Raw genomic sequence first — 57,671 nt, forward strand, 5'->3', positions numbered from 1 at the left:
TTTCTTGTTCACTATATATAGATAGTTAGACGTTTGATAGAAAATTTTTATTTCATATCAATCATATTCATGGTCTAAATTAAAAACTGTTAGAATCATTTTTCTAGATTTTCTATGTTTTTGCTATGAATACACCTTTATAGAAGAATAAAAGTTAAAAAATTCTAAATAATTTACTTAACTAAATGAGTATATATTATAATACCAAGAATAGTTAGTTATAATGATTTTAACTATTTAATTGGTTTTTGTTAAAAATTTTTAACATGCGTAGTATATACTATTCTAATTAAAAATCTAGAAAATAATAGAAGTTTTTTCTACATTATTGATAAGAGTGTTTTCGTATAGTTATCATATTATAAAGTTTTACATAATATTTTTTTAGGAAAATGTAAAATTACTTTTTAAAGAATTGCCCAATTTATATTACCATTTAAAAAGGTAGGTATGCCATGATTACTAGATTTATTAAGTTCTCTATTATTTTGAAAGTGAGAATTATATCATCTAAGTTTTAACTCATTGCGTATGGTTAGTGAGATATATTAAGGTTGTTAATAAGGAGGTAGTATTTATTATCTTTAAATATTAATTTATAAAAATTACCTTATTAAACCCTCATATGTTATATTAAATGATGTGCCATTATATAATAAGTTACCTGGAACTGCTATAGGCTCTCCAATGTCATTTGTCATGGTAATAGATTCATATGGAAATGCTCCTATTGGTCCAATAGTTCCGTCTATTGTAACATAGTTTGTTAGTGCTATATTAGTATATCCTTCTCCATAATACGCTATTCCAAAATCAGCTAATGTACTTAAATGTCCGAATACTTCTGGTCTTTCTTCTATCCATTCTCCAGATAATAATGAAGACGAGTAATTTAGTGTTATACTAAAGTACTCATGTTCTGTAACATCATCTAATGTTATTTTCCATTCTTGGGTTGTAGAATTTATAACTTTTAGCAGTATTATAGAACTATAAATTGTGTCTCCAGGTTTAACTGTAAAATTTTGTATTGGTGTTGCAGCAGCTGGAAGAATTTCGTACCATGCACAGTAGTAAGTCTGTCCAAATTCAGAATAAGATAATGTTCCTGTCTGAATTAATGACTTGTCACCGCTAAAGAATCCGCCTATTCCTATCCACTGGGCAGAATAAGTAGGAAACATTGTAGGTTTAACGCTTTGGACTATCCATGAACCGTCTATATCTGTTACCTCCGGTTCTGGGTTACTAAAATTTGACGATACAACATATCCTGCCCAATTTAATGACTCTTCTCCAAAATAAAAGGTATACTTTGACATTACTGGAACATGTGTGGCTGTATATGATATAGGTAAAGTAGAAAAAATAACAATGTGGCTAAGATTAGTATTACACCTCTTATATGCATTTCAATCACTTTTTTAGTTAGTACATATAATATAAGTTTTTCTGTAATATAATTATATAGATTTTAATATATAATTAATTAATCTTTAAACTTGGTAAATCACTATGATTAAATGAAAGATAGTATATAGTCGATTTTCATTATTTACTCAACTAATAATATTCAATTATATCTAATTTAGTAACAATTTTTCTGTTTATATTTCTAGTAGAATAGGAAGTTCATTTAAGTGACATTTAATTTTTATAATATTTTAAACATTTTAAGCATTATATAAGAATATTAAACTATCTCTACATGGAAATTAGAAATTTACATATAAATATCATTTCTTCGCTAGTCATTTATGGAAAGATCTAAGGCACAGGCTGAAGATTTAGGAATAAAATCGGATAAAATGATGAGAAAAACATTATCTAGATTAGAACTTCTTTTTCTTTCATTACAAGGTATAATAGGTTCTGGATGGTTATTTGCTTCTTTATACACTGCAGCATATGTAGGTGGAGCAGGAATAATATCATGGATAATAGGAGGAATTCTCTTAATATTTATAGCTTTGACTTATTCAGAAATATCTTCCTCAATACCAAAGTCTGGTGGAGTAGTAAGATATCCTCATTATACGCATGGTGGTATAGTTGGTTATATTATTGCATGGTCGTATTTCGCTGCAGGAGCTACTGTACCAGCAATAGAATCTACTGCTATTGTAACCTATTTAACTAGTCTTTTTCCATCATTAACTATTAATGGTTATTTAACTACTACTGGACTTGGTCTAGCCTATGGGCTTTTATTTTCCTTCTTTATTATAAATTATCTCGGAGTTGGGTTAGTTGGAAAAGTTGCACATGGCGTAGGATGGTGGAAGTTAATAATACCTAGTTTAACAGTAATTATGCTATTAGTATTTTATTTTCATCCTTCAAATTTTTATGCTAATGGATTCTTTCCTCCTTCTAAATACTTAGCATCTGGATTCTCAGGCTGGTCTTCTGTTCTTTATGCCATTCCAACTACTGGAATACTTTTTTCTTATACAGGTTTTAGGCAAGCTATAGAATATGGAGGAGAAGCTAAGAATCCGTCGAAAGATATCCCTTTTGCAGTAGTAGGCGCGTTACTTATATCTATAGTTCTTTATACATTACTTCAAGTTGCGTTTACAGGGGCTATAAATTGGTCATCTATTGGTGTGAAAATCGGAAATTGGACAGGATTGCAATATTCTTCCTTATCTTCAGGTCCATTTTATGAGATATTTAAAAGTTCAAGCGTTGCTGGCTCAATTCTTTTACTTTTTGATGCCTTTGCAATACTATTATTGATAGATTCAGCAGTAAGTCCAGCAGGCACTACAGTAACTGGCATGGGTACTGGAACTAGGGTACTTTATGGTCTAGCTTCAAATGGATATTTGCCAGAAATCTTCCTTAAAATAGGGAAAACTAGGGTTCCTGTAATTTCTTTAATAACAGTTACAGTATTAGGCGGGATATTTCTTCTTCCCTTCCCTGCATGGATAGCATTAGTTGGAATAGTATCTTCAGCAGCAGTGTTTACATATATTATGGGTGGAATAAGCTTAGAGGTTTTAAGAAAGAAAGCTCCAGAACTACATAGACCTTATAGATTACCTTTAGCTAGAGTTCTTTCTCCTATTTCAACTCTCGTAGCTCTACTCATAGTATACTGGGCTGGCTTCGTTACTTTGTTTGAAGTAGTCACCATAATATTTGCAGGATTTCCAATATTGTTCGGATATTATGCTAGAAGAAACTGGAATATATCAGTTAGATTAGCTACTCTGCTTGGTGTAGCGAACGCACTTATAATTGGCATTCTAGATCTTTATTTCTTTATGATAACTAACGGATTAAGCATGAGTAATACTTTTGCTTTTATGATTTATTTAATAATAATGAGTATTTTGGTATTTTCAGATATGGCTATAATATATTTAAAGAGTGTTACTTCACGACAAGAAATAAAGTCAGGAGCGTGGATGCCAGCGCTGATATTTAGTGTTCTTGCTCTATCTTATTTCGGTAGTTTTGGGCTTGACGTATTAATACCTTTTCCTCAGGATCTAATGGTACTAATAGTTATAGGTCTATTTTTCCATTATATTGCAGTAAAAAGCGGAATTAAAACAAAAGCTATTGAGGAAATAATAGACAATATGAAGGGTTTAATATAATTTTTATATTTTTTACTTTTAAAAAGAACTAAAAATTATAGAATAATGACTCTATAATAAACCTTAAATTATTTTTATCATCATATAATATATGAAGTACTTAATAGTAAAGAATTATCCTATTGAAGGACCTGGAGTACTTAAGGAGATACTTAGAGGTGAAATAAAAGAGATTATGGCAGAAGATCTTCATGATGAAGATTTTGATGCATTAATTATTATGGGCGGTCCAATGGGAGTATACGAGAAGGATAAGTTTCCTTTCTTACAGAAAGAAATTGAAATTATAAGGTCCTCTTTTGAAAAAGGAAAAAGGATTTTAGGTATTTGTTTAGGTTCTCAGTTATTGTCTGCATCATTAGGTGGCGAGGTGATTAAGGGACAATTCGGTTCAGAAATAGGTATAAAAAAAGTAAAATTTATTGGAGATCTCTCTTATCTTGGGGACGCTAATGTATTTCAATGGCATGGCGATACTTTTTCTTTGCCAGAAAATGCCGAACTTTTAGCATATAGTGAGAAATATTTTCAAGCATTTAGACTAGGGAAAGCATTAGGTCTGCAGTTTCATTTAGAGGTTAATTCAAGTATAGTTAAAGATTGGTTAAAGGAATACGGAGGAGACGAAAATTTGATTACCGATGTTTCAAAAAATGAGATTAAGCTAAGAGAATTATTGGAAAAAATTATTAATTATTGGTTAAAACTTTAAGTAGTTGCAGCAGTTTTATTTGCTTTAAATGTGTAATTCTTTGTCCATAAAGAAACTATTAATGTTACAATCATTATGAATATTCCTAAAATTGCGATATAGTCAAAAGCTGTAGCTGACGGTAGATAACCTAAAACTAATGGTTGATTATTATACATCATTATAACTGGATCTTGATAGCTATCCATTAAGACAGTTGCTGCTACTGGTCCTGCAGATCCTCCTAATGTTCTTAACATTGTGTTCATACCCATACCAGTAGTTCTATATTCGTCTGGTAAGGATAGAGCAACCATATTTACAAGAGGTAAAATTACAGCTACTAAACCTATTGAACTTACAAATCCTGCTTCCAATAAGTCTACTGGAGTAGCCCTATTTACTAATAGCATGAAATACGATAATGCTGATATTATACTTCCGGATATTAATACTGGTTTTGGTCCAATTTTTGGCATTAGCCTACCAAATAACGGTCCAAATATAACCATTCCGAAAGCTACTGGCGACATTAATAATCCTGATTCTATAATAGATAATCCTAAACCATATGGACGTGGTAATTGAGAATAATACACCATGAATATAAATACCATGAACATTCCTATTCCTGAAACTAAACCAACTATGTTCGCTACTGCGAAGTTTCTTATCTTGAAAAGATCTAGACGGAGTAGAGGTTCTTTAACTCTTTGTTCATAGGCTATAAACACTCCATATAGTACTAACCCGGAAATCAAAAGTGCCAAATTGTTAATGGCTAACCAGCCTAATGTAGGCCCCTCAGTTATATATACTAATACCATGACTGTGGCTAATCCTATCAAGGTCGCTCCACCGTAATCTACTTTTTCTTTTACTCTGTGTCCAGTATGAGGTAAATATGCTACTGAAGCTGCAAATACTATTATTGATAATATTGCGGCGGTATGGAAAGCATAAGGCCATCCTAAGTCTTCTACTACATACGAACCTACTAAAAGTCCTAGAGCTGGTCCAATTCCTAGAATTGCACTTAAGATAGCTTGTGCAAATGCTACTTTTTCTCTTGGGAAAAGATCAGTTATTATAGCTATTGCTATAGGAAAAATTGAAAATCCTACACCTTGTATGGCTCTAGCTCCTAGCAAAAACCATATATTCGGAGAAAAACCTGCTAAAGAAACTGCTACTATATAGAAACCTATAGCAATTACATACATTTTTTTCTTACCGTAAGTGTCTGCTAATTTACCCATTAGTGGTGACGTTGCTGCGGCTACTATCATATAAGCAGAAGTTACCCATCCAGCTAATGTAGCTGAAATTGAAAAATCGCTTTCTATTGTAGGTAATGCTGGTATAACCATAGTTTCTACGTAATTTACGATTAAGAGCATTGACGAAAGTAAAAGTAAAGTTCTTGTTTTAATGTCCATGGTGTAATGTTTCATTCTAGCTTTAATAAAAAGTTTTCGATATATCTTTTTAATTTTACGGCATATAAGTAATTTCCTTGAAGATGTACGCAGAAGGTCTTGGATTCATATTAATATCATATAAGCCAAATTTCATATTATATCCAAAATTCCACTCATAATTATCTAATAAAGACCAATGAAAATATCCTTCTACTTTTACTCTAGACGATTTTATTGCGTTCAAATGATCTAAAATAAATCTAGGTCTAAGATAATCTCTTTCATCAGCAACTCCATTCTCTGTTACATAAATTGGTTTTTCTATTCTTTTTACTGATTCTAAAACTTGCGTAATTCCTTCTGGATAAACTTCCCATCCATAGTCTGAAGTAGGATTTCCATCTAGAGAGGAAGAGTCCTTTTCGCAGAAGAAACCGTATCCGTGCAATGGTATGCCTTTCTTATCTAATTTTATTCTAGAATAATAATTAACTCCTATCCAGTCGATCTTTATTTTATCTAAAAAATCCCAAACCAATCTTTTTTCAGCTTCCTTTTTTACATTATCTTCTCCTTGAATGGCTGGTATCATATAAACTATACCTACTTTAGCTCCCTTTCTAGACAATTCCTCGTAAACCTTATTATGAGCTTCAATAACGTTATTCCTTACTTTTTCTGCAACGTAATTACTAGTTATCCCTGGCGGAAAATATCCTGTTAAATATCCGAAATCTATCATGTTATTTGGTTCATTAAAAGTACATATATAATCAATATATTCTGAAAAGTTATCATATATTAAAAGAGAAAATTTCAAGAACTCGTCTATAATAGATTTATCAAACCAGCCTAAAGGACCTTGTGTCATAAGGGATTCTCTAGCTTTTATAGGATCATGTAACCATAACGGTAGGACAAAATGATTCAAACATGCAAATATTTTAAATCCCTTATCTTTAAGATCCTTCAGAATCTTCCTATACAAGTTTAAGTATTCAGTAGAGATTTTATCTTTTTTAGGTACTAATTTTTCCCAACTAAAGCTTAGTCTCCAAGCATTTGCATTTACCTTTAATGCTAAATCATGTATTTGTGAATATTTAGAAATATAATAATTTCTTGTAGGTAACTCACCAGATACTTTATTTAGGAAAAGGTTAGTAGGATCTGTTATCCATGCGTACCAATCACTATTATTATTCATTTCTTCGTATTGAAACGAGGCAATAGAGAATCCGTAGAGCATAAAGTCAAGTTATTATTTTAGAAAATAAAGATTGACTATCTTCTTTTCATTATTAAGTAATGCTTATTTGTTGTAGAAAATACTCCACTTATGCTTGTAATTAATCAACCCTTACCTACAAAAGGAATAATAGTGGAAGAACCAGAGGTTGTAGATATTATATCCTCGTTTTTGACTGATGTAAAATCAATAAATGTTAGAGGATTTCTAATTAAGATAGGGAAATACAATAACGAGAATTTTGTTATTTCAAGTCATGGAGTAGGAGGCCCTTCGACGGCATTTATTTTAGAGGAATTGATAAATAATGGAGTTAAAGTTATTTTAAGATACGGTACTGCGGGAACGCTAAATGGTAAAAACTTAGGTGATTATTTCATACCTTTAGGCGTATCTCATCATTATAGTAGTTCATTATATCAAAGATCTAGAGGAGACATTGTACTTTCTCTATTTCCAGATCTTGAGCTAGCCTATGGATTATACAAAACAATGAAAGAAAATGGAAGAAATATCTTTTATGGATCTATTTTTCAGAGTGACGATTTTTATTCGGAATCTCATGTTTCCTCTGATGATGCGGTAGATATGGAGAGTGGAACTTTATTTTTAATATCTAGATTGAAAGAAATAAAAAGCGCCTCTATCTTGATTATAGCTAATAATCGAGGTAAATGGATAAATTATGAAGAAATATATAAAAAAGACGCTCCAATTATCCTTAAATTCCTATCTGGTATTTAATTTGTTTTTTATTATATTTATTGTGTTTATAGTAGCATATATATACAATAAAACTATCGCTACAGACATGACTGAGACGCTCCATAGGAATACTGGTAATTTAGTCTCTTCGTAAAGTAAGAAATCTGAAAAATCAGATATGCCTACAGGGAATACATAAGCCCATACTGTTAAAGGCATTTTTTCCTTTACGTGTCTTAATGCAAGCAGTAATGCAACTGTTAAATTCCATATTTCAAATCCCCATAATATTATAGCAATAGTTAATGCGAAATTAGATGGAAAATAAAATAGGTTAAGGTAGTTATATGACGGAAATATTAGAATATTTATTGCTATTATACTTGATGCTCCTACAGGTATCATTATTGCTGGAGTAGACTGTGCAGACTTAAAGTTTACATGGGATAAGAAAGCAGTAGTTCCTATAAAAATAAATTGAAAGAAAGTTATTCCAACAGCAACAAGCATCATAAAATATGCTATCTCAGTTTCTTCTTTACCTATGTATGGGAACGAAGGTGGTAATATAGGCGCACTTAATATAATATTTGCAGAGAGAGCTATGGATGGAACTAAAATTGAATAGTTTAGTTCTTCAGGTTTAATTTGCTGTGAAAATAATTTATATCCTAATAAAATATTTACTACAAGTACAATCGCGTATCCTATAAAATACATATATAAAAGTAAGTGTATTACTTCACTTGATGCGTTAACGTATACTGTAAAGAAAAAACCAATTACGAAAATCAATACTCCTAGAAAGGAAGTAAAACTAAGTCTATTTAATTTATTAAAATCTTCCTTTATTAATCTTGGATTAGAAATATATCTATAGCTCCATAGTGAAAAAATTAAAATAAATAAGATTATTCCTATGAAATATATTATTTTTCCTATACCCAGGAAGACGTTGTAATTAAAAACTATGGAGTCTATCCATGAGACTAAGGAAAGTACCATTGTTCCTAGAACTATTGGAAACCATTCTGAAGCAGGTTTTGGAGCCATAATATAGGTAACATAATTGTCTATTTAAATAATTGTCTATCTTGGCAAAAAATTAGTATTATAAAATATTATAACTATAATTTTATAATTATTTTAAAATCAAGCATTTAACAGTTATACTTTATAGGAATTTCTCATTATTTTGTACTATAGTAGTTTTATTATATTATTTAATATAAAAATTCATAGCAAATAGCTTATGTTTAAGTAATTTTTATAATAAATGCTATAAAACAGATATTTAAGAGAATCATTTTGAAGTATGACTAAAAAGAAAATAAGATTAAAAATTCTTAACCTATTTAATAAGAAGTTTAAATATTAGAATTTCGCTCAACACTTGTGAAAAGGAATTTATATAGGATTTTGGAAAATGCAAAATGGTCTTCTGTTCATAATTGGTCATTTATAGCATTTTCTCTAGGTATGACATTAGAAGCGTATATTTTTGGTATGGCTTCAATAGCTACAAACTGGGTTCCTATGCCTAAATTTCTTGAGAGTATATTATTAGCCTGGGCACCTTTATGGTTAATAATAGGTATTATATTTACTGGGCCTATGTCCGATAAATTAGGTAGAAAGAGAATGTTTTATCTGAACAAGGGGGCGTTCAGTAATAAATATTTCGGTTGAACTTCAAGCATAATGTCAACTAAGATTGCCACGTGTACCTTTCAATCCACGTGGCGATTTGGGGAGGATCACTTAGGCTCATAAGGCTTATTATTATACCAAACACTCCAAACTATTCTAGCCAATTTCCTGGCTAAAGCAGTGTACAACTTCTTTCCCTTCAACTTTTCCTTATGGTTCTCGTAAAATTCTAGTAATGTAGGATTACGAGAGTAATTCATCTCAGCGAGGAAGTAGAACAAGCTGCGCAAGTACTTATTACCCTTCTTCGATATTCCCTTACTTACAGTAGCTTTACCGCTCCTCTCAACTATTGGGTCTAAACCGCAGTAGGCTACGAAGGACTCAGGGTTAGGAAAGCGTTTAATGTCTCCAACAATGCCTATTATTATTCCCGAAGAAAGTTTTCCTATTCCCGGTATAGTTAATAGAACGTGATTTTCAGACTGTAATTGTATCATTTTCTCTACTTCTTTTATTTTCTCGCTTGTTTCCAGTAGTGCTTTAGATAATACTTCGATTTCTTCAAGTACGATCTTTGTGTACTCTAAGTTGTATAATTGTATTTTGAAGTTTCCTTTAGAGAATTCTTCAAGCATTTCCTTGCTTATTTTTTCCTCGTCACTGACTAGGAATAGTGCTCTTTTTACCCTGTTCTTGTACTTTACTTCAAGGTCTTTTAGGAAGATATATAGTGTTACTAGTTCTTTCAATGGGTTGTAGTTGTACTCCTTTGCCTTGTTTGCCATGTTTATTAGTTTTTCTGCGTCGTAAAAATCTGTTTTCCTCTCAAGTCCTTCTCCTTCCATAGTATATTTGGGCTTACTTGTAGTATCTTGATCCCTTTTTCCTTGAAGTATTGACATGGTTTTATTGAGTATGCTCCTGTCGGTTCGACCACTATTGTGTTTAGTTTCACTTTTAGTATTTCTTCATAACCCTTCTTGTTGTTCTCGTAGACCCTCCCCTCACTCGTTACTAGATGATCTTTTGATATGTCTATTCCTAGGATCCCTACCTCTTTATCACACCTATATCCGTGCATATTATCACAATGTTCAGTCCGATGGTAGGGGTTTGTCACGCCCCCGTTCGAAGACTTTGCTTCAGTCAAAGGGTCGACCATGTTTCCCAGTTGGAGAGTATTACTCTCCCCAACTAATTAATCTATATAGGGTTCAAAGGGGGCGGAAGACTCCATCCGTAAGGGTGGAGATGGATAGGCTCCACATGCTTCGCCTCTAACATGGCTAGGCGATAGCTTGAAGAGCCGAGGAAACCACTCGATAGAGGTTAACTTTAGGATCTTCACTTTGTATGTGTAATACTCTTTTTCTGATTCTTGAATTTTTCTATAATACGCGTTGTATTGTTAATTTTGTTAGGAGATAGTGCGAACTAACTATGAGAACGTCCCCTTAAATTTTTGCACGCTCCTACTCGGGATGTTGTCCCACATGTTAGATCGCGGGGACGTATAGCCAGCCTATCCAACGGGGTTTTATCCCCATGCCCACTTTTGGCTTGTGTTATTTTCTTGTTCTCTTTATAAAAGTTTTACTCTTGTAAGGCTTGTCTTCTTGTTTAGGAGTGTTGTTCGTGAAAATCGCCGTAGGAGCTCCCTTTGTAGTTACATTTAAATACGTATTTTTCAAATATTCTATTAATGGCAGTCACTGACGGAGTAAGCGTCACTGAGACGCCTTGGTTAAAGCGAGGGTCTATGTGGTACGCCTCTGCTCCATTCAACAGTCCCATATTGGGATACTGTGGGTTCACATTAGTGCTCGGGGTCGGAACGACCCTTAGTGCCTGTGGAGCTGAGACCTCTACCTTTGGCAAGCCTCGGCTTTGAAGCAGGAAGCCCCGTCCGTTAGGGCGTGGCAGGCTCCACATGCTTTGCCTCTAACATGGCTAGGCGATAGCTTGAAGAGCCGTAGGAGTTCACTTGACAATGTTACTGTATGCAATAGGCGCTGTTGGTATAACTTTTGCTTATGAATATTATCTAATATTGTTCTTTCTAGCTATGTTACTTTTCGCTGCAGGAGGTGAAATGAACACTATAATGGTTATGAACCATGAGATAATGCCAAATAGGCACAGAAGTAAGACTATGTTTTTTGAGATAAATTTCATAAATTTTGGGGGTTTATTGTTAGCAGCAGTAGCGCTTAGTAGCGCTTATGCAAGTATTACATTTCAAAGACTAATGATAGGTATTACAGCTATTTTCATACTTATAATATTGGCATATGCCAGACTTAAGATTCCTGAGTCAATTAGATGGCTAGAAGAAAAGGGTGACTTAGATGGAGCAGAAAAAGAGGTTAAGAAGTATTTTACGTCTATAGAAGATCATTCTACTGTAGATAAGAAAACTATTAAGTTACCTTCTATTCCATTAAGGCTTGCTGTATCAATAGTTATGGCCGCAGCAAATACTATTGGATTTGGGCTAATGACCTATGTTGCAGGTCCGTATTTCTTTCCAGAACTTACTGCAACGATAATTCTTGTAGCAAGTATAGCAGAGTTTTTAGCTGGATTAGGAATATCTCCATTTGCAGATATAATATCTAGAAAACTCACTTTACTAGTATCGTTTATAGGCACAGTATCTTCTACAGCAATAATTTACTTTACAATACCGTACTGGACATCTAATTTGATTTTATTCTGGATTTTATTAGTTATTCTTAATATATTCACTAGTATAGGTTATTTAACTGAAGATACCTTAAAAGGAGAATTATGGCCTACTCCAAAAAGAGGAACATATACTGCTATAGTTAGATTTGTATCTATAGGATCTTATATTCCTGTTATATTCCTGGCAGCAGATTTATCAATATACCAATATATGTTATTTAATTTAATTATATGGACATTAGGGCTTATAGCATCGATAATATGGTTCACTAAAGGTATAGAGACTGGAAAGGGTAGGAGTTTAAGCGAAATTTCATAACATATGATCTTAAATATTTATTTTAAAACGATAAAATTTATTTAATAATTAGTTTTCTTTAAAAACAGACAATAATCTTTCGATAAGTCTATACAGTATATAGAAATTATTGATATTATATAGTTATGAGATTTTACGAAATATTTTTATTAAATAATTATTTATGATTTTTTCGTATAAAGTTTATTATTAGTTTTGACCTATATTCTATTATGTTTAAATACGTTTTTGGCCCTGTACCTTCTAGAAGATTTGGGAAATCTTTAGGAGTTAATGTTGTTCCCTTAAAATATTGTAATTGGAATTGTGTTTATTGCCAGCTAGGAAGAACAAACCATTTTATAAACTCTACAGTAGATTTCTTCAATTATGAAGAAATAGAAGAGGAAATTAAAATAGCAACTAAAATGTACGACTATGACTATTTAACATTTATAGGAGATGGAGAACCTACATTGTACAAAGATCTAGGAATATTAATAAAGTGGAGTAAGGAAAATCAGCCGAAAAAAGTTGCAGTTTTTACTAATGGCGCTAGGTTAAAAATGGAAGAAATTAGAAGTTACATGAGTTATGCAGACGTAGTAAAAGTTAGCAATGATGCTGGAGACGAGAAAACTTTTAGAATTGTAGATAGACCATATAGAGACATTCATTTTGATGATTTTATGGAAGGATTAAAGCAATTTAGGAAAGAATTTAACGGAGAAATATGGTCAGAAGTTATGCTAGTAAAAGGTGTTAATGATAAAGAAGAGGAATTAGAAAATATAGGCAGATCTCTAAAGGCTTATTCTCCGGACAAAGTCCACATAATGGTCCCTACAAGACCTCCTGCAGAACCTTGGGCAACTGCTCCAGATTCTCAAAAAATTTTAGAAGCAGGTAAAATATTATCTAAGTATGTAAATAATGTCTATATTATAGATTATATTGAAAGAGGAGAATTTTATGTAGATAAAGATAACCCTGTTAATGGAATTTTAAATATTCTTAAAATACAGCCCATGACAGAAGAAGAGATTAAAGACATATCATTTAAGTATAACGTTAATATTGATAATATAAAAGAAAAAGCAAGGGAGGTAGTTTTTAACGGAATCAAATACTACGTATATTGATTTAACTAGAGGATATCCAGATCCTAAGATTTTCCCTTCTACAGAAATAAAGGAAATATTGAAGGAAATAGATTATTCAGTACTTAATGTTGAAGGAAAAGTAGAAGGAATAGATGATGCGATTTATTATCTCCTAAAAATAAGAGGAGTAAATTTTGATTTTAACTTAGCAACTTCTGCAATGGAAGTAATAGATAATGCTATAAATATGTGTAAAACTGTAGGTTCTGAAGAACCTACACATGACGGTATAATTAAATATCCTCAAGTTTTTCCGTACGAAGGTTTAGTTGCTGAAGGGAAGTGGAATTTATCTAATCCATGTTTTTATTTTGCTATAGTAAATAATCCTACAGGAATTGTAGCTAAAGGAAAAGAGTTGGAGAGATTTCTTGAGGAAGCTAAGAACAAAAGCGTTAAAATAATAGAGGATGACATATATGGATATTTCTCAGATTCTAAAGCATTTTATTCAGATAATGTCATTTATGTTAGTAGTCTAAGTAGAATTTTGGGTTCTGGCATAAGATTAGCTTTTACTAATATTAAGGTAAAGTCAAAGCCTTCTTCCATATCTCAATATATAGTAAAAAGACTTTATGAAATGGGAACATTACAAAGGGTTATTCAAGAAGAAAAGTATGCTTATATTAAAAGACTACAAAAAGCTTCAGAATTTTTTGCAAATTATCTTTTTAGAAAACCTGAAGGAGGAGTTTCTCTATTAGTAAATTTAGCTAAGGAAAAGTTTAAGGCTAAGGTTACTGATGGATCCAGGTACTTTAGGAAAAAAGTAAAAATGACAAGAATAACTATAAGTAGATACGAAATTGAGGACATAATAAGATCCATTAAAGCATAAAATTTTATTAGAAATACTAATATGAACATTTTAAAAAATATGATAAGGAGTTATTAAAATATCTTCAATATAATATAGAAAGTTAGAACAAAATTATCCATAATCAAACATACCTATTAATTAATATATCTTATATTTTAGCTCAACTTTATCTTTTAGACTTAAATAAATTGGACAACTATTTTTTACGATCTCTAAAAGATCTTCCATATAATCTTCTTTACAATCTTTACCACAAATTTCAATAATAATTTTTTCAAAAACATAATTCCCAGTAAATATTGCTAAATTATCTAGTTGATATCTTGCAATTACCTTAAATTCTAATTCTTTCCCTTTTCTTTCATTAATTTCATTAGTTATAAGATATATACAATGCGGAATAGAAACTAAGAACGCCATTAAAGGACTTTTAACATATATGTCATTTGCTTTACTTACATTTTTTCCTATTTCTACTTGCGGGTTATTAGGATTTCCATATAATGTAATTGTTAATTCCATAAAAAATGATAATTAATATAAATATTTAAGATTAACTAGTTAGAGTTTAAATGTTCTAAATTAGAGAAATTTCTGACAATATTTCTAAAAATTTTCTAAATTTGTTAAAATCGGTTTATTATCTATTACTTGCTTAGAGTATCTTATGCTAAAAATAACAACATCTGAAAAGACTTATACTCTTAACGACTGTAATGTATTTTATGGATATGACAATTTGAGTGATCTGATAAATTCATTATCAATATTAGATCCTACAGGATACCTTAAGGAAAGAAGAAAGATTGCATGGACTGCATATTTCCATATATCTAGAGAATATTCTGACGAAATTAGAAAAATGTACTTTACTATATTCGAAATAGCCTCAATAGTTAGAGAAATGAATTTTAGATATATTAACATGGCATATGCTTTACCTTCTATCATAAGTAATGTAAATACCTCAATACAACTTTCATGGAGAGATAATAAGATTTCTTTAAAAACTCCTATACATATAGAATTGGAATCTAACTTAGTAGAAGAAATTAAAAAGGATATTAACGTAAAAATAAATGATAAGGAAATAACTGTTACCGAAAATGATAGGGAAATAAAAAATTCCTTTGATCTATACCAGATAACTGGCGTAAGAGATTTTTACATAATTTCCAGGTTCAGATATAATAGTGGAAAGATAGTGATAGATATTGATTTGGAATTTTATCCGTCAAATAAAGGGATAAACAGAGAAATAAGCATAGAAGAGTTAAACAGAGTTCTAAGAGTTACGGCTAAAGAAGTTAACGAAAAATCAATAGGCAGTCATTCAGAATTTGAGGAATTCATGATCAGTATAGTAGAAAGTCTAATAGAGCCATTAATTATTGGGGTTAGAGAAAATGTTAGTGAACTTTTAGGCTTAAAGGAAATGGTGTACATACCTCCTTCAAAGCCTTTTATGTTAAATGCGGAAGAATCTGCATTAAATGCTCAGGAAGTAGCTCAAATATTTCTAGATAAGTGCGAAATGGCTATAAATAGAATAAGAAGTGGTAAATTGAATTTTAGCGAAAATGAGTATACGTCCTATCTTCCTGGACTTAAAATAGAAGGAGGATTAATAGAATATAATGGAAAATCAATAGCTATTTCCCCTTATAATATTAAGGCATTGGCTACCATAATTTTAGAGTTGAGTTCCATAAAAGAGAACGCTATAGTTTTTCTCGAGGCGCCGGAGGAGTACATAATAGATGAAGATAGGAGAATGATACTAAATATTCTGGATACCGTCTTAAAGAATGGTAATAAAATTATAGTGCATACATGGAGTAGGTCCATGAAGGAAATGCTTGAATCTCTATGTAAAGAAAATAGATACCTATAGCAAATATGAGATATTTATGAAATTTTTAATTAAAGGAAATAAAAAGTTTAAATGAATATATCGGTATTTATCGAATACTTGAAGTTAAACCCGTGCTTTTGTTTACTTTCATTATTTGAGACTATGAGATTTACTACGTATTAATTTATATATTAATTCTTAAAATATTATATTCAATGTATGTTGTACTAGGAGAGAATGATGAAGTTATTGGGGAGTTTGATGATATTAATTCTTTATATGAATTTGTAAAAGAGAAGACTAAAGAAGGTAAAAAAATACGTATTAGATCTTTTCCTTCAGAATATTTCTTAATAGTCAATAATAGGATTATTTCCAAATTTTCTACTCCTAATGAAGCCTTTAAAGAAGCAAAAAAATATCTTAATAAAGGAGAAGATATTAAGATTACGAATATAAAGAAATTTATAGTATTTAATGATAGTGGGAAAGTTATTGGGGAGTTTGATGATATTAATTCTTTATATGAATTTGTAAAAGAGAAGACTAAAGAAGGTAAAAAAATAACTATAAAATCACCACAGGAAGTCTATTTTTTAATATGATGTTAAAGGCTACGTTAAATGATAGTGAAGAATGGTTTTATGTAGATACCGGTTTTAGCGGTGACGTTATAGTTAACTACGAGATATTTGATGCAATTTCTTCTCCAATAATGGATGTAGGAGATATTTGTATAAGTACTGAAGAGTGCTACAAAGGATTCGGAAAAATATCAAGTATTAATGTTAACGGTAGAGAAGCTAGTGTTATTGTAATATGGATTCCTAACTTTAACGAAAATTTAATAGGTGAAAGAGCATTAATAAGATTGGGATTAGTCATTAATTATAAAGATTTAGAAATAACTGATCCTTAATATTTCAATATCGTTCTATATCACTGTAAAGAAATTAATAGTATGTTATGGCAAAAATCGCTTAATGTGAATTATTTAGTATTATTGTTGTAATTATTAGGCTGTTTTATATTAAGGATTTTTATTCTTGAAAATATCTACTTGTGTTATGTGTAGAATGTTTGCGTATTATGGTTCGTCTTCGTCAAAAATAGAGGAATTATTTAATTGCCTAAAAAAATCTGCAGAAAAAGATGTTTATTTTGGAAATGCCACTCATCCAGACGGATGGGGATTTGTTATATTAACTAAGGATCAAATATTTCATTATAGAAGCGCAAATCCAATTTTTACTGAAAATTTACCTATAAAGCTTGACGACGAGGAAACAATGGCAATATTTCATGCTAGACAAGCTACTGACAAAAACCTAGTAGGTTCCCAGTTCTCTCATCCCTATAGTGAAGCTAACGAAAATGGACTATTCTTTTTTGCTCACAACGGTAGTGTTGATAAGGAAAAATTATCTCAGGATCTTTTAATAAATTCGGATATGGTAGTAGATTCTGAATTAGCGTTGAAATTTTTATTAAGATATAGTAATATATATAATGGTATAAATGATTTAAAAAATTATACTAGATCTTCACTTAATTCTTTTATAATAAGGATATCTAGAGAAAAGGAAGCAGAACTGTTTTACTTGAACTACGTTAGGAATCGTAGTGAAAAAGCTTCCTCAAACTATTATGATTTATACATTGACACAAAGGACGGAATATCAGTATTTTCGTCTACTTTATCATATTATTGTAACGATTTAGGTCAAAATAAAGTTAAATATGGAGAACTAACTCCTATTGGAAAAATGAAATTAATATAGACTTTTATCGAGAGTATATAAGCTCTTAAAGTTTAAAAAGTTCTAAGAAAGCTATTTTTATGGAAAAATACTGGTATCCAGTAGATTTTTCAGGTTTTAAAATAAAGGAGATAAACCTATTTGGAAATGAGATTCTTGTATTAAATAATGGAAAATACTTTGCGTTTCAAAATAGATGTCCGCATAGAAATGCTAAATTATCGCTAGGAAAAATTATGTCTGATAGAATAAAGTGTTCATATCACGGTTGGGAATTTGATATGAATGGGAAGTGTGTATATGTTCCTTCTTCAGATTCTGAAGGTCATGTTAATCTTAAAAAATATAATATTAAAGAAAAAAATGGAATAGTATGGATTTCATTGGATATTCCAGATCATGATGTTCCCGAATTTCCAGAATTTAATGACATGACATTTAGGAAAATAAAATGTGGGCCGTACGTTTTTAATTCAAATCCCTTTAGAGTAATGGAAAATATTTTAGATGTGTCTCATTTTGCGTTTGTCCATGAAGGTTATCTTGGAGACTCTAAATATCCTCAGATACCAAAATATGAAGTAGAAGTAAATAATAATGAAATCATAGCTAAAGACATTAAAGTTTGGCAACCTAATCCAGATGGTACAGGAGAGACTAAGCTTGTTTCTTACACTTACAAAGTATTAGATCCATTAATATTATATTTTAGAAAAAATTCTGATGAGAAAATTTTTTCTATGTACTTTGCTATATTTCCAGAAAGTAAGCAAAAAAGCATAGTTTATGCATGGATAGCTATGAATTATGCATTTGAATATTCTGAAGAAAAAATTAGATCATTCGAAGATGAAGTAATGTCTCAAGATAAAATGGTTGTAGAAAGTCAACCTTATGAATATTATTTAGACGTAAGTAAAGAATCCCATGTAGAAGCAGATAAAGCTACAATATTATATAGATACTGGATAAATAAAAAAATAGGTAAGAGGTCTGATATAGGACTTATATAGACATTATATTTTGAAGATCTCTATTAAATGTAATTTAAAATATTAATTCAATACCATATAGTCAAAAGATATTTTTGGAATTAATCTTGAATATAAACTATATAGGAAATACTAGTGTTTGTTAAGAGTAAGATATCTAGGGAGGACTTTCGCTTATTCTTAATCATAATATTTTTATTTGATAATATTAGTTCCTTCTGTGAATAGTCATTTAATAGATTAAAATCACTTTTTAATACATTAGACTTATTTTAAAAGTGACGATTTTAGGGTCTACTAATAAAAGCTATAAGTGATATTATCAAACTGAAAATATTTTTGTAGAACAATTTTGAGTTTATTGGAAGAAAGAATAGAAATAATTTACTCTTATGAAGTTAAATAAATTAAAACTTGTGAATTTCTACAGCGTTTGTTTAAAACAAATTACCTTGGCTAACTAAATTATTTCTATATTTACTCCTAAATTCCTAATATCATGAAAATCTTTATCTTTTGTTAATAATACTTAGTTATTAGCCTTAACAATTGAGGCTATCAAGATGTCTGAATCACTCTTAATTTTACCACTACTCTTTAAAGTTTTATAGATATCTGACGCAACTTTCACTGCGTCTATTGTTAGTGGATAAATTATAATTTGATTCAAAAAATCTTCTAATGTAGTACTGTTGTATTTACCCCTCATAATTTCATAAACGTTTATTACAGTGGTTGAAATACTATTGAAATTGTTTTTTATAAAATTAAGTATATTCTTATCTCCTTTCATTATTGTAATTATTATATTGGAATCAAGTACTACCATATTCTCTCACTTTAAAATTCTTCCTAAATTCTTCTACTTCCTTCTCCAATTCTTTAGCCTCTTCTTCATTTAGTATTCCGAATATCATATCTAAAGCCTCTACTCTCCCCTTTCTGTTCTTATTATAATATTCAATTAATTCATTTATAACTTGACTAAATGACTTATTACCTTTAAGTTTAGATAATTTCTCATAAACTCCGTCAGAAATAGTTATAACTTTGGGCATATATATACATATATGCATATATTGTATAAAAACATTCCCAGTGTTTTATGCTTTCTTAGACCTTAAAGTACAAGGTTATATAAATCGGATAATAATCTACAATCAACTACATTAAATCGTTTCCTTGGCTTTTAGAGTCTAAGGAAGTATAATACTCTGTATAGCTGAAAGATTTTTTGGAATTAATCTTGAATATAAACTATATAAATTTCTCTTAATAAGATAACCATAGTTAAGTTGAATTAGACTTTTATTAGAATTTGTATATATTATACTTATGATAAGGAAAGTTTCTGGAATAATTCAAGGTAAATACACAGTTGACGGAGCAGGCGTGAAGCTTTATAGAGTATTTGGAGGAGTTCCTACAGCTTATATTACAGATCCGTTTCTTTTGTTAGATTTTTTTGGATCAAGCAATCCTTCAGATTATATTTCAGGATTTCCATGGCATCCTCATAGAGGAATAGAAACAGTTACTTACTTATTGGAAGGTAAGGTAGAACATGAAGACAGCGAGGGAAATAAAGGCGTAATATATCCTGGAGATGTGCAATGGATGACTGCAGGAAGTGGAATATTTCACCAAGAAATGCCTAAGCCATTAAGTTTAGAAGATAAGGGAATTTTACAGTCCAAAATTTTGGATAATAGTAATAAGGGATTACAGTTATGGATAAATTTGCCTTCGAACAAGAAAATGTCAACACCAGTTTATAGGGGAGTTAAATCTAGTCATGTGCCTAAGGTTAAGATAGATAGTGGTGAGGTTAAGATAATAGCTGGAGAGTTTCAAGGAGTAAATGGACCAGTTAAAGCAGGCCTATACGTAGATCCTACTTATTTTGATGTCATCTTAAGACCTGAAGGAGAATTTATTCAGAAAGTAAAGGAAAACTATACTGTATTAGTCTATGTTATTCAAGGTGGAGCAGATTTTGACGACAGAACTAAAGTAGATGAAGGTAATTTGGTCATATATGGAGAAGGTGACGAAGTTCGCATAAGAAGCCAGGAAGGTTCTAGATTCATATTTCTTTCTGGAAAGCCCATTAAAGAAAATATAGCATGGTATGGCCCAATAGTTATGAATACAGATGACCAAATAAGAGAAGCTTTACTTGATCTTAGAAGAGGAACGTTTGTAAGAGATAAAAATCCAGTATTTGAATAATCATATTTTTATTCTATCTTTAATCATTTTTCTTATATCGTATATGTAAATATTATTTTCTGGACATGATTCTATGCAATCTCCCGCACCTATACATTTGAAAGATTTTAACTCACCTTTCTTAATAAATGAACCTCTCATGTCCGTTATACCCACTGGGCACGCTTTAGCGCAGTCTACTGTTTTGCAATTTAAGCATGCATTACTATCTTTAACCTTTAATTTGAAAGGTCCTAAATAGGAAAATACTTGATTTGCTATTCCCCATTGACATATCCCAGAAGTTACACATGAATAATTACCTATAAATGGTATAATTAGGAATTGAATATACCATAATAGGTCGAAATAAAGTAAACAAATATAGACTGTTGGGTCTATGCCAAGTATTGATATATTAGTTACTCCCTCCTGATTTAGAAAAGAGATTATGGCTAGAAAAATTAGCGATCCCATAATTATTGTAGAATTAATCTTATACCACCAACTAACTTTAGATCCTAAAGTCTTCCTTCCTAGTTTTGAGGTCCTATTATAGTCCTTTAGTGAATACATAAAAGATCCTTGTAACATGTAAGGTGCAGTACAAGTTACTGAACATATCTGTCTTGAACCAAACATGTAGGAAAGTATTGCTGTTACAATATATGTTCCGACTATTCCAGATAATAGATAAGAAGAACTTACTGGACCATAAGTTCCTAATCCATTGAACCACATATAGGGCAGATATTGTACTTTATCAGAAATTGGAGAAAAAGAAGGTATATAAGTGCTGTAAATCCAATAGGCCAATATCATTAATGTATATCTTATTTTATTTTCCAATTTTTTAGCAGAAATTATTCTATGAATTGTAAGGGGTAAAAAGAAAATACCAAACATAATTGAGAACCATACTGTACTTATTATTCCTACTAAAACTGAAAACGAATTATATAAGAAGGAAATTATTGGAATGTCTAGAATTCCCAGGCCTGCTGCTTCAGTAATAAAATTATTAACACCAAAATTTAACATTCCACTACCGAAGCTAATGTCTGTAGCTAGGACCCAAGTTGTTGTAAAGACTAGCAAAAGTAAAGAGAATGATATTTTAGCTGATTTTATATAATTTCCTTTTATCTTATAAAAATTTTGTATTAGTATAAATACTGTACTTAAAAGTATTATAGAAATAGATAAATATTCGTTTAGAAATAAATAAAAACTCAATATTCCAGAAAAGGCTATTAACATTGAAATATTTAAGAAATATACTTCACCTAGATTCTGTTTTTCTAAATTTCTGGTTTTATATAAATAATTAAATAATAAACCATTTGATATTTCCGATATTATACCTAGTGCCAGTAGAATGTAAAAACCATTAAATTTAGAAATTACTGTAATGATTGAAAGTGATAGTACATAAACATACAATGTAATTGAAAGTAAATACTTATTCATTTTTATCCTTATATCATTGAATAGTAGATATTTAGGAATTTTTTAGAATCTTTATACTAAAGCTTTAAATATAAGTGATAGTGAGGAGTCTCCTTTAAATTTCTTTCAATATATAGAAATTGTTATTCTGAAAACATATTGTTAACCTTTATGGAAGATAGAACGCATATTTTGATTTAAAATTAGCTTTTATCATCTATTTCTAAATCTTCAAATTGAATAGAAAGCATTTTTTCTATTTGTAATATAGTAGGATTTTTACATACATTGGAAGGTTGATTACCATTAACTTTACATATTTCTGCAGTCAACATATTAGCTTCAGTATAAACTTGCTTTGCAAATTCAGTATTTGAACCTAGTTGATCTATTACGTAATTCCAAGATTTTCCATTAATTAATCCAGGGTTTATTATTGTTCCTGTTTGATAGTAATATCCTCCTATATACACAAATGGAATACTATTATTTGCAAGTCCTTTCCATAAATATTGAATGTAGTAAGGTGGAGTATTAAGAGGTTCTCCTTCTCTATTTTCAAACTCGTATGGAATGAAAGATACATATTTACTATTATATGTAGAATTTGAGAAAGTAAACGTAGGTGTATTAGGGTATATATCATTTGTAGAAGATAACATATAATCTAATCCACTAAAATTCCCAAATCTTAATAATGTAATTATTATTGCCCATCTATCGGCACCACAGTACGGGCACCATTCAGCTCCTATATAAATAATATCTGGTTTTCCTTCATATTTAGCTATATAGCTTGAATTATATACTTTTATTGTTGACATATCTATAGAAGACGGTACAAAAGAATAACTAAAATTTGAATTTGAATATGCTTCTAGTTTATAGTATATATTGTTTGATATAGGATCTCCTATTGCTGAAGTAGCTGTAAAATAACTTTCATATACGCCAAAAACTACTAAAATGGCTATAAATCCAATAAACGCAAATCCAACATTTCTTAAAGATCGCATAATACCTTCTTGAAGAATTACTATATATTAGCTAGTTAGAAAAATTCTAACTAATTCTTAATAACCTTTAATTCAATAAAGCTGACGATGAGTAATAAAATGGGAAGAAAAAATAAACGGAATTTAGCTATATCTAATGTTATTTTTGCTGCTGCTGTTATAATACTAATAATAGCTGCAGCAGTGGGATTCGGACTATATCTAACTAAACCTCCAACTACCGTAACCAAAACAATAACCTCGATTTCAACAATTACTACACCCCCTACTACAGTTACATCAACAGTTACTACAACTCAAACTCAGACAGTTACTAAAACAGTTCCAGTAATAGTTAATTCATCAGGAGCTTTTCTAAATGGAAATGTAATAACTTTCATGTATACGGCACAATTCTCCTGCCCTCCAGTAAATTCATCATTCTATCCAAATTCTACTGTTGAAAGCGAAGTAATGGGATGCGAAGTAGGATTACCTCTAAACTCTTCTGCAATGCCAGCAAACGCTGCTCCAGTATACGTAGTAGTTCCAGCATTCGCGGGTTTATCAATATTTGGACCAACAGCTTTAGGCGCAACTCCACAAGGATTTCCGGTATTTCACTATAATGGATATAATTATACAATATTAACTCAATGCGGAGCCGCAGACACTCCAACAGCATGTCCAGATCATATGTCATTAATATATTCTCCAGCATTTACTACAGTAGAACAATACTTAGGAATAAAGAACGGTGTATTCGGATTACCAGAAGGAGTATTACCCACTCCAGCTCATGAACACATAGTAACATTCTCTACAAATACATCCATTCCTTGGTATATAGTAGTAGTATTAGACTTTAATCCTAACATATATCCTAACCCAATTACAGGACAATGCAGTGATATAGTACAATCTAATTCTTCAGATCCTACTGGATTATGCTTAAACTCATACGCTAATTTAGAAGCAGCCTTATCAACTCATGATACTGCAGTAATGGCAGCTAATTCAAACAATCCAATATGGATAGCATTAGGTAAACCTTCAGTAGATGCTATTGCCGTACCTTCTAATATGATATTATACTTCAGTGATCCAGATATCTATCCATATCCAATCTAAGCTATTTTTATTTTTTTAAAAACATTTTTATTGTGAATTTAGAGAATTATATATTCTTAATGCGTTTGCTCTAATTCTACCGTCTTCGTCTTCATTATCTATAACTTTTTGTAATAAATATGATCCAGAATTTCCAACATCTCCTAAAGCTGTTACTGCACTTCCTCTAACTTGACTACTTTCATCTTTTATTAAAGCAGATAAGATGTCTAAAGCCTTTTCCTTGAACTTACCTAAATTTTTAGCAGCTGCGGCTCTTATGAGTTCGTTCTCATTTTTGACTCCTTTCTCTACTATAAAATTGAAAGAGTCCTCGTCTCCATAATATGATAAGGCTTCTAAGACTGAAGTTGATATTACCTCAATATGGCTCTTTTCTTCGAAATGCTTCTTTATTTCTTCTTTATATTCTGGCAACCCTATTTTACCAAGACTTGAAAGAGCGTCTGCTTTAACATAGTAACTTTTTTCATTTTCTATAATAGATACTAGATAATCTGCTGCTTTTTTCTTAAACTTAAACTCTCCTAAGGCCTTAGCTACGCCTCTCCTAGCCTTAGATGGCTCTACATTGCTAGAGACTAATGCCTCCAAAGCTTCATCATTACCTATTTTGCCTAACGCAATAGCGGCTTCGTATTTTACCCCCCAAAAACTGTCAGTTAAAAGTTCTTTAAGGGTTGAAATAGACTTAGAATCCGAAAATCTTGTTAGTGAATTTATAGCATTTATTCTGCACATTATTTCAGGATCTCTAGATTCTTTAATTAACTTCTCCTCATCCTGCATATCATTTACTACCTTTAGTGTTTTAAATTTAGGATCTACACATACATATTCCCCTTCAGCTTCAATCTCTAAAGATTTACCTAAGTCTACATTTATTATTTTTGTATTATTTCCACTTACTACTTTTATTTCCAAGTTAATATTATAAATTGGCGCGTCTTGAGCTTGTTCCAATCTTATTCTCTTTTTATCATAATATACATTAATTACAGGATGACCTGCAGAATATATAAATTGATCAAAGAAACGCGTTAGATCTTCTCCAGTAGCTTTTTCCATTGATTTTCTGAAATCTTCTGTATCTACTGGACTGTATGGATGCTCTTCTAAATAACGTTTTATTCCTTCCCTAAATTTATCATCTCCTAAGTAGTTTCTTAGTGTATGTAAGACTAAAGCACCTTTAGGATATGTATGTTTATCGAAGAGTTCCTCAGCCCACTTATAATACCTTATCACTATAGGTCTAGAATATTTTTTATATTCGTTTAAGTAATCCTGTAATTTTCTATACATTTCGTATATAAATTCGTCTTCTCCTTTAGAATGCTCAAAGTATAAAGCTTGGAAATAAGTTGCAAAACCTTCATTAAGCCATATATTTGGCCAATCCTTTGTAGTAACGTAATCACCAAACCACTGATGAGCCATTTCATGTGACAATAAACTATCGCTTGAATAATCCATTTCAGCTATGTCATCATGGAGTGTCATCCACGTTAAATGCGTAGATGATATATATTCCATTCCTCCTCTCATTGCAAATAGAACCACTTGTGCATATTTAGGATATGGATATTTTACTCCAGTGTAGTTAGAGAAAAATTCCATTATATCCTTTGTTGATGAAAAATTTTTAATGAATTGATCATAACCCTTAGGTAAGTAATACTGTAAAATCACATCGTTCCATTTCTCTTCTTTAGTAAAGAACTGACCTACAGCTAAACTATTCAAATATGCAGAATGAGGTATATCCATTACCCAATGAAAAATGTTAAAATCCTTTTCTTCCTTTTTCTCTTTCAAATAACCATTAGATACAGCTATGTAGGGTTTTTTTACTCTTATGATCATTTCTGATGTGGATTTCATTCCAGGATAATCGACTACCGGAATCCAAGCAGGCGCACTCATAACTTCCCCAATGTTAGCTGCTTCATAATGATCGTTTATTTTAAGGAACCTAAAATTATCTGATCCTTTTACTTTATATGATACTGAAAGTTCATGTTCTCCGTTTATGTTCATTTTAATCTTTTTACCGTCATAATCCCACGATATTGGTTTATTGTCAAGTTTTATTTCATTTATGAAGAAATGTAAAGCATCTAAATACATTTCGCCTTGTGAATTCAAAAATATTTTAGCGTTTCCTTCTATTTCCTTTTCTTCCAAATTAACATAAATATCAAATATATAATGTTTTATTTTAAATTTTAAATTTTCAGGATAAATTAGTTCGTGTTGTTTCATTACGTAACTTTTTCCTATTCTTACAGAAGGTTGATCATTAATAGGAACAAAACTCATAGAAAATAAAAAGACGTGAAATATAAAAGTTTCACTCATACATAGTACAAATATGTAGAATATGGGACTAAAATTACTCTGAAAATTATATTTAGAGTTAAAAAGTAAGAGTTAAATCTTTAATTTCATGATTGTATGGTTTCGAGTCTCACTATTATCTCCTTAGCTTCCTTATCTTTACCTAAAGTCATTATAATTTCCGATATTTTTTTTATTAAAACTTTTAGATCCTCTATGGCATCTTTCCTATCGGCATAATCACTTGCCCCTCTATATATTCCATTATATGCATATCTATGAAGTTTTAACGCAAGCGAATTTATTCCAATAAGATCATTATACCCTATTTCCTCTAATCTTCTGGCTATTCCGTTAAGGCCAGTCGTGGGAGCTAAAAATCCTATCTTATTATACCATTTCTTTTCTTTTTCATCTTTAGGCATCTTATCTAAATTTATTGAGACTAAAACGCTAACTACTGCCTTCCATGCCATAAACGCCTTTTGAGAAGCGTTTCTACTATATCCTCTCTGAAGTAGTTCTGTTGCTAAGTTAAGTTCTACAATAGCCTCTTCAAGTTTGAAATTTATGTAATTATGTAAATCCTTTATTTGCGGTACTGTTCCTTCTCCCACAGAATAACTTCTCTAGTTAGCTATATTTAACCTTATGGAACTCAGTCTCTTTCTAGTAATAAAGAAGGATTTACTCATACAAAAATAAATTATATTAAAATGGTAACAGTTATTTATAGCTTATATTACTTAAAATTGATAGAATTACATAATATTTAATAGAATCTGGAATATAGTATATATTAAGAGATAAAATATTTATTCTCATATTTAGATAAGGACGCAATTCAAATCATAATTATTGGGTATTCTTATCTTATTAAGTAAAAGGCTGAGTTTTTCCTAAGGAATAGATAATTAGCGCAAAAATAATTATATTTATTATTAAATAAAAATGAGCTAATTTTTCCAATTATAATGAATTTTATTATTTTATCAACTTATTTCATAACTTTCTTTAAACCCATTTATTTTAAGTAATTTGCTCAATTATTCTATATATTATATTTGTATAAGGTAAATAAATCTTGAAAAAATTTAATTAAATTAGTCGGGTGGTATTTCTTTATATACTAAATCTATATTAATTCCCTTTCTTTTATTTATATATCTAGATATTCCATATATAACTCCTCCTATAACAAACGACCCTATTACGAATCCTAGAGTTACTGGATTTGGTACTCCATTAGATTGAACGAAACTAAATGTTGGATTTGACACTGCCTCATATGTTAAGAATATGAAATAACCTGCTGAGAATATTGATACTGGGACAAGTATTTTATGTTCCTTTATTCCGTACATGATTCCAGCAATACTTACTATGAAGAAATATACCATACCTATAACTATAGCTCCATATAACGCTGTAGCTCCAGATATTGATATTACAGGTAAGACTAATAATCCTAAAGTTAACGCTAAATCAAATAAGTGAGTAAATACTGGAGAACCTTGTTTATTTAGCCTTGTAAATATCTCTGGAAACACTCTATCGAATGCCATTGCAAATATATATCTAGCGAATACTACAACACCATAGGCTAGAATAGAGAATTCCCATATCATAAGACCTATACCTATTATCCATTGTAAAATATAATTAGTAGTCAGACCCATTGCGACTGTCCAGAAAGTGTATACAAATCCGTTTTTTATGAATTCGTAAGTAGTAAAAGAATAACCTCCAGCCATATATAACAATAGGAATCCTATGGTTACTAAGAATCCTGTTATCAATAGAGGGCCAAAAATTCCATAAGCTACGTATTTAGTTTTCTTTAACTCTGAAGCTACTGCAGGAACTGCCTGCATCCATGGATAGGTGAATATTGCAAGCAATGGAAGGATGGCAAAAGTAGCACCTAAATTAAACGGAGCTATAGAATAATGAGGTGGTGGAGTTATTCCTTGAGACGTTAAAAACGGCTTTATGGCAGTACTAAAATCTCCTAAGTTTAATGCAATTACTGACATAGCTATTAATGTAGTCAATAGCGCTATGATTCCAGAAATAGATACCAATGCATACCCCCATTTTGCCTTGAATATATTAAATGCAATAATTACTCCGAATAAAACTGCACCCAGTAAATAAGAATATATTGGAGCGCTTAGAGTACTTGAAAGAGAGACTAGGCTTGATATTCCATCTAAACTTCCTATGGTGCTTATAACAGTACCTACTGCGGAAGAAAAGAAATAAGCTACTAAAGCAAAAAACGCAGTTGACTCTAACATTAATGCGAAAGCCATGACTACTCCTAATGGGCCATTCAGTATTCTAGAGATCCAAATATAATCTCCTCCAGTTCTTGGAATTTTGGATGCTAACGCTGTGTACATGTATGCCTGGGGTAAGGTAAGAAGTAGACCTATTATAGAAGCTATCCATATTACGCCTCCTTGAGAAATATATGGACTTATTCCAGTAAATAATGCTACTCCTGCTGACATATTTCCTAGGTTTAACATTATAGCATCTAACGAAGATACTTCTTTCCTAAGACCAGAAGATTCTCTAACAAATAAAGATCTTCCACTCATTTTAAATCTTATTGTGATTTTAGAAATAGTTTAAAAATATATTCCATAATGATATAGAAAATAATTTATTTTTTAAGCTAAATCTATGAATATTTTTTATGAAGAATATTAACATGCATGGTAAAATAAAGAAAAGTTTTCATTAAAAACAAGGCATATATATGATAAAAATACTATAAAGATTTAATCTCTTTTAATGTATTTTCTGCTATAGTGAGATGATTCTCTATATCTTTCTCGTCATGAGCTATAGATAAAGTCCATTGTTCATCGTAATCTGCCATAGGTATTATTCCTCTTCCCATCATTTTTGAGAAGTAATTCCTCCATTTTTCTACGTCAACATTAAGAAATTCAGAATAGTTTTTAGGAACTTTATTATGGAAATATATTGTTCCACTTATAGCTAGTGATGAAATTGATGCTTCTAAGCTCAGATCTTCAATTATATCATTATAGCCTCTAGTTAACATTCTATTTAGTCTTTTCATTTTATAGAATGCGTTTTCTGTTAGAATTTTCTCTAAGGTGACAATTGCAGCTCTTACTGAAAGAGGATTAGCATTAAAAGTACCACCATGAGCTACCCTACCTGAATTTAATATACTCATTACTTCTCTCTTTCCTGCTATTACTGATAAAGGAAGACCTCCAGCTATAGATTTACCTATTACTTTAATATCTGGTTCAACTTCGACGTAGTCTGAAGCTCCAGAAAAAGATTTTCCTCCAGTCTTTATTTCGTCGAAAATTACTGTGATATTATTTTCTCTGGATAACTCCACTACACCCTTTAGAAAGTCCTTATCTGGAGGTATTAGTCCCATGTTCATTGCTATTGGTTCCATTATTACTGCTCCTATGTCTTTGTTTTCTCTTATTATTTTTTCGAATGATTCTAGATTATTCCATTCTGCTATTAAAGTATTTTTAATTACCTCCTCAGGAATACCTTCTGAAGAAGGTAGTTTTACCATAGATTTTTCTGGATCTACGTTTACTAGTAATTGGTCGTGTGATCCGTGGTAGTGTCCTTCGAATTTTATTATTTTCTTTTTTCTTGAGTATGCTCTTGCTATTCTTATTGAGTGCATTGTTGCTTCTGTGCCTGTTGAAGAGAATCTTACCATGTCAACATTATACCTTTTCTTAATTATCTTAGCTAATTCAATAGCCTTACAATACTCAAAACCAAGAATAGAACCTTCTTCAACAGTTTTAACGACTTCGTTAACTATTAATGGATTTCCATAACCTACTTCCATAGCGCCGTATGCCATGTTGAAGTCTATGTATTCGTTTCCATCCACGTCCCATACTTTGCTTCCTTTCCCTCGCTTTAGGTAAAGAGGATAGTTCAATACTAATCTATAGTTACTATTTACGCCCATAGGTACATGGTCAATAGCTTCTTCATAAAAAGATCTAGACTTCTCTGTGTTTAGCATCTCCATTCTTTCACCGTTAAAATACGAGTTAGGAAAAAACTCCGTTTAGACCGATGCATTAACCCACTTGCATAACATTCTTATTTTTCTGTTTAATATACTTTTCATATTTCATCTAAACGTTAAAATAGGCTTTTAAAAATTTATAATGAAAAATATATTTAAACTTCAAATCGTTGTACAATAAAAAATTTACATAAAAATATTAGCGATTTAAATCTAAAATGCTATAATTTTTAAACAATATAACAGAATACATTTTTAAATTGTTTAACGTAGATCTCATGAAATGGCTTCTAAAAAAGTCTCGGGGGGCGTATTTCTAAGGGAGACTTCTGGCTTAGTAAGAGATGTGAGCCCATGGCCGTCACTCCTCGCTACGTGGGCATTAGTGACGGGAGGAGTTCCTATTCTTATCTTAGAATGGCTATGGCTAGGGCCAGGGGCAAATTGGCCATTAGCGTTTACTATAACTTTAATCCCTACATTAGGTATGGCATTTCTTTTTTATTTGGCTGGGGCTTCAATGCCTCGTTCTGGCGGAGATTATGTTTTTAATAGCAGAGCAACTCATCCAGCTTTAGGTTTCGCAAATTATTGGGCACTGTTTATAGCGTTTGTTTTGTCTCAGGGGTATTATTCATACTTAGGAGCAAGTTGGTTAGGATACTTATTCACTGGATTAGGAATGTATTATCATGATAACTTTCTTTTGAGTATAGGAGGGTTTTTCGGATTAAAAATAGGAAGAATATTATGGGGAATAATAGTAGGCACAGTAATTACTTCATTAATAGCACTATCAGTAAGGTTTCATTGGAAATTCATAGCTATAGCTGGTGCAATAAGCCTTATAACTACTGCAGTAATGTTTGGAACTCTATTGACAATAAATCCAACATCTTTTTCTTCTGCTTTGTCATCATTTACAGGAATTAAAGATGCTTACAGTGAAGTAATAGCTGATGCATCCTCTAATGGTCTTTCTTTTGTTACTCCATTTTATGGTGCTATATTGGCAATCCCAGCAATATGGTATTATTATACGTGGTATAATTTACCTGCATCTTGGGCAGGAGAGATGAAAAAAGTTAGATTTAATGTATTTCTTTCAATAATTGTAGGAGTTTTAATGATTGCTGTCTATTATATATTATTTACTCAAATTAATATATCAGCATTTGGAGAAAAATTCTTAACTTCCTATTCTTATATTTACTGCAACGGATATAACGATACTGTTGTTAATACGTTATCTTCTATTGGGACATTTACTCCCTTCTTTGCGTTGCTTGTTCTTGGTAATCCAATAATTTACATATTAATGTTTATAGCTATATGGTTACCTAATTATTATAGTGGTCCTCCATTGGTTTTAGGTCTTTCACGATACTTGTTCTCATGGTCTTTTGACAGGATAATGCCATCGTGGATGGCAGATGTAAACAGTAGGTTAAATGCACCCATTAAGGCAGTACTACTTATAATGGCTCTCTCTGGGTTTGGCGTTGTGCTTTATGCATATTTACCAGTTCTTTCTTTAGTAGATGTAACAGTAGCTTTTGAAATAAGTTATGCTATATTTGCAGTATCATCTGCCTTAATGCCATACATTAGGAAAGATGTGTACGAAAGTACTATGATAATTAAGAAGAAGATCCTAGGAATTCCAATAATAACTCTTGTAGGCGTTCCAACTTTTATATTTCTTGTATTCGCAACAGTGATAACGTGGGGAAATCCAATAATATTGCCAGTTAATTTACCAACAATATTGTCAGTAGTGTTAATGTACGCCAGTGGTTTTGCAATATATTATGGAGCAAAGATTTGGAATCAGAGAAAAGGCATAAAAATAGATCTAGCGTTTAAGGAAATACCACCAGATTAATTTTTCTTTAAATATGATTTTATTAATATTGCAAATATATTATATAAATGAATGCCTCTTATATTAATCTTTTTCAAATACTCTCCCTTTGTTTCTTTATTTTTATATAAAATGAACTCTATGGTCTTATTTAGTTTAGACTTGAATATACAACTGTTATGAATCCAGGTTTCATATAAGATGTCATAATATTTTTCAGTAGATGGAAGAGGAATAATTATGCATTTATACTTCATTAAATCCTTTACCTTTTCTTCGTTAATATAAATTAAAGGATAAATATAGTTTTTATTTAATTCATTAATAATTTCATTTTCAAACTCTAGTGTACAAATACCAGGTTTTCCACTTAAAACTGGAGATCGCCAATTATTCTCATTTAGATTAAGTATAGATTTGATTTTTTCAAAATTAAAGTTGTAAGCTGAGATTGCACTTATCTGAGAGAAAATAACTTTGCCGAATGTCGAACTTATCTTCAGAAGCTCTAATATTTCTTCTTCAGAACCATAAGATAATAAATCGTCAGAGATCAAGTTTACATAGTCATGGTATTTAGATTGAACTTTTAACTCAGACTTTATTACATCTAATGGTATTTTCCTATCTTTTCTCATTATTTCTACTTCTGAAAATGCAGAAGGTCCTTTTATTGGAAAGAATTTTTCAGTTTCCTCTCCATATATAATTTTAGGGAAGAAGTTATTTTGCATTATTTTTGGTAAAGTAATTTCGGCTTCTCCTAATAATATAGTATCTACCCAATTAGGTTTCTCAATAGATATTTCCCATGCTCCAGGTCCTCCTATTATTACCTTAAACTTGTATTTTTCCTTTAATAGTCTAATGCGGTTTGAGAATGATTTGAATGCCTTATAGTGATAAGGTTGTTCTCCAAATATCTTACTTAACCCTTTTGACACTTCTGTTTGAGCTAAAGGATCATTAACATATATTCCCAAGATTTTATCACTATGTAGAAATTTTTGTATAGCAGTAGGAGATACTATTTTAGAATTAACTATACTCTCTATTTTTCTTAAGCCATAAGGAGGAAATTTGTTCTTCCTAATAAAATTAGGAATTAGCCTTAAAGGCAACGAAGGTAAAGAATAAAACGTGGCATAATCAGATGTTAAGATCATATTTTCTAATAGAAACTCAAAATCTTAATTCCTTTTCTCTTCTATGCTATTATCAATCCTCAAAGTTCAATAGATTATCTCATTTAGTAAAAAATTAGTTCTAATAAGAAATCTCAGCACATAATATTGAAGATTAAATATTAAATTTTAATAATTATATGTTTATGTTCAATAGTTTATATGTAAATTACTAAGTAACTTACTATATACTAAGAATAATTTTAGATAAAGAGTAAAACTAATACCAGTTCGGTACTGTCCAATTATATATTTCGTATTTACTTAAGTATTGTAATCTTTCAGGAATTGACGGATGAGTTCTAAATATAGCATTTCCATCCTTACTATTAGTTAAAGAATATTTCATAAGTAAGACTTGAAATCTGGGCATATTTCTTAAGTTCTCTCCTTTTATATATCCGAGTTTAATTAGTGACGTTTCTAATGGTATTGTAAGTGAATTATCAGTCTTCACTGCAGTTATATCTGCTCTTTTTTCCACTCTTCTATGAATAGCAAAAAATAATGGAAATAGTACAAGGAAATAAAAGATAATTATTGCACCAGTTAATGACGGTAAAACGTAGAGTAACCCTACATATATTGAATTTATACCCATTATAGATAAAATAAGGATTTCTGGATCTTTGTTTTTCAAATGAGATAATTCGTGACCTATTACCGCAGAGATTTCCTGATCGTCAAGAATATTAAAAATAGGTTTAGTTATTGCTATTCCTCTCCAAAATATATTTCCGAATGCAAAAGCATTAGGGAAATCTACATCTGCAATGTATACTTTTGGAGTTTTAACTTTAAAGATAGAAGCTAAATTCTTTACAAGAAGATATGAATGCTCATCGGCTGGTTTCATTTTAAATACTAATTTCATTATAAAAGGAGAAATCAAGTACCAAAGTCCAAATATTAAAACTATTTGGAAAATAAAAAATAATGGAAAGTTTATAGGAAGACTCGAAATTATTATGTCTATTATCAGTATACTTAGGAAAGAAACAACGTAATATTTTATCCAATATCTAAAAACTGCTACCATGCAAGAATCTATCTCATCTCAAGAATAAAAACGTTGATTAACCTTATAGATTAATTTAGTAACTCCTTTATAAATCTCCTAAAGTTAAAATTGGTTTTGTTCATTTAATCCTATCTTAAATATCTTAAACACTGTAAAATATAAAATGGAATATATCAATTAAAAAATTATTGTTAAATATAATGAGCGGAAAGCCTTTTTATTTGACATTAAAATGTTAGCCCATGAAAGGCGCTTCGTTAGCATTAATAGCCGGAGTTGTAATAGTTGTTATATTAATAGGCGCAGTAGCAGCATATTTCCTTTTGGTTCATCATCCAACAACGACTCCTCCAGTAACTAGTACAACACCAGTAACGCCAGTAACTTTAACCGTAGTAACATTTTCAGGACAATCTGCAAACTTTATTCAATATGCCGGTAACTTATTTTCGCAGGAACATCCTGGAGTTACAGTTAAAGTAATTTCTTATCCATTTAGTGATTATATAGCTAATGAATTAACTGTTCTAAGAGCCCATTCATCGGAATACGATATAATAGGTTTTACATCAACTTCAGCTCAAGACGTTTCTCCATATTTGCTCCAACTTAATACTTCAATGTTTAATATGTCTGATCTTATAGGCCCGCAAGAAGACTTTGGAGGAATAATATATAATGTTACTACAGGTAAGAATGAAACTATAGGTATAGCTTACGAAACTGCAGTATATTTAATGGCATATAAAACCTCAATATTTGATAATTCTACTTTAGCACAAGAGTTTTATAACGAATACCACGTAAACTTCTCTCCATCAACATGGCAAAACTGGACTGACGTGATAGACGCTGATCAGTTTATAACATCAAAGGGCTTAACAGCATATGGATTTCTTATAGATGATCACTTAAAGCACGGTATAATAGATGCTTTCCCAGCAGTTTATGGATATTATTACGCAAGGAATTACTCCTTAAATCATGGCGTAATAGGAGGAATCCCCGGATTTAATATTATGTTTGAAGGATATACTTTACCTGGATACAGCTATCCTTTGCCATCGTTTAACTCAACAGCAGGACTAGAAGCCTTAGAAACTTACGGACAATTAGTAAGTTATGAACCATCTCCGTCTACAATTGAAATGTGCTACGGAAACATACCAGAGTTTTATTCTAACTCATCTGGAGCTTTTCTATTTACTACTCAATTATCTTCTATAAATAGTTCAGAACTACAAGAAACCTATTTAGCTCCATTACCTGGAGGGTATGCAGAAACTGGTACAGACTTCTTAGGTATAAGTAAATATTCTACTCACGTACAATTAGCTGAAGAATTCTTACAATTCTTAGTGTCCCCTAAGATTCAAGAGCTAGGATTCATAAAATTCGATAAATTCCCTATATCAAAAGAAGCATTTACACAGTTATTGCAGAACACATCTATACCCTCATATGAACTGGAATGGCTAAACGCTACATATCATGCAGCATTAAATGCGTGGGCTAATCCTCCAAATATACCTCCTACATACAATTATCTTATACCTGACTTTAATAACCAAATAATGCAATACTTGGAAGGTAAAATAACGGCTCAAGAGGCGTTAAATACTGCAGCATTAGATTGGGCTGAAGCCACAGCGTCATACTATGGGTAAATAAAATGAGTGTAGTGTTAAAGGATGTTACGAAAAGATATAAGAAACTAATTGCAGTCAATAATGTAAATTTAAAGGTAGAAAAGGGAGAATTTTTTATAATTTTAGGACCTTCTGGTTCTGGAAAAACTACTTTATTAAGATCTGTTGCAGGATTAGAAAGAATAGAAGGAAAAGTACTTATTGATAATGTTGACGTTACTAACTTACCTCCAGGTAAAAGAGAGGTTTCAATGGTTTTTCAGAATTATGCACTTTATCCAAATAAAACTGTTTTTGAAAATCTGTTAATGCCAATAGAAACTATACGAAGAAAAGACGCAGAGGAAAGAATAACCGAGGTATCAAAAAATCTAGGTATTTACGATCTTCTGGATAGATATCCTCAAGAATTATCTGGAGGTCAACAGCAAAGGGTTGCATTAGCAAGAGCGTTAGTAAAAAAACCTAAAGTATTCCTAATGGATGAACCTTTATCTAATCTTGATGCGCCACAAAGAATATCTGCTAGAAAATTGATAAAAGAACTTCAACGAGATAATAATATAACTACCTTATATGTTACCCATGATCAGACTGAGGCAATGGCTTTAGCGGATAGAGTAGCTATAATGGATAACGGGAAGGTTATACAGATAGGTTCTCCAGAAGAAATTTATGAGAATCCAGCTAACATATTTGTAGCCAATTTCTTTGGAAATCCACCAATGAGTATAGTGGATGGTAAAATCTTTGGAGAAGAGGAAAAAGTTGGCATAAGAGCGGAGAACGTTATTCTAGGAGAAGGTAAATTATTAGGTAAAATATCCGATATAGAATTTTGGGGAGAAAAATATTTAGTTTATATTAATTTTGAAGGATATGAGATTAGAGCATTCTCTAGATCTAAACTTAAGGTAGGAGAAGAAATTAATTTTTCTATTTCGGAATATAAGTCACTTAAAAGTGTGATAACTAAATGAGGTATTCAATACCTTATTTAACCTACATAATAGCTTTTGGAATTATTCCCTTTTCATATACGTTTTATATAGTAGGATCAAACGCAAGTTCGTTGTCTAAAGCCTTTATTTTAATACCTATAGATACTGTTATTTATAATACGTTTATCTTCGCATTTCTATCAGCATTATTTTCAACTATAATAGGGTTATTTTTAGCAATAGGTATAGATATTCTGCCTAAAGGAAAAAGGCCTATATCATTATTATCAATGTTACCTTATACTATACCTTTTACTTCTTCTGCGCTAATTTGGACCATAAGTCTTTATGGAAAATACGGATGGTTCTCCTATTTGTTTGGATTAAAATACGATCCTTTATATTTTTCCTCTACTGCTCTATGGACACTAATAGGAATAAATATTTGGACCTCTATACCAATGTCATTCTTAATTTTACTTTCCGCCATAAGATCAGTACCTTACGACGTAAAGGAAGCTGCTTTAGTAGATAATGTTCCTCTATCGGAATATTATTTCAGAATAGTTTTACCTTCTATAGGAAAGGCTTTCTGGTTAGCATTCATTTTACAGTTTGTATTATCACTTGGAAATTTTGATCTTCCTTACGTTCTAACACAGGGTGGTCCAGGCTATGCTACAACTACTCTTCCATTATTAGTTTATGATGAGATGTTCCAACTTGGAAATTTTTCTGGAGGCGCATTAGCCTCAGCAATATTGAGCATATTTGCAACATTTCCAGCAATATTACTCCTATTCCTTATTAAAACTAGAAGAAATAAACTATTGCCGTCTTTTAAATTAAGACTCCCAGATAATATTTTCAAAATAATAATGTTCTCAATAGTCACAATATTATTATTCTTTTTAGATTTTCCAGTATATTGGATGTTTCTAGTAGCTTTCAGAAATGCATCTCTAGATTTTAGATATCCTCCAATTTTCTCTCCAATAGACCTAACTTCTAAGTATTTCTCCTCAGCTCTCTCATCTTCTATACCTTATATGATTACAAGTTTAATAGTAGCCATTACGGCTTCTTTGCTTACTATAGGGTTGTCTTTACCATCTGCTTATGAAGTATCAAAAGGTAAGGGATCGTGGATACTTCCTCTCTCAATATATTTATATTCATTACCTTCGGCTTCTTTCATATTACCTCTTTTTATATTCTTCTCTAGCGAAGGACTTCTAAATACTTGGTGGGCATTAATACTTTCCACTCCTATATTTACAGCAACCTTTGCAGTGTGGATAATGTATAATTTCTTTTTAGATTTTCCAAAAGCTTATGATGATGCTGCAGATGTATTTTCGATAAAAGGTAAAATGAGAAGAATAATATTTCCTTTATCAAGACCTGCTCTCTTCTCAGTATTTTTATTATCTTTTATATTTAATTGGCACCTATTGTTCTATCCTTTAATATTTGCTACTTCTCCTTATAATTTTTCATTCCCACCACAAGGAGCTCAAACTATAACAATATTTGCACTAATGGCTTTAGGGGATCAAAGCGTAAATTGGGGACTCTTAGCGTCATCTGCACTAGTTGCTGCCTTACCAGTAATGATAATAACAATATTTGCAATAGATAGAGTAATAAAGGGAACATATAAGGGTGGAATAAAATTTATATGATTTTTTAAATTATTAAATTTGTTTTATAATATGATTTTTACAATAAGTTCATGATAACTATGCAAAAAGCTTAAAATAGTCTTAGTTTTTAACGGTAAAACTACTTAAATGGCATTTATAAGGATTACCATTCAAAAATTCGTGTAAACGTAAGAATAAGACCTTTTTTCTATAGATAAGAATTAAAAGCTCAGCACTATTTTTATGATAATGAAGTTACTGGCTTTACTGGTAATTCCTCTCCTACTGCTTATTGTTAATTCTGATGTTTTGTATTTCTATTCTGCTAATAACTTCTTTTATGTTACAAATGTAATGCAACCACAAGAATATAATAATTTCAATTTCATTAATAATAATTATATACTTTCATCTTCATCATATACAAGCTCTAATAATGGCTCCATAATCATACTTGGCTATATGGCAACGTTACCTCCTAAGCCTAATACATACTATACAATTAACTCAACAAGTTTCGAAATAAACGTTCCAACCTATTCAAAACTATATATAATACCTATAATTTATAATATATCCAATTCTAGTCCTAAATTGGCATTCTCTAATATTTCTTTAACATTTATTGGTAGATCTTCTCATATTTTTTCATTAGTTAATAATGGAAACGCACTTAATAAAACATTTTGTTTACAATTACTGAATAATTTTTATAGTGTTAACATTATATGGTGTCTATCTGCTCCTCAGCCTCCTCCAGGAACATATTATGCAAATATTTTCATGATGATTGTAGTCTCTATTTCTGGCGCAAACTATGTATACTTTTGGAATTTGAGTATTACGCAAATAATAGGTCTACCTCCACCACCCCCACAGCCTTATACTTATATAAAAGAATATCAATTGAATCAAATAGAAATAGTAAAAATAATAGATTCTCTATATTCTTAAGTATTTATTTTAAAATTCCCTTTATACTATTAAAGGCAATATTCTTTAAAGTATCAAAATATATTGTAAACATTAACTTTAATAAAGTCATAATAAAAATTTTATTTCTATAAAAACCGATTACTCTTTTTTAGATAAAAGTATGAGGTCTACCTTCTGTTGGACTTCTTATCATTTGAAGTAGAATTTCATTTCCTTTACTCATCTTATCTATCAAATAAAGGGAAAGTACTCTTATTTTTTCTTTCTTCCATTTTATATTTTCTCTTATTACATCAATTAATTGATCCCTAAATTTAGAGTCTAGATCTAAAAGAGTTTTTTCATCTTCTATTTCTCTCAATTCCTTCTCTGTTTCAGCTACTACTTTTAATATATCTTCGTCATCTTGATTTTTAGCTAACTCAATAAGATACTTTCCTGCACTTATTACATTACCATCATTTATGTAATCTATTGCTTTTATTAGTTCTTCGAACATAAAATAAAATTAGATTATAGGAATAAAAGATTATATGCTCTACATGTCTCGATTCTTTAGTGCAAAAAATATTGTCTCTTACTGATGAAATTCCTAAGCAAATCGAAAATAAAGATTTTTATTCATTCAAAAGGGATTGAAAGAAAAAATGTTAAGCAATTAATGAATGGTCTACTTATCTCTATAAAATATAAGGAGTTTTTACATTATTAATAAAGCTTAGAATATAAATTAACCTAATTTTTTCATATCAGACAGTGTGATGTCGTATACCTTATCTAAATCGCTGTCCCATTCGTTCTTAAACCATTCCTTTATATGTTCTAAAACGAAATTGCTCACTATGAATATATCATGCAAAACTTCCTCCTTCTTCTTATATTTAGAAAAGTCTAGATCAAAACCATTATATTGATAATCATGTAGGAGGAAAGCTAAATTAGTTATATTCTCAACTTCTTTATAGCCTAGCTTAGATAGATCAATAGAAATTCCTTTCAATGAGTGAGTAGGTGCATTATATCCTCTCTTTAAATACCAATCGTTATTTGACAGTTTGTCCAGGTTTTTAGTTACTAATGCAGATAATAATGCTTTAACTGCACTAAACACTTTACCTGCAGAATTTCTACTTCTTCCTGCTATCCACATGTTTATTGCGACATCTATATCATCTAAGGTTTCAATAATTCTAGCCCTAATGTAAGCTTTTCTATCAATCTTAGGTGAAATTAGTTTTTCTTCCATATTTTTAGTTTATTCTCTATACTCTTAAAAATCTAGATAGTTCTTCTAGAAAATATTTTGCATTATTTAACTTTAGAGTCTGAAAGAGAAGGAAAAAGTATAAAGTATATCTCTCCTGTTATTGACTGCATAAGGGAAGAACTTATGTCGTTATCATTAATATCGGATTGAAAAAGAGCTGATGTGAACTACCCTGCCCTAACGGGCAGGGCTTCCTGCTAAAAAGCTCCACCTTGCCAGAGGGCGGAGCTCCATGAAGGTCGTTCCGACCCTAATATCCTCAGAATATTAATAGAATCATTATGAGATTAGTATTGTATTGTATTTAAAAAGAATTTTATAGATCTAGTAATAAAAATGATATTAATAGCGAGAAAATATTGATAAAAATTAGAATATAATTTAAAAGTAAAAGTATATTAATTTAGCTAAACAATACTGGCAAAAATGTTTATATAAAACAATTTCATATAACTATTTATGTATGGGAGGATTAAGAAAATACTAGAGAAAAATTCTTTGAAAATACTAACAATATTCACAATCATAATCGTTACATTAACATCAATATTATCAATACTTTACTTATTCACACCAATACTAATAGGATACCAAAAAACATCAAACGGAATAATAGACTACTTCAAAAACATTATTGATCCCTCATTCATAATTAAAGCGTACTCAAATAATACTCCAGTGAACGCAATAATATCAGTTTACATTAACCAACCCCACAAAGTAAAATTCTATAAAGAGTTTTACGGAGAATCATTAAAAATACCATTCACATCAATAGAAAATTACGTAAAACCATGGGAAAAATACGAGAACGAGAATACCTCACTCCTCGTAATAGCAACGTACATAAAAGGGAACGAAACATTCACAAGCACAGAAGAAATACAGTATAACCCAAACTGGGTATTAAAAAACCAACCAATACAGATTGTAGCAAATGTTAATATAATACCTCAATTAATAAAATTGAATAACACAATGATTCAACAAGAAAATAATAAAATACAAACATTAAAAACGAGCTATTATAAATATTGTTACTGCGGAGGAGAAAAATACCCATACATAGTAAACATGAGCAAAGAAGAGTATGAAGAACCACCAACGTATCCAGTAGTAGTGGATGGAGCTCCAGTTGTTTACGAGCCAGTTACAAGCGTACTATATTTCTACAACTTCTCAGTACCATTAAATTGGATAACATTAAGCAATAACGTGAAGAACAACGATAATTACACTTATATAAGTCTTGATACTTCTCTTTTCGGTAAGGTTAGTTGGTATGCGGTAAGTAATTCTACTAATTACGGTGGTCCGTATATAGGAGTTTCCTACTCGGCCAACGTAAACTGGCAAGCTTCTACGTATTATAATAAGCCTTTTCTTTCTAACTTGTATAATCCTACGATTTATAATTATTATAATGCTACAATTGCAGTAGTCATTTATACAATATATAAAGTAGGTGTACATGGTATACGAATACCAATAGATAATGTTACTGTTTTTGAGATTTTGTGGGCTAGTCCAAACGTTAGTGGTGCTGTTGAGAGTAGTAATGGTTTAACTTGTGTTATTTATACTAATTCTAGTGGTGAGTATACTCATTATTTGTCAATAGGTAATGGTAGTGTGACGCTGTTTTATAATTATTTTAAGGAATTTATTGGGAATCAGAAAAGTGGTCAATATGGTTATGCTCAGTGGGGAGACGGTAAAATTACGTCTACAGGGAATATTAAAACAGCTGGAAATAGTTTTTATTTTTTCGTGAGTTACATAAATGAATACATAAAGAATAATAATCAAACAGAAAATTACTTTACAAATACTATTGTAAGTGTATATATTCCGGTTAATACTATGAATCAGATTTGCGGTAGTGGTCATGTTTATGTTAGTTATTTGAATTATTCTACTGCTTTACAGGCGCCTTTATTGGGTTTTATAATGAATTATTCTTCTTATTATGGTGGTTAGTATGAGTAGGTTGATTTATTTTTATATTGTTTATTTGTTATTCTTTTTCTTATTTCTCTTATTTTATGATTTGAGTGTTTTTTTGACTGTTAGTTCTTTTCCTGTTCCTTTCTTCTTGTTTTATACTCCTTTTGCGCGTGAAATATTTCTTGTTGTTCAATTTCTGGGTATTCCTTTCCTCTTCTTGCTTTTCTTTTTTCTTTCTGGTAAGGATTACGTTATCGCTTTATTAGTTGGATATTTTATAATGCTCGTGATCTTCTATTTCTTTCCTAATATTTTTGATTTTTCTATTCTTGCTTCAATAGGTCTTGGATTGTTTGTTTCTGTAATACCTAGTTGTACTTCAAGGTTGAGTAAGGTATTGTGGGGTATATCTTCACTTTACTTTATAATGATGATGGTTAATGCTTATTTTTCATTACAATTTTATCCACTATTTATTATACCGAGTATAATAGCTTCTGGAATAGAAATAATGAATTTGAGATAATTTATCATTTAATATGTTTTTTATCATTTTTAAGCATGAGGTTATTTATTTGTGTAGATATTTTACGAATCATCTGAGCTAACATACAGACCTATATTATTTATTATTTGTTCCTCAGTTAGATTTTCATAACTTTCTCCTGATATGAAAGCCACTACTTCCTTATCTTTATGTGTTAAGTGAACTCCTACGGCGATTTTCACGAACAACACTCCTAAACAAGAAGACAAGCTTTACAAGAGTAAAACTTTTATAAAGAGAACAAGAAAATAACACAAGCCGAAAGTGGGCATGGGGATAAAACCCCGTTGGATAGGCTGGCTATACGTCCCCCGCGATCTAACATGTGGGACAATATCCCGAGTAGGAGTGTGCAAAAATTTAAGGGGACGTTCTCATACTTACTCTACACTATCTCCTAACAAAATTAACAATATAACGCGTATTATTATAGAAAAATTCAAGAATTAGAAAAAGAGTATTACACATGGAAAGGAAGATAAAGCCTAAAGTATTTGCAATAGATGTGGGGGAATCAAGACTTGTTGCAACCAAGATGGAGATAAACAACAACACAGTAAAAGAAGCTGATACGAGAGAATTCAAATACAACGAGGAAGGACTCAAAGAACTTATAAAATTCCTAGAAGGATACGAAGAAGGAATAATGGAAGCAACAGGAGTATACTTCTACCACGTATACAACGTACTGAGAGACAAGGGACTAAAAGTAAACGTGATAAACCCTGTCCAAACAGTTGAAGTCCTAGGCAAGAAGACAGACAAGAACGACTCCATAAGACTCGCAATAGCCTACGCTGCAGGCACAGTAAAAGGATCGTACATACCAACGGGAGAAATGCAAGAACTAAGAGAAATGACAAGACACAGAGAAGGACTAGTAGAGAGAAAGACACAAGTAAAGAACGAGATAAGGAAAGTTCTAGAAACAGCAGGATACAAGCTACCTCCCTTCGAAAAGAAGACAAAGGAAATAGTGAGAAAACTAGCCACTGATGAGAAGCTAACTGACGAAGAGATCAAGGAGTACTCCAAATTATTGGGAAGAAAATTAACTAGAATAGAAGCGTTCATCCTAAAACAACTCCTGGACCTACTGAACATTATAGAAGAACAAATCAAGGAAGTGGAGAACGAGATAATGAAGTTCCTACCCGAGGAAGCAGTAGAGTTGACTAAGATACCCGGAATAGGCCCAATCTCTGCAGCCACAATTTACGCTGAGCTTGGAGACGTGAGCAGGTTTGAGTCTTCGAAACAAGCTGCTTCTTATGCTGGAGTTTCTCCAAGGACTAAGCAGAGCGGGAAGACCGAATTTCACAACGGTCTCATCAAGGGGAATAAGCACTTATCCCGCGTTCTATTCCTTGTTGCAAGGTCCGCTAAGAACACGACCCAATTTAATGGCTTCTATCAAGCCTTGTTGAAGAGGACAAGCAATTCCAAAAAGGCTACATTAGCCTTGGCCAACAAGATATGTAGGATAGTTTATCACGTACTCAAGGATGGGGAATACAAGGGTGAGACTAAGAAGACTAGGTATAGGGGAGGAGGTGGTGAAGGCCCTCAAGTTGACCCCAATCAAGTAGTTCCTTCGGCTCTTCAAGCTATCGCCTAGCCATGTTAGAGGCAAAGCATGTGGAGCCTATCCATCTCCTACCTAACGGATGGAGTCTTCCGCCCCCTTTGAACCCTATATAGATTAATTAGTTGGGGAGAGTAATACTCTCCAACTGGGAAACATGGTCGACCCTTTGACTGAAGCAAAGTCTTCGAACGGGGGCGTGACAAACCCCTACCATCGGACTGAACATTGTGATAATATGCACGGATATAGGTGTGATAAAGAGGTAGGGATCCTAGGAATAGACATATCAAAAGATCATCTAGTAACGAGTGAGGGGAGGGTCTACGAGAACAACAAGAAGGGTTATGAAGAAATACTAAAAGTGAAACTAAACACAATAGTGGTCGAACCGACAGGAGCATACTCAATAAAACCATGTCAATACTTCAAGGAAAAAGGGATCAAGATACTACAAGTAAGCCCAAATATACTATGGAAGGAGAAGGACTTGAGAGGAAAGAAAACAGATTTTTACGACGCACAAAAACTAATAAACATGGCAAACAAGGCAAAGGAGTACAACTACAACCCATTGAAAGAACTAGTAACACTATACGTCTTCCTAAAAGACCTTGAAGTAAAGTACAAGAACAGGGTAAAAAGAGCACTATTCCTAGTCAGTGACGAGGAAAAAATAAGCAAGGAAATGCTTGAAGAATTCTCTAAAGGAAACTTCAAAATACAATTATACAACTTGGAACAAAGATCGTACTTGAAGAAATCGAAGTATTATCTAAAGCACTACTGGAAACAAGCGAGAAAATAAAAGAAGTAGAGAAAATGATACAATCACAGTCTGAAAATCACGTTCTATTAACTATACCGGGAATAGGAAAACTTTCTTCGGGAATAATAATAGGCATTGTTGGGGACATTAAACGCTTTCCTAACCCTGAGTCCTTCGTAGCCTACTGTGGTTTAGACCCAATAGTTGAGAGGAGCGGTAAAGCTACTGTAAGTAAGGGAATATCGAAGAAGGGTAATAAGTACTTGCGCAGCTTGTTCTACTTCCTCGCTGAGATGAATTACTCTCGTAATCCTACATTACTAGAATTTTACGAGAACCATAAGGAAAAGTTGAAGGGAAAGAAGTTGTCTGCTTTAGCCAGGAAATTGGCTAGAATAGTTTGGAGTGTTTGGTATAATAATAAGCCTTATGAGCCTAAGTGACCATAAATCGCCACGTGGATTGAAAGGTACACGTGGCAATCTTAGTTGACATTATGCTTGAAGTTCAACCGAAATATTTATTACTGAACGCCCTTGTTAAATAAATCTGTACTTGAGTATTATTTAGTGTAAGTTCTACTGTTTTTCCATCCTTGAATTGCAGTATAATGTAAAGTTGCTTGAATCCAGTTGGTTTTATCCCTATTGTATATTCTCCATTATTATGAATTTTTAAATTAAATTTTATTTTAAATGAGAACGAGTAAGATGAGTTGGTTTTAGATATTATAGAGACATTAGATCCGTTCAATTGAGTTATAACTTGACCATGGGTACCAGGGTGTAAAACTGTATATAATTCTATACCTAGGATTACGTTAGTGATAAGAGTAATTACAACTAATGCTACTATCAAATTTTGCTTCATGTATAATACTTTCTATTTCAGATGGATTAAAAAGGAATTCTAGTGGAACACTACTTGAAACGCTAGTATTTCGGGTAAGTTTTAGTCTTATATAAGTTGTTAAGACTTATTTATAGCAGTTTTTCATAGATATAACGCATTAAAAACTATCTGTTCTAAGAATCAAATCATGAATCAAAATTAGGGAATTCTGACTCATAAGTCTCATAAGAATAGAGAAAAGATACTCAAGGCTCTTATCGATTGGAATTTTCAAATTTAAACTTCCTAAGAAAGATTTTAAATAAGTCTAACTCTTCCATTTTCTAATGGATGATAAATTTTGGAGACTATTGTTAGCTAGGGGATTTATTAGATTATCCTCTATGATGTTCGCTATATTCTTTATGTGGAGATTAATTACGCAATATAATTCAATTTTCATTGTTAGTTTAATTCCTGCACTCTCAATAGTAGGTTATGTTATTGTTTCTATTCCTGAAGGCTATATTTTAGATAAATTTGATAGACCTAAGATTTTGTTTTTATCGTCAGTAATTCTGCTGATAATTTATATTCCTCTACTCTTTTACTCATCACTTCTATTAATTTATGTAATTGATCTTTTATCGTCAGTTTTTTTCTTTATATCTGGAGATATTTTTTATACTTTAATAAAAGACATTGTAGAAAAGGAGAAGCTTTCAGAAGCAATGTCCTTTAATGTTATAAGCAGATCTATTTTTGAAATAGTTGGAATATCATTAGGAGGAATTTCTGCTGCCTTTTTTCCTTACCTATTTCCTTACCTATTAGTCTTCATTTCTTTATTAACTTTGATAATAAGCTACTCTATTTCATCTAATATAAAGACAGTTGCAATAGAGAAAAAGAAAGAGGAAAAAACTGAGGAATTAAATTACTCACATGTAATTAAGTTAATAAAATATATGCTGCCTGCGTTATTGATAAGTCTTGTTATTAATGGAATATTTGTAGCTTTGGACGTTTTTGCTTCAGGAATATTTTATGATATTCTTCACTCTGGCGCATTAGGATATACGGCTTTTATTTTAGCTTTTTCTTTAGGCACGCTTCTAGGAGGAACTATAGGGAATAGATTCTCAGAGAAGTTGTTAAACGCAAGATCATTTGCTCTGATTATAGCAAGTTTCTCGTTAGTTTTTTACTTAATAGTTCTAGTAGATTTTTCTCCATATATTGAACCTCTGTACACTCTAATTTTGGGAATAGGTGTCTCGTTGATAGATATTCCTTTAGAAGCCCTTATAACTAAGATAATTCCTAGTAAGATATTTGGAAGGACGAATTCTTTAATAATGATTTTTATAAATGGCTCTTCTCCAATTTTAGCAGTAGTTTATGGCTTTATATCCAATTTTTTTAGTATTAAAATTATATTTATAACGCTAGGTAGTTTGATGCTAATAATATCAATTCCAGCGTTTTTTATTTATAGGAAATTGGTTAGGACTAGAGAGGAAGACATAAAAAAGGTATTACAACTTTAGATATAATGAACTTAATATAAACAATTATTTTTCTAAAATTATATAATTTATAATATTTTTCATGTTGTCAAAATATTATCAGATTGGGCTAAATGAGATTTTCCATATACAAGTTAGTCACGTAATAACATGTGTCTAATCACGGAAGGAATTATATGGAAATTTTATATCGCCTATTCTATAATAGAAGATTAATGAAGTATGTGTTGGTTGCCTTGCTTTTGCTATCTTTCTTTTCACTAGGTTTAGTTCATGGTTCTAGTTTAGTTCTATATTATAATGGGACTATTATTGCTCATATAGAGGGGGAGAAATATTTTAATTTTGTTGGAGAAAATGTTTCTAATTTAATTGTATATGGAACAAAATATAATTTGACGTCTGACAGCATATATTTCTATAATGATAGTAATGTAACTCTTAAGTATAACGCTTTGTTAAAGAAGGGAGTAATATATGTTAATGAACCATATAATTTGCAAATTAATATATTTCTGCCTAATAATTTTAGTGTAAATTACATAAATCCTACCCCTACTTCTTTTCAAATTATAGGAAAATACTATGATATAACATTTAATTCTTCAAATGTAACTATACTATATAGTACAAATCTTGTAGTATCTAGAAATAATAACATAAATTTCTCATATATTATAATAAGCATTATGATAGCTACTAATACAATTTTTGGCTTTCTAATCTATAAGGTAAGAAGATCGGAAAGCAATCAGAAAACGCCGTTGTTATATTTTTCTTATTTGACTGCAACAGAAAACTTGGGTAGAAATGGGAAAAGGAATAGCTATAGCAACACTAGTAGTAAGCATAGTAGCCGCAATAATAATATTCTCTATATTCCCGCCGAATCCAATTAACATCCTGCTGGGGATCACTTTAGGTTTAATGATATCTATAGCGATCTATGCTAAAGAGAACTATGATGAGTTTTAAGGCATTCTACTTTTTCATTTTATTTACTATCGTGAGTGGAAAAGAAAGAAGTTGGAAGAAAAAGCAATCCAGGTGCTTTTCTGCTTTTATTGTGTAAAAAAGCCCTTCTTTCTCTTCATAAAAAGTTATACATAGTCAAACATTTACCCGAGGTACTCTGGACTCTCGAAGCTAAATAATAAATTTTAGAAGATGACATATTTTCTCCATGACTAAAACTAATTAAGAGTTATACAACCAGGTGATAGGTAATATAGCTCTTTATTCTACGGCATACATTCTTTCTCGTCATGGATGGAATGTGCTGCCTACTTCTAGAAATACAAGAGGCGTTGATATTGTAATATATAGTCAGGATGGAACGAAAATGCATACTATTCAAGTTAAGGGACTATTTAAACGAAATCCGGTTCCCTTCGGGTCGAATTTGAATAATCTAATTGCAGAATTTTATGTTATAGTTTTGTTGAATGAACTTAAGAGTGAACCGTGGGCTTTTGTACTTAAGAAAGAGAATATAATTGAGAAATTAGTAAAGAGGGATAAGAATAGAAAAGTAAGCTATTGGCTTAACGATATGAAGTTTTTATCAGAATTTAAGGATAAATGGGATATTATAGGTTACGGATATTAAATAAATTTTTATAGTAATCTTTATTTTTAGAATATTTCTTGATTAGATTCGAGCAGACTTTATCATTTGTACAGTTCACAAATTGCATAGGTAATGTATTCTTAAATAGCCATAGAGGGCATGAATAATCCTTTTTAGCTCTTCGTACATTATTAAAATCATGGCAAAGAATAAACAAGAAGAAAACGGCAGAATTACCGTACCGGGTATAATTGCTGAAGAGGAAAAGGGAAATAGTGAAGTTCATGAAGTGCCTCCTGTAATAGGAAGCGAAATGCAACCGGAGAGGGCTAAAAGTGATTTGATAGCAACTCGTCAAGCTACCTTACCTCAAACTCCTTACGTAAGGATTGAAAGGATAAAAAAGAAATATGTAATGCTATTGAAATAATATCCAATGATTATAATTTTTTAATTAATTTAAGTAGTAAAATAAGCTCGTCGATTAAGAAAATTTTACTACCCGAACTATACGAAATATCGTATAATACGTATGTTTTAAAATATCCTGTGAATTCAGATAAAGAGTTTGCTGATATTCTAAAACTCGTATTAGAAGTGGCTAAAAACGAGAATATAAGAATTGAGGGAAAGAACCGTTGGAAGGAATTTTTAGAGAACTATGAAGAAGCGCAAAAAAGTAAAAGAAAGAAAAATTACGAAGAGTTAGCTGTATGATATCTCGTTAATTTGAATTTGCTGCTAAATTAACTATACTGATGGTTTTTATGGAGTAGTTGGCTGCATTGATTTACTAAGAATTCTTCAACCTCATTTTCTTTTAGGAGTGTTATTTTATACTTGCTCTTGTTGTAATCTACATAAATAACATCTGGTTTGCTGTCAATCCCGAAATATTGAAGAAATCTTTCCCAGACCTCTTTAGGTGGTTCCTCTACAAGATAGAGTTTCCAATCGCATGCTATAATAGACTTACTATAAGGACCAAGCAAGCTACTTGGACTATAAGTGAAAACTATCTTAACTTTATACTCTTTAAGTATCTTCTGTAATTTATCTATATTCTCCTTTATTCTCTTCTTCTTATTGTTAAAGAGATTGAATAAATCTATACGCCTCCTCCAAACTCACGGGCTTTATAATTATGGTATCTAGCGTGTCTGGGTCAAATAATCTCGTTTCGGGGTTGTAATGCTTCTTTATTCCGTATATTGCAAATTTTTCTATGTTATATGTCTTCTTAAGTTCTTCAGAAAGAGGTGGTAAAAATTGAGAAAAACCTCCAATTCTTATATCTTATCTCTTCAATATTCAAAACACCTATTCTCGAAATAAACTGTGTAAATGGTATGTCATGTAAGACTTTTGATAACCTATGCGGTATCCTATTATAATCGCTTAACAATGCTAATTTTAATATTACTAAATCCTTTTTCAACAATTCGTTCCACAAAACAGTCCCATATTTAAATTCTAAGATTCTAAATGGCCTTAAGTATTCTACAAATACTTTTTTATATTCCACAAATATAGTTGAATGCATTACGATTTAAATATTCCTTAAACTTGTATTGACCTCAAATAAATACTAATAACCCCTACTGGGAGTTTGATCTGCAAAAATAGCTAGAGTTTGGGTCCATAGTACTTTGTTTATTTTAATGTGTAAAAGCTTCTTTACCTCTTCATACTAGAACCGTATAGCTTTACTGAAGAACTAAATTATCTAAGGAGCTTCTTACAGCTCTGGTCGGCTATGAGCCTATATTTATCATCGAACTGACAGAGGACGAATTTCGGTATTAACTCTAAGCCTTTATCAGTAGTAAAGTTGAATCCTACTTCTCTAGCTATTTCCACAGCGGATTTGAAACGACGTTGATAGCTGCTCAGTTTCGCTCTTGGGCCGCATTTAACCTCAACAAAATAGTAATACATTCCAGAAGGGTAATACGCTTCTACGTCGTAACCGTGTTGATCCCTAGCTATTATTTTAAAACCTTTGCTTCTCAAAACGCACTCAACATAACTCTCACAGTCATGCATCTTCATCAAGTAACTCTCACATGGGTCATGCATCTTCAGAATTACCTCATGTTATTATACTTACTAATTTTAAATTATTATTTTATTACTCTTCTAGTTATCTAACTTCTTAAACTCCCCAGTTTACTGAGAAAAAGTTTGTTTATTTGCGTGCATTCTAACAAGTATTGCAGTACCCTGGAGTTTAGTCTTTTCTAAAAACGCTCTTGCAATCTTCTCGTGCTCATCACTCCTTACAATTATGATAAATACGTGTTTCTTGTCCATAATCTCATTCTCATTTTGGAGAAACATGCTTAATTTAAGGACTTCCTTATCTTCTAAAATGGTTAATTTATCTCCAGGTTTTAAATCAACAAAGATCTTTTCCATAACTATTAAATGAAAAGGAGAAAAATAAAGCAGAGTGAATGCCGAAATTATTTTTCCTTAATCCTCCAGTAGGACTTAATCTTAATCTTTAAAACTCTAATTCTCATGTTAAGCATTGCCTCAACTATGTCACCGCTAGGGATTTCAACCTTTTTAGTAATGTCGATTCTAACGAAATAATCCCTAAACTCGTTTTCAGTTTCCTCAAAATACATCATGTAATTACTTATTTCCCTATCTTGTTCATCTAACTCTGTTACTCCAGTTTCATAATAATTTTGAGTAATATATTCGTATTATCTTGTTGCAGTTTCCTCATCGTCAATCTCAGCAGTAAATTCTTCATGATTCTTTATCGTCAAAATGATCTCAAAGTAGTAAGTCCTTTTCAGGAATTTTTTGTCCTCTGTATTCCATATTTCTGTTATCCATTCTAATCTATGTTTATCAAGTATTTAAATATTTCTGTTTACGTATTTTATGTAAAATTACACCGTATATTTTAGATAGAAAACATTAACAAAAATATTTATAAGGAGAGAACGAGAATATAACGTATGAAGGTTAAAATAACATCAGAAAAAGAGTTCAGAGAATATGTAAAAAGGAAGGGGTACATAATTAGGGGTGCTTACGGGGAAAAGGCGGATATAAGCGAGGCTTTGAAAGTATTGATAAGGTCACTTACTGAAGACCAGCTCAAGGTAATTAAAGGGTTGAAGGTAGAGGGTAATAAGGAAGTTGAGGTAAGCAGTGAAGTTATTGAGGAGATGAAGAAGAAAGGGATAAATGAGGAGGATATTCCGAAAATAGTTAGGGTAGCTATCGATAGTGACCTTCTTCTAGAGAGGCCTCCAGAGTTGGTAGACCTTCTAAAGAAGAAGATGACCAGGGAGGAAGTTATTGATTTTTATAAGAAATACGGATATACGGAGAAGGCAGTAAATAAGATGGTTGATAAGGCTATAGAGAAGGGTGATGTTGAAGAGGTTATTGAGTTTGTAAAGGATAAAGACGTTGGAGGAAAGGCTGGTGAAATACTTAGGGTAATTAAGGATCACGGAAAAATAGGTAGGAAGGAATTAAGGGGAATAGTAGGAAGAGAAGGTTTAAGCGGTTTGTTAAATTACCTAAAGAAAGAGGGAGCAATTAAGATTTACTTGGAAAGTGAGTTACTGGATAAGCTGTAAAAGTATAAGGAAAACGATCCTAAAAATTGAGTATATTCCAATTTAGCTATTTATATCTAATAAAAAGTATATACGATAATATACTTGCTTATCTATATAGATTTTATGTGCTATATTAATATAGTTTAATATATAGTGATATATAGAATTTTAATAAAATAGAGATAATCTTTATAAACAACTATTAAAAATACAAGACAATGAAACCTTTCTACTTTTTAGACAATTTAAAATGGAATACTTTCATGACTAAAAATACAATAATTACTGGAATGGGAGTTTTTACCGTAGGCTATGAAGGAACAGCAATATCTTTAACCCTCTTAATTACGTTATCTTCACTTCACGTTAGTAGTAGTGAAAAACCTCTATTTGAAGGCCTTTTAGTTTCGACTGGATATATTGGTATGGTAATAGGAGGCTTAATATTTGGCATATTATCTAACAAAGGTCGGAAGAAATATTATGGAATAGATGTTCTCCTTATGGGAATAGGATCTATTCTTCAATTTTTTGTTAATAATTCCTATGAACTTTTCTTATTAAGAACAATAATAGGAATAGGCGTAGGTGCAGATTTTGTACTTTCACCAGTAATTATAGCAGAAAATTTTAATGCATTAGATAGAGGAAAGGCAATTGCAATAGGAAGAGTGATAATGATAACTCTTGGCGATATTGCTGCATCTTTAGTTTTTCTTTCTCTACTTTTGTCACACGTCTCTACATCCTTGTTATGGAGAATAACCTTATCCTTAGGAGTTATACCTGCGTTAAGCGTATTTTATTTTAGAAGAAGATTGCCGGATACCGTAAGGTATATAGGTAGAATAAAAGGGGATATAAACGAGCTTAAGAATGCTGTAATTAAGATAACTGGAAGAAATGAAGTAAACGTAAACGTAACAATAGATAGGACTCCTGCATTCGTATATTTTAGAAGAAACTGGAAGTTCTTCTTAACTTCTGCACTTCTTTGGGCACTACTAGATCTTAATATAGGCATAAAGGAATTCGGTCCAACTTTAATAGCTAGGCAAATAGGAATTACAGACCCCGCAGTATATAAGATAATTACAGATTTAGCGTTTGCCTTGCCTGGAGCATTTTTAGGTATAATATTAATTGACAGAAGCAGGAAAATCACTCAGTCAATTTCTTTAATTTCACTAATTATAGTATTAACATCTTTTGTGGCATTAAGAGGAATTTTACCAGACGTGTTTCTATTTCTTATAATCTCTAGTTACTATTTTGTTTATAATATTGGTGCTCATCCTATTATAGGTACTGGATTGCCTGCTATAGAACTATCACCTACCAAGGTTAGGAGTTTCGTTCAGGGAATAGTTGTAGCAACTGCAAAATCTGGAGGAGCAATAGGTACTTTATTATTTCCAATATTGTTCCACAAATACGGGCTTATAGGTGCTTTATTGCCATCAATAGCCATATATCTTATTATGCTAGCCCTATTCACATTAGTGCTACCAGAAACAGGCAGAAAGTCTCTTGAAGAGACGTCAAGAGAAATAGAAAGTGAAGAGAAAATAAAGTAAAGGAAGAAACAAGAAAAGATTACATATCATATATTGATAATGTAAAACACATTAACCCTAATATTGAGGAAACACTTCAACCTACAAAGATAAAGCTAAAGAATTAGAAGAATAAGCTATTAATAATTAACTATTTATTTCTCTAATATAATTTATCTTTTGAATAAAAACTAAATTTCTTATTTAAGAATATTTAATAAATTAGTGATTCCTACAACTATTATAGTTGTTTAAGAAATTTAACATAGTATTTATATTATACTGTGTATGTGAGATTTTGGCATATTTAGTATTAGTAAATTAAAATATATCTTACCCTTTAAAGTCTAAGGAATCATATTATCTTAATTTAAATAAATTTAATCGTACTCTGCTTGTTGCTAGCCTTCTGCAGAGCTGTTATTGCTTTCTTAAGTCCCTCCTCTACTTTCTTAAGTCCCTCCTCTACATCATTTAAGGAATTCAATGCTGCTTGTAAGGCTGTATAAGCAGAAACAAGCTCCGGTGGCGCTAAAGTCTCAAAATATCCTTCTAATTGCTTCCTAATCTCTATACAAGCAGTATCTAAGTCTTCATCTGTCACTTTCCTATTGAGCTCAACTAGAAGGAATCCCTCGCTCTTAGCGGTCTCCCTAGCTTGATCGTTTAGAGATGAGACTACCAGAACTTTCAAATGCGGAAGCTTCTTTAGGCTGTTCACTCTGCCTACTTCCTGATCAACTGTTGGCCTATCTACAGGTCTATCTAAGTTCTTACAAGAGGCGTAGATCTCAAGACCTCCTTTAATGGCCTTTACGTCTACCTCCACGTCTTGTCCTGCCCTATTTTTTCATATACGTTAGTCCTGACGTCGAAGCCTAGAAGCTTAAAAGCGTAAGCAGTAGCCGCCTCTAAGGGATCTCTAACGCCCATAAAGGTATTCCTAATGTCTTCCGAGGAGCATACAACTGGAAGTAGGGGTTGTGGGACTGAAGTAATAGTCTCATTGACTCCAGTGGAACTATATCTATAACCACTTACATCTTGGAGCGGGGTCTCATCGTTTTCTTTCAGTGGTGGAGTTGTAGTATCGGTTTTGTATTTTAGGAATTCCTGTAGTAAGTTTACGAAGTCATCAGTAAACATGGGAGCAGGAAAAGCATACATAAAGTCTTGCTTTCCATTAATATTGCACTCGAATATGATATCTAGACCTTTTATTGCATATCTCCAACTGTCAGGCTTTGGTACGTCTGGCTTTAGATCTTCATCTAAAACAAATATAGTTCCAACATGAGTTGTAAATCTCACAACATTAAAAGCGTGCTGCTTCGTTTTAACAAAGGTTAAGAGCTGACTTAATGCTTGCTTAATGTCCATTATTTCGCTCGTAGAACTAGTACTTAGTATTTTGTAGATCATGGATCTAACAAACTCTATGTAAGCTTTTTTCAACTTCTCGTAGTTTTCTAGTTCATATTTCACTAAGTTATTTGCAATATTTGTATTATACACAAATGATTGACATGTTTGCCTTATAATCTGTTCTGGGGCACTATTAAAGAAATAATTGATCTTTTGAGGATTTGCACCACTAAGGTAAGTAATTTCATCACTAGTTAGAAGTACAAAGATACTATTTTTTATGTCTTGCCAGATACGTATTCTACTATCTGCATCACAATAAAAAATATTCTTATATTCACAAGCTGTACTAAAGATTATGACCTGAATAATAGCTATATATTCCATATAGTTAACGTAATCTATAAGATAATCGTATTTCTCTTGACTCATGAGTAACAAATATTTTTAGCAAATTTTAAATTTTTCTATCTTAAATTCATTATATTGAAATCTATTTTTGTTGCACTGCAGGGGCTTAGTACACTCCAATCGATATTTAAGTATTGTATAACTTACCGTTTAACACAGGTACTTTCATTAAGTTTTTGTCTCATTATTTCCCATTTATACTGTCAAAATGAATAAGAACTTTATGAGACTATTAATATGCACTATTTCTAAAAAGCTCCTAAGCCATAACTCATTTTAGTTTATGCGTCTCATGATGGCTTTTCTTTTTTTCTTAAATAATTTTAGGTGGTAAATATAAATAGTCACTCTTAGTTTCTATTAGA

Annotated in this window: 54 protein-coding genes and 2 pseudogenes; 30 read left to right on the forward strand and 26 right to left on the reverse strand. The window is 31.3% G+C overall.

Features of this window, described 5'->3' with window-relative positions:
* Positions 1–605: 605 nt before the first annotated feature.
* A complete protein-coding gene (locus DFR85_RS18825; RefSeq protein WP_110269619.1) occupies positions 606–1,322 on the reverse strand; it encodes a G1 family glutamic endopeptidase in 717 nt (238 codons plus the stop codon).
* A gap of 435 nt (positions 1,323–1,757) precedes the next feature.
* Between DFR85_RS18825 and DFR85_RS18830 the strand changes: the two genes are divergently transcribed.
* Entirely contained in the window at positions 1,758–3,614 is a 1,857-nt protein-coding gene (locus tag DFR85_RS18830; protein ID WP_110269620.1) for an APC family permease, read from the forward strand.
* A gap of 91 nt (positions 3,615–3,705) precedes the next feature.
* Positions 3,706–4,326, forward strand: a complete 621-nt coding sequence (locus DFR85_RS18835) for a type 1 glutamine amidotransferase (protein ID WP_110269621.1) — start codon at positions 3,706–3,708, stop codon at positions 4,324–4,326.
* Here the strand turns inward: DFR85_RS18835 and DFR85_RS18840 are convergent.
* Entirely contained in the window at positions 4,323–5,744 is a 1,422-nt protein-coding gene (locus tag DFR85_RS18840; RefSeq protein WP_110269622.1) for an MFS transporter, read from the reverse strand. The two genes, DFR85_RS18835 and DFR85_RS18840, sit on opposite strands and share 4 nt — an antisense overlap.
* A 55-nt stretch (positions 5,745–5,799) precedes the next feature.
* On the reverse strand, positions 5,800–6,975 hold the full coding sequence (locus tag DFR85_RS18845; protein ID WP_110269623.1) for a family 1 glycosylhydrolase: 1,176 nt from the start codon (positions 6,973–6,975) through the stop codon (positions 5,800–5,802).
* Positions 6,976–7,065: 90 nt separating this feature from the next.
* Between DFR85_RS18845 and DFR85_RS18850 the strand changes: the two genes are divergently transcribed.
* Positions 7,066–7,719 (forward strand): phosphorylase family protein, encoded by a 654-nt coding sequence (locus DFR85_RS18850; RefSeq protein ID WP_110269624.1) that lies wholly within the window; start codon positions 7,066–7,068, stop codon positions 7,717–7,719.
* Here DFR85_RS18850 and DFR85_RS18855 read toward each other — a convergent pair.
* Positions 7,705–8,733, reverse strand: a complete 1,029-nt coding sequence (locus DFR85_RS18855; protein WP_110269625.1) for an SLAC1 family transporter — start codon at positions 8,731–8,733, stop codon at positions 7,705–7,707. The two genes, DFR85_RS18850 and DFR85_RS18855, sit on opposite strands and share 15 nt — an antisense overlap.
* A gap of 342 nt (positions 8,734–9,075) precedes the next feature.
* Here DFR85_RS18855 and DFR85_RS31760 point away from each other — a divergent pair, with 342 nt between their 5' ends.
* Complete coding sequence (locus DFR85_RS31760; protein ID WP_246252982.1) at positions 9,076–9,369, forward strand: hypothetical protein; 294 nt, start codon at positions 9,076–9,078, stop codon at positions 9,367–9,369.
* A gap of 68 nt (positions 9,370–9,437) precedes the next feature.
* Here the strand turns inward: DFR85_RS31760 and DFR85_RS18865 are convergent.
* Positions 9,438–10,495: pseudogene (locus DFR85_RS18865) on the reverse strand (IS110 family RNA-guided transposase).
* Between the two features lie 828 nt (positions 10,496–11,323).
* On the opposite strand from DFR85_RS18865, the gene DFR85_RS18870 reads away from it, so the two are divergent.
* The 3 genes from DFR85_RS18870 (at position 11,324) to DFR85_RS18880 (ending at position 14,323) form a co-directional block, all read left to right on the forward strand.
* A complete protein-coding gene (locus DFR85_RS18870; RefSeq protein WP_110269626.1) occupies positions 11,324–12,340 on the forward strand; it encodes an MFS transporter in 1,017 nt (338 codons plus the stop codon).
* A gap of 212 nt (positions 12,341–12,552) precedes the next feature.
* A complete protein-coding gene (locus DFR85_RS18875) occupies positions 12,553–13,461 on the forward strand; it encodes a radical SAM protein (protein WP_110269627.1) in 909 nt (302 codons plus the stop codon).
* A gap of 58 nt (positions 13,462–13,519) precedes the next feature.
* On the forward strand, positions 13,520–14,323 hold the full coding sequence (locus DFR85_RS18880) for an aminotransferase class I/II-fold pyridoxal phosphate-dependent enzyme (RefSeq protein ID WP_110269628.1): 804 nt from the start codon (positions 13,520–13,522) through the stop codon (positions 14,321–14,323).
* A 120-nt stretch (positions 14,324–14,443) separates the two neighbouring features.
* On the opposite strand, the gene DFR85_RS18885 is transcribed toward DFR85_RS18880, so the two are convergent.
* Positions 14,444–14,827, reverse strand: a complete 384-nt coding sequence (locus tag DFR85_RS18885) for an OsmC family protein (RefSeq protein WP_110269629.1) — start codon at positions 14,825–14,827, stop codon at positions 14,444–14,446.
* 145 nt (positions 14,828–14,972) lie between these two features.
* Here DFR85_RS18885 and DFR85_RS18890 point away from each other — a divergent pair, with 145 nt between their 5' ends.
* From DFR85_RS18890 to DFR85_RS18910, 5 genes are all read left to right on the forward strand, one after another.
* Entirely contained in the window at positions 14,973–16,199 is a 1,227-nt protein-coding gene (locus DFR85_RS18890; RefSeq protein WP_110269630.1) for a hypothetical protein, read from the forward strand.
* A 176-nt stretch (positions 16,200–16,375) separates the two neighbouring features.
* A complete protein-coding gene (locus DFR85_RS18895) occupies positions 16,376–16,765 on the forward strand; it encodes a hypothetical protein (protein ID WP_110269631.1) in 390 nt (129 codons plus the stop codon).
* Positions 16,762–17,079 (forward strand): pepsin/retropepsin-like aspartic protease family protein, encoded by a 318-nt coding sequence (locus DFR85_RS18900; RefSeq protein WP_162582597.1) that lies wholly within the window; start codon positions 16,762–16,764, stop codon positions 17,077–17,079. The genes DFR85_RS18895 and DFR85_RS18900 overlap by 4 nt, the downstream gene beginning before the upstream one ends.
* 148 nt (positions 17,080–17,227) lie before the next feature.
* Positions 17,228–17,941: a class II glutamine amidotransferase domain-containing protein gene (locus tag DFR85_RS18905; RefSeq protein ID WP_246252983.1), complete on the forward strand. Its 714-nt coding sequence runs from the start codon at positions 17,228–17,230 to the stop codon at positions 17,939–17,941.
* 59 nt (positions 17,942–18,000) lie between these two features.
* Positions 18,001–18,933 (forward strand): aromatic ring-hydroxylating oxygenase subunit alpha, encoded by a 933-nt coding sequence (locus DFR85_RS18910; protein ID WP_110269634.1) that lies wholly within the window; start codon positions 18,001–18,003, stop codon positions 18,931–18,933.
* A 508-nt stretch (positions 18,934–19,441) separates the two neighbouring features.
* On the opposite strand, the gene DFR85_RS18915 is transcribed toward DFR85_RS18910, so the two are convergent.
* Both DFR85_RS18915 and DFR85_RS18920 read right to left on the reverse strand, forming a co-directional pair.
* Complete coding sequence (locus DFR85_RS18915; protein ID WP_246252984.1) at positions 19,442–19,741, reverse strand: PIN domain-containing protein; 300 nt, start codon at positions 19,739–19,741, stop codon at positions 19,442–19,444.
* A complete protein-coding gene (locus DFR85_RS18920) occupies positions 19,728–19,970 on the reverse strand; it encodes an antitoxin VapB family protein (RefSeq protein WP_110271768.1) in 243 nt (80 codons plus the stop codon). Before DFR85_RS18920 ends, DFR85_RS18915 begins: the two co-directional genes overlap by 14 nt.
* A gap of 277 nt (positions 19,971–20,247) precedes the next feature.
* On the opposite strand from DFR85_RS18920, the gene DFR85_RS18925 reads away from it, so the two are divergent.
* Entirely contained in the window at positions 20,248–21,144 is an 897-nt protein-coding gene (locus tag DFR85_RS18925) for a pirin family protein (protein ID WP_110269635.1), read from the forward strand.
* On the opposite strand, the gene DFR85_RS18930 is transcribed toward DFR85_RS18925, so the two are convergent.
* Positions 21,145–22,593, reverse strand: a complete 1,449-nt coding sequence (locus tag DFR85_RS18930) for a 4Fe-4S binding protein (RefSeq protein ID WP_110269636.1) — start codon at positions 22,591–22,593, stop codon at positions 21,145–21,147.
* Positions 22,594–22,775: 182 nt separating this feature from the next.
* Positions 22,776–23,588 (reverse strand): DUF929 family protein, encoded by an 813-nt coding sequence (locus tag DFR85_RS18935; RefSeq protein ID WP_110269637.1) that lies wholly within the window; start codon positions 23,586–23,588, stop codon positions 22,776–22,778.
* 87 nt (positions 23,589–23,675) lie between these two features.
* Here DFR85_RS18935 and DFR85_RS18940 point away from each other — a divergent pair, with 87 nt between their 5' ends.
* Positions 23,676–24,698 carry a hypothetical protein gene (locus DFR85_RS18940; RefSeq protein WP_246252985.1) on the forward strand — a complete coding sequence of 341 codons (1,023 nt, stop codon included), beginning with the start codon at positions 23,676–23,678 and terminating at the stop codon, positions 24,696–24,698.
* A 27-nt stretch (positions 24,699–24,725) separates the two neighbouring features.
* Here the strand turns inward: DFR85_RS18940 and DFR85_RS18945 are convergent, their stop codons facing one another.
* From DFR85_RS18945 to DFR85_RS18960, 4 genes are all read right to left on the reverse strand, one after another.
* Positions 24,726–27,020 carry a M1 family metallopeptidase gene (locus DFR85_RS18945; RefSeq protein WP_110269638.1) on the reverse strand — a complete coding sequence of 765 codons (2,295 nt, stop codon included), beginning with the start codon at positions 27,018–27,020 and terminating at the stop codon, positions 24,726–24,728.
* 125 nt (positions 27,021–27,145) lie between these two features.
* Positions 27,146–27,655: a PaREP1 family protein gene (locus DFR85_RS18950; RefSeq protein ID WP_110269639.1), complete on the reverse strand. Its 510-nt coding sequence runs from the start codon at positions 27,653–27,655 to the stop codon at positions 27,146–27,148.
* Positions 27,656–28,141: 486 nt separating this feature from the next.
* Positions 28,142–29,644, reverse strand: a complete 1,503-nt coding sequence (locus DFR85_RS18955) for an APC family permease (RefSeq protein ID WP_110269640.1) — start codon at positions 29,642–29,644, stop codon at positions 28,142–28,144.
* A 173-nt stretch (positions 29,645–29,817) separates the two neighbouring features.
* The gene (locus DFR85_RS18960) at positions 29,818–31,098 is read right to left on the reverse strand and encodes an aspartate aminotransferase family protein (protein ID WP_110269641.1); all 1,281 of its coding nucleotides are present in this window, start codon (positions 31,096–31,098) and stop codon (positions 29,818–29,820) included.
* Positions 31,099–31,381: 283 nt separating this feature from the next.
* Here DFR85_RS18960 and DFR85_RS18965 point away from each other — a divergent pair, with 283 nt between their 5' ends.
* Entirely contained in the window at positions 31,382–32,983 is a 1,602-nt protein-coding gene (locus DFR85_RS18965; protein ID WP_110269642.1) for an APC family permease, read from the forward strand.
* On the opposite strand, the gene DFR85_RS18970 is transcribed toward DFR85_RS18965, so the two are convergent.
* Positions 32,980–34,128 (reverse strand): radical SAM protein, encoded by a 1,149-nt coding sequence (locus DFR85_RS18970; RefSeq protein WP_110269643.1) that lies wholly within the window; start codon positions 34,126–34,128, stop codon positions 32,980–32,982. The genes DFR85_RS18965 and DFR85_RS18970 overlap by 4 nt on opposite strands.
* Positions 34,129–34,366: 238 nt before the next feature.
* Complete coding sequence (locus tag DFR85_RS18975) at positions 34,367–35,185, reverse strand: M56 family metallopeptidase (RefSeq protein ID WP_110269644.1); 819 nt, start codon at positions 35,183–35,185, stop codon at positions 34,367–34,369.
* Positions 35,186–35,409: 224 nt separating this feature from the next.
* Here DFR85_RS18975 and DFR85_RS18980 point away from each other — a divergent pair, with 224 nt between their 5' ends.
* The 4 genes from DFR85_RS18980 to DFR85_RS18995 all read left to right on the forward strand — a co-directional run bounded on the left by DFR85_RS18980 (position 35,410) and on the right by DFR85_RS18995 (position 40,357).
* Positions 35,410–36,834 carry an extracellular solute-binding protein gene (locus DFR85_RS18980; RefSeq protein ID WP_110269645.1) on the forward strand — a complete coding sequence of 475 codons (1,425 nt, stop codon included), beginning with the start codon at positions 35,410–35,412 and terminating at the stop codon, positions 36,832–36,834.
* Positions 36,835–36,839: 5 nt separating this feature from the next.
* The gene (locus DFR85_RS18985) at positions 36,840–37,796 is read left to right on the forward strand and encodes an ABC transporter ATP-binding protein (RefSeq protein WP_110269646.1); all 957 of its coding nucleotides are present in this window, start codon (positions 36,840–36,842) and stop codon (positions 37,794–37,796) included.
* Positions 37,793–39,442 (forward strand): ABC transporter permease, encoded by a 1,650-nt coding sequence (locus tag DFR85_RS18990; RefSeq protein WP_110269647.1) that lies wholly within the window; start codon positions 37,793–37,795, stop codon positions 39,440–39,442. Before DFR85_RS18985 ends, DFR85_RS18990 begins: the two co-directional genes overlap by 4 nt.
* Positions 39,443–39,652: 210 nt before the next feature.
* Positions 39,653–40,357, forward strand: coding sequence for a hypothetical protein (locus DFR85_RS18995; protein ID WP_162582599.1), 705 nt, complete (start codon positions 39,653–39,655; stop codon positions 40,355–40,357).
* A gap of 130 nt (positions 40,358–40,487) precedes the next feature.
* On the opposite strand, the gene DFR85_RS19000 is transcribed toward DFR85_RS18995, so the two are convergent.
* Together DFR85_RS19000 and DFR85_RS19005 are read right to left on the reverse strand one after the other, a co-directional pair.
* Positions 40,488–40,838: a hypothetical protein gene (locus DFR85_RS19000; RefSeq protein WP_110269649.1), complete on the reverse strand. Its 351-nt coding sequence runs from the start codon at positions 40,836–40,838 to the stop codon at positions 40,488–40,490.
* Between the two features lie 231 nt (positions 40,839–41,069).
* The gene (locus DFR85_RS19005) at positions 41,070–41,585 is read right to left on the reverse strand and encodes a PaREP1 family protein (protein ID WP_110269650.1); all 516 of its coding nucleotides are present in this window, start codon (positions 41,583–41,585) and stop codon (positions 41,070–41,072) included.
* Between the two features lie 480 nt (positions 41,586–42,065).
* Here DFR85_RS19005 and DFR85_RS19010 point away from each other — a divergent pair, with 480 nt between their 5' ends.
* Complete coding sequence (locus DFR85_RS19010; RefSeq protein WP_110269651.1) at positions 42,066–43,586, forward strand: hypothetical protein; 1,521 nt, start codon at positions 42,066–42,068, stop codon at positions 43,584–43,586.
* 82 nt (positions 43,587–43,668) lie between these two features.
* Positions 43,669–44,079, forward strand: coding sequence for a hypothetical protein (locus DFR85_RS19015; protein WP_162582601.1), 411 nt, complete (start codon positions 43,669–43,671; stop codon positions 44,077–44,079).
* A gap of 62 nt (positions 44,080–44,141) precedes the next feature.
* Here the strand turns inward: DFR85_RS19015 and DFR85_RS19020 are convergent, their stop codons facing one another.
* Entirely contained in the window at positions 44,142–44,282 is a 141-nt protein-coding gene (locus tag DFR85_RS19020; RefSeq protein WP_162582603.1) for a long-chain fatty acid--CoA ligase, read from the reverse strand.
* Between the two features lie 284 nt (positions 44,283–44,566).
* Between DFR85_RS19020 and DFR85_RS19025 the strand changes: the two genes are divergently transcribed.
* On the forward strand, positions 44,567–45,718 hold the full coding sequence (locus DFR85_RS19025; RefSeq protein ID WP_110269653.1) for an IS110 family RNA-guided transposase: 1,152 nt from the start codon (positions 44,567–44,569) through the stop codon (positions 45,716–45,718).
* Positions 45,719–45,842: 124 nt separating this feature from the next.
* Positions 45,843–46,897: pseudogene (locus DFR85_RS19030) on the forward strand (IS110 family RNA-guided transposase).
* 64 nt (positions 46,898–46,961) lie between these two features.
* On the opposite strand, the gene DFR85_RS19035 reads toward DFR85_RS19030, so the two are convergent.
* On the reverse strand, positions 46,962–47,324 hold the full coding sequence (locus DFR85_RS19035) for a hypothetical protein (RefSeq protein ID WP_110269654.1): 363 nt from the start codon (positions 47,322–47,324) through the stop codon (positions 46,962–46,964).
* 308 nt (positions 47,325–47,632) lie between these two features.
* On the opposite strand from DFR85_RS19035, the gene DFR85_RS19040 reads away from it, so the two are divergent.
* From DFR85_RS19040 to DFR85_RS19060, 5 genes are all read left to right on the forward strand, one after another.
* Positions 47,633–48,835, forward strand: coding sequence for an MFS transporter (locus DFR85_RS19040; protein ID WP_110269655.1), 1,203 nt, complete (start codon positions 47,633–47,635; stop codon positions 48,833–48,835).
* Positions 48,836–49,029: 194 nt separating this feature from the next.
* Positions 49,030–49,713, forward strand: coding sequence for a hypothetical protein (locus tag DFR85_RS19045; RefSeq protein ID WP_162582605.1), 684 nt, complete (start codon positions 49,030–49,032; stop codon positions 49,711–49,713).
* A 317-nt stretch (positions 49,714–50,030) separates the two neighbouring features.
* Positions 50,031–50,423 carry a hypothetical protein gene (locus tag DFR85_RS19050; RefSeq protein ID WP_110269656.1) on the forward strand — a complete coding sequence of 131 codons (393 nt, stop codon included), beginning with the start codon at positions 50,031–50,033 and terminating at the stop codon, positions 50,421–50,423.
* 160 nt (positions 50,424–50,583) lie between these two features.
* On the forward strand, positions 50,584–50,814 hold the full coding sequence (locus DFR85_RS19055) for a hypothetical protein (protein ID WP_110269657.1): 231 nt from the start codon (positions 50,584–50,586) through the stop codon (positions 50,812–50,814).
* A 119-nt stretch (positions 50,815–50,933) separates the two neighbouring features.
* The gene (locus DFR85_RS19060) at positions 50,934–51,101 is read left to right on the forward strand and encodes a hypothetical protein (RefSeq protein WP_162582607.1); all 168 of its coding nucleotides are present in this window, start codon (positions 50,934–50,936) and stop codon (positions 51,099–51,101) included.
* 532 nt (positions 51,102–51,633) lie between these two features.
* Here the strand turns inward: DFR85_RS19060 and DFR85_RS19065 are convergent.
* From DFR85_RS19065 to DFR85_RS19080, 4 genes are all read right to left on the reverse strand, one after another.
* Positions 51,634–51,909, reverse strand: coding sequence for a hypothetical protein (locus DFR85_RS19065; protein ID WP_110269659.1), 276 nt, complete (start codon positions 51,907–51,909; stop codon positions 51,634–51,636).
* Positions 51,910–52,106: 197 nt separating this feature from the next.
* The gene (locus DFR85_RS19070) at positions 52,107–52,436 is read right to left on the reverse strand and encodes a hypothetical protein (protein WP_246252986.1); all 330 of its coding nucleotides are present in this window, start codon (positions 52,434–52,436) and stop codon (positions 52,107–52,109) included.
* Positions 52,437–52,553: 117 nt separating this feature from the next.
* Positions 52,554–52,802 (reverse strand): hypothetical protein, encoded by a 249-nt coding sequence (locus DFR85_RS19075; protein WP_110269661.1) that lies wholly within the window; start codon positions 52,800–52,802, stop codon positions 52,554–52,556.
* A 47-nt stretch (positions 52,803–52,849) separates the two neighbouring features.
* Entirely contained in the window at positions 52,850–53,020 is a 171-nt protein-coding gene (locus tag DFR85_RS19080) for a hypothetical protein (RefSeq protein ID WP_162582610.1), read from the reverse strand.
* A 339-nt stretch (positions 53,021–53,359) separates the two neighbouring features.
* Between DFR85_RS19080 and DFR85_RS19085 the strand changes: the two genes are divergently transcribed.
* Both DFR85_RS19085 and DFR85_RS19090 read left to right on the forward strand, forming a co-directional pair.
* Positions 53,360–53,992, forward strand: a complete 633-nt coding sequence (locus DFR85_RS19085; protein ID WP_110269662.1) for a hypothetical protein — start codon at positions 53,360–53,362, stop codon at positions 53,990–53,992.
* A gap of 200 nt (positions 53,993–54,192) precedes the next feature.
* The gene (locus tag DFR85_RS19090; protein WP_110269663.1) at positions 54,193–55,551 is read left to right on the forward strand and encodes an MFS transporter; all 1,359 of its coding nucleotides are present in this window, start codon (positions 54,193–54,195) and stop codon (positions 55,549–55,551) included.
* Positions 55,552–55,900: 349 nt separating this feature from the next.
* Here DFR85_RS19090 and DFR85_RS19095 read toward each other — a convergent pair whose 3' ends face one another.
* Both DFR85_RS19095 and DFR85_RS19100 read right to left on the reverse strand, forming a co-directional pair.
* Positions 55,901–56,359 carry a hypothetical protein gene (locus DFR85_RS19095; RefSeq protein WP_110269664.1) on the reverse strand — a complete coding sequence of 153 codons (459 nt, stop codon included), beginning with the start codon at positions 56,357–56,359 and terminating at the stop codon, positions 55,901–55,903.
* Positions 56,350–57,327 carry a hypothetical protein gene (locus tag DFR85_RS19100; RefSeq protein ID WP_110269665.1) on the reverse strand — a complete coding sequence of 326 codons (978 nt, stop codon included), beginning with the start codon at positions 57,325–57,327 and terminating at the stop codon, positions 56,350–56,352. Before DFR85_RS19100 ends, DFR85_RS19095 begins: the two co-directional genes overlap by 10 nt.
* Positions 57,328–57,671: the final 344 nt, after the last annotated feature.

This window comes from Acidianus brierleyi (assembly GCF_003201835.2).
GTDB lineage: Archaea > Thermoproteota > Thermoprotei_A > Sulfolobales > Sulfolobaceae > Aramenus > Aramenus brierleyi.

What these genes read in the sequence shown, in the direction of transcription:
- DFR85_RS18850 (WP_110269624.1), top strand. Translation starts at nt 7,066, where the DNA reads ATGCTTGTAATTAATCAACCCTTACCTACAAAAGGAATAATAGTGGAA.
- DFR85_RS18935 (WP_110269637.1), bottom strand. Translation starts at nt 23,588, where the DNA reads ATGCGATCTTTAAGAAATGTTGGATTTGCGTTTATTGGATTTATAGCC.
- DFR85_RS19035 (WP_110269654.1), bottom strand. Translation starts at nt 47,324, where the DNA reads ATGAAGCAAAATTTGATAGTAGCATTAGTTGTAATTACTCTTATCACT.
- DFR85_RS18845 (WP_110269623.1), bottom strand. Translation starts at nt 6,975, where the DNA reads ATGCTCTACGGATTCTCTATTGCCTCGTTTCAATACGAAGAAATGAAT.
- DFR85_RS19070 (WP_246252986.1), bottom strand. Translation starts at nt 52,436, where the DNA reads ATGAAGATGCATGACTGTGAGAGTTATGTTGAGTGCGTTTTGAGAAGC.
- DFR85_RS18995 (WP_162582599.1), top strand. Translation starts at nt 39,653, where the DNA reads ATGAAGTTACTGGCTTTACTGGTAATTCCTCTCCTACTGCTTATTGTT.
- DFR85_RS19085 (WP_110269662.1), top strand. Translation starts at nt 53,360, where the DNA reads ATGAAGGTTAAAATAACATCAGAAAAAGAGTTCAGAGAATATGTAAAA.
- DFR85_RS18910 (WP_110269634.1), top strand. Translation starts at nt 18,001, where the DNA reads ATGGAAAAATACTGGTATCCAGTAGATTTTTCAGGTTTTAAAATAAAG.
- DFR85_RS18945 (WP_110269638.1), bottom strand. Translation starts at nt 27,020, where the DNA reads ATGAGTTTTGTTCCTATTAATGATCAACCTTCTGTAAGAATAGGAAAA.
- DFR85_RS18960 (WP_110269641.1), bottom strand. Translation starts at nt 31,098, where the DNA reads ATGGAGATGCTAAACACAGAGAAGTCTAGATCTTTTTATGAAGAAGCT.
- DFR85_RS19045 (WP_162582605.1), top strand. Translation starts at nt 49,030, where the DNA reads ATGAAGTATGTGTTGGTTGCCTTGCTTTTGCTATCTTTCTTTTCACTA.
- DFR85_RS18985 (WP_110269646.1), top strand. Translation starts at nt 36,840, where the DNA reads ATGAGTGTAGTGTTAAAGGATGTTACGAAAAGATATAAGAAACTAATT.
- DFR85_RS18930 (WP_110269636.1), bottom strand. Translation starts at nt 22,593, where the DNA reads ATGAATAAGTATTTACTTTCAATTACATTGTATGTTTATGTACTATCA.
- DFR85_RS19010 (WP_110269651.1), top strand. Translation starts at nt 42,066, where the DNA reads ATGTATGGGAGGATTAAGAAAATACTAGAGAAAAATTCTTTGAAAATA.
- DFR85_RS19090 (WP_110269663.1), top strand. Translation starts at nt 54,193, where the DNA reads ATGAAACCTTTCTACTTTTTAGACAATTTAAAATGGAATACTTTCATG.
- DFR85_RS19025 (WP_110269653.1), top strand. Translation starts at nt 44,567, where the DNA reads ATGGAAAGGAAGATAAAGCCTAAAGTATTTGCAATAGATGTGGGGGAA.
- DFR85_RS18975 (WP_110269644.1), bottom strand. Translation starts at nt 35,185, where the DNA reads ATGGTAGCAGTTTTTAGATATTGGATAAAATATTACGTTGTTTCTTTC.
- DFR85_RS18940 (WP_246252985.1), top strand. Translation starts at nt 23,676, where the DNA reads ATGAGTAATAAAATGGGAAGAAAAAATAAACGGAATTTAGCTATATCT.
- DFR85_RS18870 (WP_110269626.1), top strand. Translation starts at nt 11,324, where the DNA reads ATGTTACTGTATGCAATAGGCGCTGTTGGTATAACTTTTGCTTATGAA.
- DFR85_RS18970 (WP_110269643.1), bottom strand. Translation starts at nt 34,128, where the DNA reads ATGATCTTAACATCTGATTATGCCACGTTTTATTCTTTACCTTCGTTG.
- DFR85_RS18905 (WP_246252983.1), top strand. Translation starts at nt 17,228, where the DNA reads ATGTGTAGAATGTTTGCGTATTATGGTTCGTCTTCGTCAAAAATAGAG.
- DFR85_RS18990 (WP_110269647.1), top strand. Translation starts at nt 37,793, where the DNA reads ATGAGGTATTCAATACCTTATTTAACCTACATAATAGCTTTTGGAATT.
- DFR85_RS18835 (WP_110269621.1), top strand. Translation starts at nt 3,706, where the DNA reads ATGAAGTACTTAATAGTAAAGAATTATCCTATTGAAGGACCTGGAGTA.
- DFR85_RS18890 (WP_110269630.1), top strand. Translation starts at nt 14,973, where the DNA reads ATGCTAAAAATAACAACATCTGAAAAGACTTATACTCTTAACGACTGT.
- DFR85_RS18875 (WP_110269627.1), top strand. Translation starts at nt 12,553, where the DNA reads ATGTTTAAATACGTTTTTGGCCCTGTACCTTCTAGAAGATTTGGGAAA.
- DFR85_RS19055 (WP_110269657.1), top strand. Translation starts at nt 50,584, where the DNA reads ATGGCAAAGAATAAACAAGAAGAAAACGGCAGAATTACCGTACCGGGT.
- DFR85_RS18830 (WP_110269620.1), top strand. Translation starts at nt 1,758, where the DNA reads ATGGAAAGATCTAAGGCACAGGCTGAAGATTTAGGAATAAAATCGGAT.
- DFR85_RS18840 (WP_110269622.1), bottom strand. Translation starts at nt 5,744, where the DNA reads ATGGACATTAAAACAAGAACTTTACTTTTACTTTCGTCAATGCTCTTA.
- DFR85_RS18825 (WP_110269619.1), bottom strand. Translation starts at nt 1,322, where the DNA reads ATGTCAAAGTATACCTTTTATTTTGGAGAAGAGTCATTAAATTGGGCA.
- DFR85_RS19080 (WP_162582610.1), bottom strand. Translation starts at nt 53,020, where the DNA reads ATGATGTATTTTGAGGAAACTGAAAACGAGTTTAGGGATTATTTCGTT.
- DFR85_RS19040 (WP_110269655.1), top strand. Translation starts at nt 47,633, where the DNA reads ATGGATGATAAATTTTGGAGACTATTGTTAGCTAGGGGATTTATTAGA.
- DFR85_RS19075 (WP_110269661.1), bottom strand. Translation starts at nt 52,802, where the DNA reads ATGGAAAAGATCTTTGTTGATTTAAAACCTGGAGATAAATTAACCATT.
- DFR85_RS18955 (WP_110269640.1), bottom strand. Translation starts at nt 29,644, where the DNA reads ATGAGTGGAAGATCTTTATTTGTTAGAGAATCTTCTGGTCTTAGGAAA.
- DFR85_RS18900 (WP_162582597.1), top strand. Translation starts at nt 16,762, where the DNA reads ATGATGTTAAAGGCTACGTTAAATGATAGTGAAGAATGGTTTTATGTA.
- DFR85_RS18965 (WP_110269642.1), top strand. Translation starts at nt 31,382, where the DNA reads ATGGCTTCTAAAAAAGTCTCGGGGGGCGTATTTCTAAGGGAGACTTCT.
- DFR85_RS18855 (WP_110269625.1), bottom strand. Translation starts at nt 8,733, where the DNA reads ATGGCTCCAAAACCTGCTTCAGAATGGTTTCCAATAGTTCTAGGAACA.
- DFR85_RS18915 (WP_246252984.1), bottom strand. Translation starts at nt 19,741, where the DNA reads ATGGTAGTACTTGATTCCAATATAATAATTACAATAATGAAAGGAGAT.
- DFR85_RS18920 (WP_110271768.1), bottom strand. Translation starts at nt 19,970, where the DNA reads ATGCCCAAAGTTATAACTATTTCTGACGGAGTTTATGAGAAATTATCT.
- DFR85_RS19100 (WP_110269665.1), bottom strand. Translation starts at nt 57,327, where the DNA reads ATGAGTCAAGAGAAATACGATTATCTTATAGATTACGTTAACTATATG.
- DFR85_RS19000 (WP_110269649.1), bottom strand. Translation starts at nt 40,838, where the DNA reads ATGTTCGAAGAACTAATAAAAGCAATAGATTACATAAATGATGGTAAT.
- DFR85_RS18895 (WP_110269631.1), top strand. Translation starts at nt 16,376, where the DNA reads ATGTATGTTGTACTAGGAGAGAATGATGAAGTTATTGGGGAGTTTGAT.
- DFR85_RS18885 (WP_110269629.1), bottom strand. Translation starts at nt 14,827, where the DNA reads ATGGAATTAACAATTACATTATATGGAAATCCTAATAACCCGCAAGTA.
- DFR85_RS18980 (WP_110269645.1), top strand. Translation starts at nt 35,410, where the DNA reads ATGAAAGGCGCTTCGTTAGCATTAATAGCCGGAGTTGTAATAGTTGTT.
- DFR85_RS18925 (WP_110269635.1), top strand. Translation starts at nt 20,248, where the DNA reads ATGATAAGGAAAGTTTCTGGAATAATTCAAGGTAAATACACAGTTGAC.
- DFR85_RS19005 (WP_110269650.1), bottom strand. Translation starts at nt 41,585, where the DNA reads ATGGAAGAAAAACTAATTTCACCTAAGATTGATAGAAAAGCTTACATT.